The sequence below is a fragment of the Shewanella indica genome (assembly GCF_033842865.1).
Lineage (GTDB): Bacteria > Pseudomonadota > Gammaproteobacteria > Enterobacterales > Shewanellaceae > Shewanella > Shewanella indica.
In genome coordinates, this window is sequence record NZ_JAWXXR010000001.1 from 1,567,501 (window position 1) to 1,625,171 (window position 57,671).

Here is a 57,671-nt window from a genome sequence, read left to right on the forward strand (position 1 = left end):
ATTAGCGGATGACTTGTGGCTGGGGGTGAAAGGCCAATCAAACCGGGAGATATCTGGTTCTCCTCGAAAGCTATTTAGGTAGCGCCTCGGACGAACACCTTTGGGGGTAGAGCACTGTTAAGGCTAGGGGGTCATCCCGACTTACCAACCCTTTGCAAACTCCGAATACCAAAGAGTGCTATCCGGGAGACAGACGGCGGGTGCTAACGTCCGTCGTCAAAAGGGAAACAACCCAGACCGTCAGCTAAGGTCCCAAAGTAATTGCTAAGTGGGAAACGATGTGGGAAGGCTTAGACAGCTAGGATGTTGGCTTAGAAGCAGCCATCATTTAAAGAAAGCGTAATAGCTCACTAGTCGAGTCGGCCTGCGCGGAAGATGTAACGGGGCTAAGCAATTCACCGAAGCTACGGGTATCAGCGCATCACCTGATGCGATTTGCTGGCGTGATTCACTTTGTGAATGACGCCCAAGCACCCAACACGTTGAGTCGAAAGATGAAACAGGGTGTTTAAGTCGTATGAGGGATGCGCTGATGCGGTAGAGGAGCGTTCTGTAAGCCGTTGAAGGCGAAGGGGTAACCCACGCTGGAGGTATCAGAAGTGCGAATGCTGACATGAGTAACGATAAAGGGGGTGAAAAACCCCCTCGCCGAAAGACCAAGGGTTCCTGTCCAACGTTAATCGGGGCAGGGTGAGTCGACCCCTAAGGCGAGGCTGAAAGGCGTAGTCGATGGGAAACGGGTTAATATTCCCGTACTTCTGCTAACTGCGATGGAGAGACGGAGAAGGCTAGGCCAGCGCGGCGTTGGTTGTCCGCGTTTAAGGTAGTAGGTGGTGTGCTTAGGCAAATCCGGGCACACATACACTGAGAGCTGATGACGAGTCCCCAAGGGGATGAAGTGGTTGATGCCATGCTTCCAGGAAAATCTTCTAAGCTTCAGGTTAGTAGAAATCGTACCCCAAACCGACACAGGTGGTCGGGTAGAGAATACCAAGGCGCTTGAGAGAACTCGGCTGAAGGAACTAGGCAAAATGGTACCGTAACTTCGGGAGAAGGTACGCTGCCGGCGGTGAAGACCTCGCGTCGTAAGCTGCTGGCAGTCGCAGATACCAGGTGGCTGCAACTGTTTATCAAAAACACAGCACTGTGCAAAATCGCAAGATGACGTATACGGTGTGACGCCTGCCCGGTGCCGGAAGGTTAATTGATTGGGTTATCTTCGGAGAAGCTCATGATCGAAGCCCCGGTAAACGGCGGCCGTAACTATAACGGTCCTAAGGTAGCGAAATTCCTTGTCGGGTAAGTTCCGACCTGCACGAATGGCGTAATGATGGCCACGCTGTCTCCAGCCGAGACTCAGTGAAGTTGAAATTGCGGTGAAGATGCCGTATACCCGCGGCTAGACGGAAAGACCCCGTGAACCTTTACTATAGCTTGGCACTGAACATTGACCCTACATGTGTAGGATAGGTGGGAGACTTAGAAGCGAGAACGCCAGTTCTTGTGGAGTCAACCTTGAAATACCACCCTTGTAGTGTTGATGTTCTAACCTTGGTCCCTTATCGGGATTAGGGACAGTGCCTGGTGGGTAGTTTGACTGGGGCGGTCTCCTCCCAAAGAGTAACGGAGGAGCACGAAGGTTGGCTAAGTACGGTCGGACATCGTACGGTTAGTGCAATGGCATAAGCCAGCTTAACTGCGAGACAGACACGTCGAGCAGATGCGAAAGCAGGTCATAGTGATCCGGTGGTTCTGAATGGAAGGGCCATCGCTCAACGGATAAAAGGTACTCCGGGGATAACAGGCTGATACCGCCCAAGAGTTCATATCGACGGCGGTGTTTGGCACCTCGATGTCGGCTCATCACATCCTGGGGCTGAAGTCGGTCCCAAGGGTATGGCTGTTCGCCATTTAAAGTGGTACGCGAGCTGGGTTCAGAACGTCGTGAGACAGTTCGGTCCCTATCTGCCGTGGGCGTTGGATGATTGAGGGGAGCTGCTCCTAGTACGAGAGGACCGGAGTGGACGAACCGCTGGTGTTCGGGTTGTCATGCCAATGGCATTGCCCGGTAGCTACGTTCGGAATCGATAACCGCTGAAAGCATCTAAGCGGGAAGCGAGCCCCAAGATGAGTCATCCCTAGGTCCTAGAGACCTCTAAAGAGCCGTTCGAGACCAGGACGTTGATAGGCAGGGTGTGTAAGCGTTGCGAGGCGTTGAGCTAACCTGTACTAATGACTCGAGAGGCTTAACCATACAACCCAGATGGGTTTTACGGACTTGAAGAAGTTAGATACTTGATTGAAGTTTGAACTCAAGCTCTGAAAAGAGCACAGCTTTCTGAATTTAGGAATGAATTTATCAAATACATCCCTGTATTTGACCCTAACGGGCCGCGCTAAAGCGCGTTTAAAATTTGTTCCGTACAATTTTATGTCTGGTGACAATAGCATTGTGGTCCCACCTGATCCCATCCCGAACTCAGAAGTGAAACGCAATCGCGCCGATGGTAGTGTGGGGTCTCCCCATGTGAGAGTAGGTCATCGCCAGACGCCCAATAAAATGAAAAATCCCCAGCACTCTGTGTTGGGGATTTTTCGTTTTAATAGCATTTTGATATGTCCACTCTCACATGGGGAAGATAAAGAGTCCGAACGCAGTGAGGCACAATCCCATGTGGAGTAGGGTGAGGTTGTCGTGTTTATCAAACTCAGTTTGATGCGACAAACGAACGCGCAGAGCTTGCTCGAAGCTGGTCATCGCCAGACGCCACTTTGGTTTTCACTTTTTACTCTTTATTAAAGAAATGAGTGAAGACAAAACAGTAACGATAAATCCCCAGCACTTTGTGTTGGGGATTTTTCGTTTTAATAGCATTTTGATATGTCCACTCTCACATGGGGAAGATAAAGAGTCCGAACGCAGTGAGGCACAATCCCATGTGGAGTAGGGTGAGGTTGTCGCGTTTATCAAACTCAGTTTGATGCGACAGACGAACGCGGAGAGCTTGCTCGAAGCTGGCCATCGCCAGACGCCACTTTGGTTTTCACTTTTTATACCATTCCGCATTAAAGTTCAGTCACTTTCGCCCAGTCTCTGGTGCACATCTTTATCACTCGCTTTGTACTGCTGACGAAGTCGTTCCAAGCCTGACTGCAAGCATCCACAATGTCCTCATATCCTTTGAAACAGCGATTAGCGAGATGACGTTGGCGTAGCCAACTCCACACCTGTTCGATGGGGTTTAGCTCCGGGGAATAGGGCGGCAATTTGAGTATCGACAAGTTGGGGATATCAACTGCAATGTCATTGGTATGCCACCCTGCACCATCCATTACCACCACAGCATGTCGTCCTGGTTTAGTTCGGTTGGCGATCAGTTCCAGGTGCTGGCGCATGATGTCCTTATTAACAAACGGCGTGATGATGGCTTCAGTTTCTCCTGTTGCGGGACAGACTGCGCCGAAGAGGTGCGCGTATTCAAACTGCTGCTGTTTTAGCGCTCTGGGTCTACTGCCTTTCGGTGCCCAGAGTCGTGTTGTTGTATTTTGCTGACTAAATCTGGCTTCGTCCTGAAACCAAATATCAATCTGGTGTGGTCGTATATGGATAGGTGTGTGAAGGTTAGTTTCCAGAGTAAACTTTTTTAAAAGCGTTCTGCACGCCTTGAGTCTGTTTGGGATGCCTGGAGCGGCTGGTTATCCAGCTGAACCCCATGCCTTTGAGTAGCTTGTAGATATGATTGAGGTGGTACTCGACACCAAACTCACTCAATATGTATTGCTGGATATCTGCCCCGGTTAGCCTGCCTCCCTCATTCGATTGTGCTTTGAACTCAATATATCTGGCGAGCCTCCGCTTTTGGTCATTGGACAATGATGGTCTTTTGCCGGGTCGCTGCTTATCTTCAAGCCCTACGAGCCCTTGCTCAAGATAGTTTGAGACCCATGAGTTGACGCTGGATCTTGCCACCTTCAACTGGTTCGCTACTTGAGTACGATTACGGGATTGCAAAAATATGGACACGGCGAGTAATCGCATACGCTTTTGGGGATTTTTTTCTTTTTTAGAGAGGCAAAGCAAGCTTTCGGCAGTTTCAGATTTCATGGGCCAACTATAAGTGTTGAGTTGCCTACCATTAGATCAGACTTCAATGCGGATTGGTCTTAGTTTCCATCGGTAAGTTTTTTAAAAGCCGCTTGAGCTTCATCAGATTGCTTGGGGTGTTTTGAACGGCCTTGGCCGGTTTGCGCAAGCACAGTGACCATTATCAATCGATTTTAGCTGGATGATGAGGGTTTGTTGATTTTGCTCGGTATGGACGGCTTCAAAGCCTTCCCAGAGCGCAATGGTAAAGGTAAGATTCGACATCGAGAATGGTTGGGGTTGGTCATTGTTTTTGTTTGGCGACTAAACAATAACTCCAACCGTTTTCGTTTCCAGTCCACACTAATCTGCGATGAACCTTTTTTATTGCCCCTTGTTGGGCCAGAGAGTGAGCGTTATGTCAGTTAAACAGCATCAGGTGATCATTATCGGCGCTGGCGCCGCAGGGTTAATGTGTGCCCTCACTGCCGGGTATCGGGGCCGGGATGTCCTTTTGCTGGATAACGCCAAACAACTGGGGCGCAAAATTCTGATCAGTGGCGGCGGTCGCTGTAACTTCACCAATCAGAACATTGAACCGGGCGCCTACCTCTGCAGTAACCCACACTTCGTCAAGTCGGCGCTGGCTCGTTTCAGCCAGTGGGACTTTATCGCCATGGTCGAGCGGCACGGCATCGATTATCACGAGAAGACCCTTGGACAGCTGTTTTGCGATGACTCGGCCAAAGATATTGTCGATATGTTGACCACAGAGTGCGATTGGGCAGGAGTCAAAATTCAGCTGCGTACCGAAATTCTGTCTGTGGCAGCCACAGATGGTGGTTACAGCCTGCAAACCAGTGAAGGGGAATACCGTTGTAAATCTCTGGTGATAGCCACTGGTGGCTTGTCCATGCCGAAGCTCGGGGCAACACCGTTTGGATTCCGTATCGCCGAGCAGTTTGCCATCAAGGTGCTGCCGACCACTGCCGGGCTGGTTCCCTTTACCTTACAGCCTGAAGACAAGGCCAGGTTTGAAGGCCTGTCCGGCATCAGCTTGCCGGTTATCGCCAAAGCCGAATGCGGCAGGCAGTTTAGAGAGGCCATGCTATTCACCCACAGAGGTTTGTCCGGGCCGGCTGTGCTGCAGATCTCCTCCTACTGGCAGCCAGGCCAGAGTGTGCTGTTTGATTTACTGCCGGACCTGGATTTTGTCGACTGGTGCAAAACAATCACTGCTGAATCACCAAAATTGTCGCTTAAGAATGGACTATCTCGGCTGTTACCTAAGCGCTTGGTTGAGAGGCTGCAGGAGCTGGGTGAATTACCCAACAAGAACTTTAACCAACTGTCCAAGGCAGATGTGGCGGCGCTGGACAGTTATTTCCACTGCTGGCAGATCCAACCCGGCGGCACCGAGGGTTATCGCACCGCCGAGGTGACTCTGGGCGGTGTGGATACCGATGAGTTATCTTCCAAGACCATGGAGGCCAAGCGTCATCCCGGGCTCTATTTTATCGGTGAAGTGGTGGATGTCAGTGGTTGGCTCGGCGGCTATAACTTCCAGTGGGCCTGGAGTTCCGGCTACGCCGCCGGTGAAGTGGTGTAACTGAGCTCAATCCAATAAAAACGGCTGCATTGGCAGCCGTTTTTGCGAGCATCAGTTTGCTTATTCAGCCTTGGCCTTGCTCAAGTGGCGACGGTAGATCAGCAGATAGAGCGCCGGCAGAACAAAGAGCGACAGCACTGGGGCGGTAACCATACCACCGACCATGGGCGCGGCAATCTTCTGCATCACGTCGTTGCCCGAACCTGCGCCCCACATAATAGGGAGCAGACCGAAGAAGATGGTCGCCACTGTCATCGCCTTGGGGCGGATCCGCATTACTGCACCTTCAATCAGGGCGTCCTTGAGGTCTTCCACTCTGTGGTATTCGCCTCTGTCCTGCTTATGCTTGATGGCATTGTTGAGATACACCAGCATGACCACACCAAACTCGGCGGCGACCCCGGCGAGGGCTATCATGCCCACCGCGACAGCGACCGACATGTTGTAGTCCAGCAGATACAACAACCAGGTACTGCCCACCAAGGCGAACGGCAGCGACAGCATTATGATGCTGGCCTGCATGGATGAGCCGAAGGTCATCATCAGCAGAATGAAGATCACCGCTAGCGCCATGGGGATCACTTGCTGCAGTTTGGCATCGACCCGCTGCATATATTCATACTGACCGGCAAAGCTGTAGCTGTACCTGGCAGGCAGATCCAGTTCCTGCTCCAATACCGGCTTGACGGCTTCGATATACTCACCAATGGACGTGCCGTCAATATCGACAAATACCCAGGAGATCAATCGACCATTCTCGCTCTTGAGCATAGGCGCGCCATCAGTGATTTCGATGTCGGCCAGATTGCGCAGCGGCAGATAGTGGCCACTCTTGGTGATCACCGGCAGCTCTCTGAGCTTTTCGATATTGTCACGCAACTCTCTTGGATAGCGCAGGTTGATGGGATAGCGCTCGGCACCTTGAACCGACTCACCGATATTCATGCCGCCAATGGCGTAACGTACTACGTCCTGAATATCGCTCAGGGTCATGCCATATCTGGAGGTCACCTCGAGTTTCGGTGTGATGTCTATGTAGCGGCCGCCACCCACCCGCTCGGCATAGGCCGACTTGGTATGAGGCTGAGCCGATAGAATCGCTTCTATCTGGGCCCCTATCTCCTGCAGTTGATTGACATCGGCGCCGGTGATCTTAATCCCCACTGGTGTCTTGATACCGGTAGACAGCATGTCGATACGGGTCTTGATCGGCTGTACCCAGGCGTTGGTGAGACCGGGCACTTTTACCGTACTTTGCAGCTGAGCAATGATGCCGTCGAGATCCATGCCTTCGCGCCACTGCTCTTTGGGTTTGAGCATTATGGTGGTTTCCAGCATGGTCAATGGCGCAGGATCCGTGGCGGTTTCGGCGCGGCCTACTTTGCCAAACACCCGCGCCACTTCCGGAACGGTTTTGATCAGCCGGTCGGTTTGCTGCAGCACTTCGGCGGCCTTGCTGGCGCTGATGCCCGGCAAGGCTGTTGGCATGTACAGAAGATCCCCTTCCTCGAGCTCTGGCATAAACTCGCTGCCCATATGACTCACTGGATACCAGGCACTGGCCAGCGCCACCAGAGCCGCCAGCAAGGTCAGCTTGGGGAAGCGCAGCACGGCATTGAGCATAGGTTTGTAGATGGCTATCAATACCCGGCTCAGTGGGTTGCTGCTTTCCGAGGGGATCTTGCCGCGGATAAAGAAGCCCATCAGGATAGGCACCAAGGTGATTGACAACACAGCCGCGGCCGCCATGGCAAAGGTTTTGGTATAGGCCAGAGGGCTGAACAGCCTGCCTTCCTGGGCTTCGAGGGCAAATACCGGCACAAAGCTCAGGGTAATGATCAGCAAGGAGAAGAAGAGTGCCGGGCCCACCTCAATAGAGGCTTCGGCGACAATTTTCCAATGCTCTTTGGTGTCGGGTTGGCGCTGATGGTCTTGTTTGAAATGCTCGAGGTGCTTGTGCATATTCTCGATCATCACAATGGCACCATCCACCACGGCCCCGATGGCGATAGCGATACCGCCAAGACTCATGATATTGGCGTTAACCCCCATCTTGTTCATCACAATAAAGGCGATCAGTATCGACAGTGGCAGGGTAATAACGGCCACCAGGGTCGAGCGGGCGTGCAGCAGAAACAGCAAGCAAACAATGCCGACCACTACCATCTCTTCCAACACCTTGTGCAACAAGTTGTCGACTGAGTTTTCAATCAGTTGCGATCTGTCGTAGGTGGGAACTATCTCCACGCCTTCGGGGAGACCCGCCTTGAGTTCTTCCAGCTTGGTTTTCACCGCCTCGATAGTCGCCAGGGCGTTTTCCCCATAGCGCATGACTATGATGCCACCGACGACTTCGCCCTCACCATCGAGCTCGGCTATGCCACGGCGAGATGCCGGGCCCTTACGTACGGTGGCAACGTCTTTCAGCAGCAGCGGTGTGCCTGAAGGACTGGTGATCCCCAGTGGGATTTCACGAAAGTCCGCCAGTGTTTGACGATAGCCCTTGGCGCGCACCATGTACTCGGCTTCGGCCATCTCCACCACAGAGCCGCCGGCCTCGTTGTTGGCCTTGGTAATCGCCTGCTTGACCGAGGCGATGTCCAGCTTGTAAATCGCCAGCTTGTCCGGCTCCAGCACTATCTGATAGGTCTGTTCCATGCCACCGACAGTGGCGACTTCCGATACCCCGGCAACACTCTGCAATTCCAGCTTCAAATACCAGTCCTGCAAACTCTTGAGTTGCGAAAGGTCCAGATTCCCGCTGCGGTCTACCAGGGCATATTCATAGATCCAACCGACCCCGGAGGCATCGGGCCCCAGTGAGGGTTGCACCCCTTCGGGTAGACGGCTGCTTATCTGGCTCAGGTACTCCAATACCCGGGAGCGGGCCCAATAGATGTCGGTGCCATCTTCAAAGATCACATAGACATAGGAGTCACCGAACATGGAATAGCCGCGCACCGTCTTGGCCCCGGGCACGGCCAGCATGGCGGTAGACAAGGGATAGGTCACCTGTTCCTCTACCAGCTTGGGCGCCTGTCCCGGATAGGCGGTTTTGATGATGACCTGCACATCGGACAGATCCGGCAGGGCGTCGAGCGGCGTGGTACGCAGCGCCTGAATCCCCCAAACCGTCACCATCAGGGTGACAATCAGCACCATCACCCTTTGTTTGATGGAGGCTTCAATGATTTTTTTCAGCATGTTGCCTCCTAGTGCTGGTGGCCTGAGCTCAGGCGCATCAGGCTACCCTTGAGACTGGCTTCTGAATCCAACAGGAATTGCCCGGAAATCACCACGTTTTCGCCTTCATGCAGGCCTTCGAGGATCTCTGCCTTACCCTGACTCAACATGCCGACAGTGACCTTTCTGGCACTGAAACTGGCATCATCCTGTTTGACTATGACCCGGTTTTCCTTGCCTGTTTGGATCAAGGCTTCCTGGGGGATCACCAAAGTATCGCGTTTCGGGCCACCATAGAGGGAAACCTTGGCCAAGGTCTTGGGCCTGAGCTCCATCGCTTGATCATTGTTGAGTACCACTCTGACTCTCAGGCTGCGGGTGATGGGATCCAGTTCGGGATAGATGTAATCAATCTTGCCTTCTATGCCCTTGAGCCCCATGGCGGGGATATTGACCTCGGCGGTCTGGCCCACTTCCAGCCAGCTCTGCTCGTTTTCAAACACATCGGCAATGACCCAGACCTTGGAGAGGTCAACCAGTGACATGACCTCGGTCTGAGGTTGTATATACATGCCGTCACGCACCGCGAGTTGTTTGACTACGCCGCTTTCGCGGGCGTAGAAAGGAACCCGGTATTGGGTCTTGCCTGTCTTGGCCAGCTGTTTGATCTGCTCTTGGTTCATGCCCAGTAGTTCGAGGCGTAGCCCGGCCTTGCGCAATAGCTCTTGGTAGTTGGCACTGTTGCCTGAGCGTTTCAGCGTCTCCTGGGCCAACAGATAGTCGTCCTGGGCATTGACCAGGTCCGGTGAATAGATCTCGTACAGCAACTGACCTTTCTCGACCCTGTCACCGACAGACTCTACTTTAAGTTTTTCAATCCAGCCGTTGACCCTGGCATGGATATGATTGATTTGGCTCTCGTCATAGTCTATCTGGCCGACTGTTTTGACAAACTTCCACAGCGTGTCCCTTTCCACCTTGGCTACCTTGAGGGCCAAGGCTTGTTGCATCTGGCCTGAGACATCAATCTCAACGGTTTCCGAGTGGCCGCCCATCTCGACTTTTTCCAGATTCATGCCGCAGATGGGGCAGGTGCCGGGCACATCGCTGATGATATGCGAATGCATGGGACAAACATATTTGATGTTACTGCCCTGATCCAGAGGAGCTGGTTTGATCTCCAATGCGGGTTTGCTCTGCTGCATGGCGTGCTGGCTATGGTCATTAGCCTGGTTTTCCGCGGCTTTAGTTTCTGTAGCCAGGGTTTCTGCAGCTTCGGCGTGACCGGCATGGGAACCTGGCTCCTCTTCTTCCTCTTCGACCAGGAACATATTGCATTTGGGGCAACGTCCCGGCTCGTGACTGGTCACTTCCGGATGCATGGGGCAAACATAGGTTTTTTGCTGAGCCTGTGTTGGTTCTGCCAGGGCTTCAGTGGCCTCATCTTTGACCAAAAACATGTTGCACTTGGGGCAGCGTCCCGGCTCATGGCTGGTGACTTCCGGATGCATGGGGCAGTAATACTCCTGGGTTGCCGTCCCATGTTGATGATCTTTGTGTTGTTCCTGCCCTTGGGGCTGATTGCCCTGGGCCATTGCCTGCATACTCCATTGCGGGCCGACAGCCAGCACCAGACTAAGCGCACAGGCCAGTCGTTGGCGTTTACGGTTTGAATCGCTCATATGCCTCATCTCCAGCTACAGCTTGTTTAGTGGTGGTGGTGTTTCTGGCCAGCTACAGGCTCAAGATTCATACCACACTTGGGGCAGGAGTCACCTTTCTTGCCTGTCACTTCAGGATGCATGGGACAGTGATAGTCGGCTTGTTGCGGTTTTTCCAGAAACATGCCGCATTTGGGGCAGGAATCGCCTTTGTTACCTGTCACCTCCGGGTGCATGGGGCAGCTATATTCGGCAGTTACCACGGCTTGTTGCTGACCGTGGTGATGATCTCGTTCACTTGCGAAGCTGGCTCTGGCCAGGGTGACAGACAATAGGGCAATAATCAGGACGCTGATAAAGGTTTTCATTGATTCACTCCGTTTGGGATACGCTTTGGCCAGGTGCAACTGTGCACTCTTGGGGCTTATCCCATTAAAAATTTGTATTTATTGGCAGATTTTGGGCACAGGTGTGCCTTGGATATCAAACTATGGGTGGCTTGATTGTCTGGCCGATAGAAACAGAGTGGAAATGAGGCATAGGCGTGGCCACGGCGGCTTCGGGCAGAGACATCACCGGCCAGGAACCGACGGCAATGAGAGTACCCGCTACGGATATCACCAGACAATGGTTACAGTCGCTCTTGCAGAATCCTTTGCCTTCACAACAATGACTCACAGTGTCGGGAAGCACTGTATCAATTTGCGAGTCATCGCAGCAGTGACTGGCATTTGTCTGTTGAGTGTGACAATCCATGGTGGCAGCCATTGAGTGTGCCGTGGAGTCCATTTTTCCGGAATGCGCTTCAGCTGTTGGCACCATCCAGTGTCCATTGGTTAGCATACCCTGCCCGAGCAATGCGAGCATGGTAAACAGAACCAGGATGTGGTGGCGAACCGATAGCATCTTGAGCTTGAACTCCAGAGAGAATGGACCCCAATAGTCTACCATGCTTTCAAAAGCTTGCCTTGATATGACTCACATCTGAAGAAGTGTGATGACATTGCTACACTTTTTCCGGCAATCATTGTTAGCAGCATGGTAGAGCCTCTGTCTCATTCCACTCTGAAAACTCAGCGGCGCAGCTGTGCCAACCAGTCGGCCATCAGGCCTCCGTGGGTCATTACCTCGGCAGGAACAGCCTGACCGGCTTCATCAACAACTTGTAACTGTGGACTGCGAATAAAGGCGTTGGCTTCTGCCTCGGTATCCAGAGTCGGTAGCTGCAGTTGCAGACTTTGTTGTTCGGCAACAGTCAGTGTCAGATAAAGAGGACCGGATTTAACCCAAGCGCCCGAGTCATCGGCATTGACGGCAAAAATGTCCCGGTATTTGAGTTCGACAACATGTTTTCCGGCGGCTAACTGGTGGCGGTCAAAGTTGGATACAGCTTGGCCATCAATAGCTTTGATCACCAGATTATCCGGCAGGTTCAACTCGGCTGCGAAACTGCCCGAAGCCATAAACAGGCTGGCAAAGATTAACAGGGCGGCGCTAAAACGAGATGCAGAAATTTTGTATGCAGACATAGTGGGAACTCCCAAAAAATATTCAGATGTAAAAACATTAACTAAAGCTTTGCGGCCGTAAGGCCAGAGTTACATCTGTGCTGAATTGGGAGGGGGTGTTTGCTGTGAGAGTATAGCGGTTTGCAAGCTCCAGCTAGGCAGGGCGATCTGCTGGCTTCCTGTCACCAACAAAGGATGGCCGGCGGTAAGCAGGCTTACCCCTGGTGTGCAGTGGCTGGCACAGTTGCCCATGGTGCCGCAATCCATACCCAGATCGCAGTCTGGGCAATGCTGCTGGCCTTGGCAGCAATCCATATCCATAACCATGCTGGTGGATGCAGATGAGTTCATGGCTGCCATTGACTGATGCTCAGACACTGAAACAGACGCGGCTGCAGGCATCACGGCCTGTCCCAGCGTCATTATCAGTGTCAGTATCAACAGCAAGCTTCTCATCGTTATCCTTTCGTTCTGGTGAAGCACGCAGTCTGTGCTTACCTCAATAGACAGACATCTTGATTAAATAGTTTCGTCTTGTCCAAAATAAAATTGTTCATTACCTCCTTAACGTCGCTTGGATCACATTTATTGTTTCGAGAATTGGTTGTATGTTAATTATTCGATTGACTATGCTTGATTAAGCGTGTGCCATGCTTTAAGTTTAGGAAAAGTGCATATATGGCATTAACTTAAAATTCAGTCGTCATTAGGCCTTGAGAGTTAGAGCTAAGTCTCATTTTGCACTTTTCGGGTCAGATTAATGAAAGAAAACTGGTTTATAATCAAATTTCAGAACAACGAATAGCTCAATATAGATATAAGAATTTTATTTTGGAGAAGAGTGATGAACTGGCGTGCAATCTTTAAACCCAGCGCAAAGTATTCCATCCTGTCGCTACTGGTCGTCGGCATAGTGATAGGTGTTGTTGGCTACTTCGCTACCCAGCAGACGCTGCATGCAACCAGTACAGATGCGTTCTGTATGACCTGCCACAGCAACCACTCACTGAAAGATGAAGTGTTGGCATCTGCCCACGGTGGTGGTAGTGCCGGTGTTACTGTTCAGTGTCAAGACTGCCACTTGCCTCACGGTCCGGTTGACTATCTGGTGAAGAAGATCATTGTTTCCAAGGATCTCTACGGCTTCCTGACTATCGATGGCTTCAATACTCAGGAGTGGTTGGACGCTAACCGTAAAGAGCAGGCTGATAAAGCACTGAACTACTTCCGTGCCAATGACTCTGCCAACTGTCAGCATTGCCATACCCGCATCTATGAGAACCAGCCTGAAACCATGAAGAAAATGGCTGTTAGAATGCACAGCATGAACTTCAAGAAAGATCCTGAAAGCAGAAAGACCTGCGTGGATTGCCACAAGGGTGTAGCGCATCCTTATCCAAAGGGTTAATCATTTTGAGCTGGAAAAACCGCTGCTTGCAGCGGTTTTTTTATATCTGAAGTGAAGCCGGACTAGCGATCGACAGGCTTGATGGGGGCTGGAGCGATTAAACAAAACACTCGGTGTTTTTTAACTTTGCCAGCGCATCAATAGTCTGTGTTCACCAACGCCAAAATAGTCGGCTTCCAGTCCCAGGTTTTCAAACCCCATGCGGCTGTAGAGATGGCGGGCGGAATTATCCGGCGCTACCGTCAATAACAGTTCATCGACACAGTGGCTGCAATCATCCAGACAAGCACTGAGTAATTGCTTACCTATCCCTTGACCTTGTTTCGTCGGAGATACAGCCAGCGACAACAGCCAGTGCTGTCCAGGCTTTTCGCTGCTCACCCGCAGCAGGTAACCTACCAGCTGACCGTCGACAAAGCTCCCCAGAAAACCACTGGACCAAGCATCCAATGCCTGACGGAAAAAGAAGTCCGGGTAGCAATGCTCACCGAAGGTTGCCAGTTCCAAGGCCAATACCGCATCCAGATCGGCTCTGGATATTGGTCTTATCTGCATTAGATTAATCTCCGGTCAGTATCTTGTCCCATTCGAGGTTCGGGGAACCGACCACGATAAAGTTGGGGTTTTCCAACGACTCACGCTCGTTGTAGGTCAAGGGTTGCAGTTCAGTATCCATTAATTGGCCACCGGCTTCTTCTATGATGATTTGCGCTGCGCCTGTATCCCACTCGCCCGTAGGGCCGACACGTACATAACAATCCGCTCTGCCCTCGGCGACCAGACAGCTCTTGAGCGCAGCGCCACCGAGCGCTACAAGTTCACAATGTTTGGGTTGGTTGAATAGCTTGAGCACGGACTGCGGATCCTGACGGCGACTGACCGCCAGGCGCAGGGCGTTATTCTGTTCTTTCGGTAACAGCTTGCTGTGAATTCGCAGCTCCGTCAGGGAAGTGCGCTTATAAGCTCCGAGTCCCGCGATGGCGTAGTAGCATACTTCGGTCATGGGCGCATAAACTACACCCATAATAGGACGGTTGTGCTCAACCAAGGCGATAATCACCGAGAAATCGCCGCTGCCGGCAATAAATTCTCCGGTGCCATCCAAGGGATCCACCAACCAGTAGCGGCGCCACTGGCTGCGTTCAGAAAGGGGAATATCAGCTGCTTCCTCAGATAATACCGGGATATCCGGTGTCAATGCCTGCAGGCTGCTGCAGATGATATTGTGGGCCGCGATATCGGCCGAGGTGACAGGGGTATTATCTTCCTTGGTTTCCTTGCTGAAACTGCCTTGTTGGTAGATCTGGCGAATTTTCTGCCCTGCTTCCATTGCAATGGCGATAACATGATCTATCAACTCTTCTGGCTTCATAACTACTCCAAACGCTTTCCATCGGATAAGCAAAAGTCAGTGGCCGGGAGTGGCCATTTTTAGGGGGATTCAGTCAGTCTCAGCTGTTTCATCGCCAAAAACAAGGCGCTGACGCTGCGTCCTTCTGAAAAATCATTCATGTCCAGCAGTTCTTGCCAGCGTTCCAGCGGCCAGGGAACCAGCTCTATCGGCTCAGGTTCATCGCCTTCCAGGCGACTCTCATAGAGATCTTCGGCCAGGAAAATTTGCATCTTACTGGCGAAATACCCGGGAGCCAGACTCAACTCCTTCAGCTTGGTCAGTTTACGGGCACCATAGCCTATCTCTTCCTGCAGTTCACGGTTGGCGGCTTCAGCGGCGGTTTCACCCGGGTCGATCAGTCCCTTGGGAAAGCCAAGCTCATAGTTGTGGGTTCCCGCGGCATACTCGCTGCCCAGCAGTAACCACTCACCATTGAGAACCGGCACCACCATAACAGCACCACGGCTGGCACTTTTCATCCGCTCGTAGTGACGTTCCTCTTGATTGGAGAAACGCAGGTGTACCTGTTCTATTTGAAACAGACGACTGCGGGCTACAACTTCGGTGTGCAATATTTCCGGCTTCTTCTGCCGCTCTGTCATAGAGGCCTCTGACGCTGACAAACTGAAAATGTGACTCAGGCTACAATGTTATACCAATTCACACGAAATAACAGAGCTGCAGAGTTTGTCGGGGCGGTGGGGTTTTTCGGATTAGTTGATTTAGATGCAAGCGTTTGCGGGTTTTCGCAAGAGTTTTAAACGGGAAAGCTCAACTTGAATAAACGGCAGCCGGGAGGAGCCCGGCTACCTACTTATTTAAAGACCCGGGATTTTGCCGTTGTAATTGATGGGGAAATATCCTTGGGGATCACGCTTGCCCAGAAATGGCAGCGCTTTTTTCAGATCTTCAGACTGAGCCTGAGTCTCACGAATGCGAGCCTTGACCTCAAGTTGTTCATTGGCCTTGAGCAGCAAGGTGCCGGCCACGCCTATGGCGTTTTTCTCCTCATCGGTCGCCAGTTGCACCTGACCGGCAACACACTGCAGGCCGAGTTCTATGTCTCCCAAGGGATATTGACCAAACTGGTTCTTGATGCCGACCCGATTGAGAAATACTTTGCCGCTGAGCGCCTCACACCAAGGCTGGCCTTGTGCCAGAGTATCCAGCAACACAGAGACATCACCGCTCACTTGAGTGCGAAATGGCAGACGACTGCCAGCCAAGAGAAACTCGGCCGGTGCTTCAAAACGCAGCTTCTCAGCGCTGATAGCGCCGGCAGCCAAGGTGACTTGCCCCTTGGCGTTGACGGCACTGGCGCGACTGCCCAGCTGGAAGTCCAGTTTGGCTTTGCCGGTCAGCAGTGCCCAGGGACTGAGCTCCCAGCTCAGCTGCTCCAACTGACGTTGTTGCAGCTTAATGACATCAATACTGCCGCTCCAGATAGTGCCGCTGACGCCACCGAGTTGCAGATTATTTGGCAGAGGCGCCAGCGAAACCGCCAACCTTGCGGGAAAGAGTGCCAGCATAAATGCCAGGTAAATCAGCACACAGAGTATTATTTTACTAATCAGTTTCAAGACTACACCTTACGACTGAGATAACTGGATTCGTCTGACTTTCACCATGCCAGGGCTATCACCTTCGGCCAGATCCAGGCTGTCCAGAGACAATCCCTGTTTCTGTACCAGATCCCCAAGATAGGAGATCAGGCTATCAAAGGGCACTTCATCCATCCAGATCTGGATCTGTTTCCCCTGTGGTGCCATGCGGGTGATCTCTAAGTCATAGCTGGCGGCACTCTGGGTCACCACAGTGCTGAGACTACCCTTGAGAGCCGGTCTGTTGCCGCTCTGTTTGATCCCGGCAATCTTATTGGCCGTCTGTTTCACAAAACTGAGCATCTGGGTCTGAGCATTGAGGTTATTCTGTGCCTTCTGTTCGGCATTGCTTATCGGTGTCCAGATCCCCCAATAAAGGACCCCGACAGCGACTATTACTGCCATGGCCGCGACCAATTGCTGCTCCCGCTGTGCCAGAGATTCCCACCAGTTACGCAAATTTTCCATTTATTTGCTCCTTAGGGTCAGAGTACTGGTAACCGCATTTTCAGTACTGTTCATTGCCCCTCCCTCGAGATGGAATTGACGCCCGGCCAGCTCTTTGAACTGTTCTATCTGGGCGTAGCTCTTGGCCGTCACCTGCATACGGATTTCATTGCGCCCGGCATCAAATCTTAGGCTGTTGGGTTTGAGATCCGGCACTTGTTTGAATGCACCTTCCAGTCTATCCAGCATGGTAAAAAACTCGCCACCCGAGCCGCTACCCTGCAGGGCTCTGAGTTGAGATTCCAGCTGTGAGCGCAGATTGACTATCCGTGAACTGCCGGGAACCACCTGGCGATAAATGCTTTCGCTCTGGGCCTTCAAGTCATCGGCCTCGGTCTGCATCTGATGTATGTTGAGCCCCTTGTTAACCAAGCCAAGCAGCAGGGCTATGGTGGCGACGATTGCCACCCGTTTCCAAAGCAGTAGGTGCTTGCTGTATTCACGCTTGGGAACATAGGGGCCGGATAGCAGATTGATAGGTGACTTGAGCAGCCCTTTGGCCAACACCAGCATGGGCATTTCCAGCGGCATCTGCCGACACTCCAGATCCGGCCATTGAAATTCGGTATAGCAGGCCAGGCTCGGTGCTGTTTGCTGCTCTTCGAGCAACCCGGGCAGTAAGGGTTGCAGCCAGTCCTTGGGCATGCTCATACCCATGCCCTCGGCTGTACGCAGTAAGAGTTGATCTTCATAGGCCATCAGGGCCCAATCACAGTCTTCCCGCTCCAGTGCCAGACAATCCGGTACCATTTTACGCACTTTGAGCCCGGCCTCGTTCAGCCAGGAGAGCCAGTTTTGCATCTGCTCATGGGCAACCACGGCCACACTCAGGCTCTCGCCGCTGCGGGGGCCAACGACAAAGTGCAGCTCATCAACATTCTGGGCCAGGGTATCTTCAAGCAGGAAAGGCAACGCCTTGAGAGCCTGGCGTTGGCCCTTCTCCGGTAGTTCGACCGAAGTGAGCTGAATGGCACTGGCCGGCACCAACACATCGACCGGCCGATTACCGGCTCGTTGCGTCAGGGTCGCCAGCGACCGCGCATCAACCAGCTCTCCCGAGGCAATAATCTCCTGTTCCTGCTCAGACCATACGACCCAGGCGCAGGGCGAGCCCAGGTTTTTGCCTAAACGGATAAATAAGCGTTCACTCACTATTATTCTCCACAATCCCTGGCCTTGGAGGCTTAGGGGCTTGTCCTGTTATTCTTGTCCGCCATATTGCCGGGTCAACACTTCGAGCTGATTCCCACCCACTATATGCAGCATACTTTCCAATCGGAACAGGGCATCATCTACCCTGGCCTTGGCCTCCAGCTTAAAAAACTTACTGTTGACCACAAAACTGGACTTGAGCTGATCATTCTTACTGGCAATCGAGGTCAAAGAACCCAGCGCCCAGAAATCTTCTATTTTGTCGAAGCCCCCCGCTGGGCGCTGGTTAATAATGCTTTCTGCTTCGCCTACCGAGATCTGGTTTTCCAGCATGCCAGCCAGCAGTGCAGCCTGCTCAACCTTGATGGTGTTGACGTTCAACAACTGTCGGTCATTTCCCGGTATGGCGCAAACATAGGGCTTTAAAATGCGATAAGTCTCTTGGTTAAAGCCAAACACAGCCCTGAGTTCACTGCTGTGACTCATTAGCGTGTTGGCCGCCCGGTAAGGGACAACCCGCGCTTCATACTCGGCATCTTCGGCGCCAAAGGGTGAGGCTATAGAATCCTCATCCAGATAATCTTTCAACGTATGGGTCAGACGTTCGGCACCGAATTCATCCATCCCCAAGGATTCCAGTAATCCTTTGAACTGTCTGGCGGCCAGCGGCATCTTCTGCGGTTGCCCATCTGTCGTCTCTTTGCTGCTGACACTCAAGGCATTGAGGTTAAAACAGCTGCGAAGATCGGAAATGGTGCCGCCGATTTCGCCATTTTCTGCCGGGAGAATGACATCTGCCAGTGCCCAGTACTGTTGCAGATGCACCCGACCTTCAGAGTCATCCAGATCCTGTTTCAATACCTTACGCGCTAACTCTTCGGCCGAAATGGCATACCAGTAAGCTTGGTCATACTGCGCCAGATTTAAGGTTCTGCGCACTGATAACTGATTGCGCCCGGTAATACTGGTCGCCAGCACGGCCACAATCGCTACTATCAACAGCACCACTATCAGAGCAACCCCTCTTTGTTTGCCTTTCATCAGAGTTCCTCTTTACCTTGGCCTGAGTCGTTACCCTCTTGGCCGTCCGACTCCTGCTGACCACCATCTGTATTAGTGCCGCTGTTGTTATCCCCTTTGTTAGTGTCGCCACTATTATCATTCTGTTTGTCGGCTGCCGGGGCTCCAATCGGCAACAGGAATTTGCGGCTGATAACGCCTCTGTCCTCTGTTTCTATCTCTATGGCGATCGCCTTGGGTAACTTGCTGGCATCGGCTTTACGTTGCCACTTGTCCTCGACAAAAAAGGCGTACTTTACCGATAGCACCTTGTCCATCAATACGGTTTTAATCGGCTCGGCGCCGAATTCCGGCTCTGGATAAGGATAGTACCAACGCTCAAGTCGGCCTTCCTGTACTACATAGGCCACAGACTGCAGGCTGCCTCTTGGCAGTAAACCTCCCGGGTTGAGCCACCCGAGACGAAAAAACACCAGCGCCTCGGATTCAGAGTCCAGAATATCAGTCCCGGTTTGAAACACTGTGCTGCCACGGCCGCCTTCCAGTAGCCTGGGAGTACGGGCCACCATCTGGCCCAGATCCCGCTCCAACACCCCAAAGCCCTGCTGCAGGTATTTGAGTTGCTGTGAAAAATCGCGGGTCACCTCATCGTTCTTCAGCACAGTTTGTAATACAGCATTGGCTGCCAGGCCCAACATGGCGAAGATCGCTATGGCGATCAGCATCTCCAGCAGGGTAAAGCCGCTATTCCTGCTTGAGTACATAAGAGTTCACCTGAGCGATGATCCGCTCGAATTTGTCATCATCGCTGACACTGATACGGATCATCCGAAAATTATCATCTGTGGTCTTGACCACCTCTTTGCGCCAATACCAGGTTTGGCCGGCCAGTTCGCTACGACCATCTTTGCGTCCAAGAGCAGGAAAGCCTTTTTCCAACCTGGCATCCACCATCTGGTTATCGGCCACCCACTGTGCCAGGGTGCGCTGTTCCAGAATCGGCATATTGGCAATCTGATCGCCTATGCTCTTGGTAATGGCCACCGCCGCAATGGCAAACACTGCCAGAGCGACTATCACTTCCAGCAGCGTCATCCCCTTTTGCCGGGCAAGTTTATTCGAAATCATCGAACCTCCCCAGCTTGAGGCGACCCAGGCTATCACCACTTACCAACACCTCAACGGTTTCGCCCATGCTGTCGCTGGTAATAAAGCTCAGCTCGAAAGCTGTCATTTCGCCACTTGGCAACAGCATGATCTGCGGCTCGGGAAACTTCTTTTTGTCCGCGTCCGATTCTTCGATAAAGGGCTCGTCGAACCAGGAGTCCTGCTCTTCATCTTCCTGCACCAAAGGCAGGCCTTCGAGCTCTACCGACAGTTTGATGCCTTCCGGCAACTGCTTTTCGGCCAGTAGCCTGTCCTGCTCCAGCGGTTGCCATTTGTTCTCTTTAAACAGCACGAAGTGGTACTTGTCCTTGTCCACCACTATGCCGATAAACTGGCCACTGAGTACGGTTTCATCCAGTACAGTCTCGGTGGCCGCCATAAATCTCTGCGCCTCACGGGTTAACTGTTGCTTGGGACCGCTGTCCCCCATTGTCATGGTCACAGCCGTAGCTGCCAGCCCCATCAGCAGCACTACCAACATCACTTCCAGCAGGGTAAAACCCCGTGAGTGCTTGTTTTGCATCTTATTGGAAATCTTGCAGATTCCAGTTGCCTATATCGTCTTCTGTGCCGGGCTGGCTATCAGGGCCTGAGCTGAAGACGTCTATCTTGCCGTGTTCGCCCGGGCTCATCAGTAGATAAGGATTACCCCAGGGATCCATAGGCAGACGCTTAACGTAGCCTCCGTCGCGGTAGTTACGTGGCTCAGGAGAAATGGTCGGCTTCTGGACCAGAGCTTCCAGTCCCTGTTCGGTTGTGGGGTACACGCTGTTGTCCAGCTTGTACATGTCCAGCTGGTTTTCCAATGCGACTATGTCAGACACCGCCTTTTGTTGGTCTGCCTTGTCCTTGTTACCCATCAGATTGGGTACCACCATGGAGGCCAAGATCCCCAGGATCACTATCACCACCATCACTTCCAACAGGGTAAAACCTTTCTGTCTGTTGTTGCTTTGCATTAACTTACTTCCTCCTAAAAAATCTCACATGGCTGCGGTGAAATAAGACTCAGCCACTAATCATATTGTTGAGCGCCAATATCGGTTGCAAAATTGCCAGAACAATAAACAACACTATCCCGGCCATACTCACCACCAACAGAGGTTCGAACACCCCCAAGGCGATATTGACGTTGGACTCGAACTCCCTGTCCTGGTTATCTGCGGCGCGCTCCAGCATCTGCTCCAGTTCACCACTCTTCTCACCCGAGGCTATCATATACAACATCATCGGCGGGAACAGCTTGGTATTAGTCAGTGCCGCTCCCAGACTGGTTCCCTCACGCACTCTGGCCGTGGCCTCTTCCACTGCCTGACGTACCCGCACATTCAGCAAGACCTCACTGGCAATCCGCATGCCATCAAGCAGCGGCACTGAACTGGCACTGAGGATACTCAAGGTTCGGGCAAAGCGTGACGTATTCAGCCCCTTACTGACTTTGCCCACCACAGGCAAACGTAGCAACAGCTTGTGATACTTGAGTTTGAAGGCGGGTTTGGTGAGCATCTTCTGAAACAGCAGCGCCAGCAATACTATGGCGCCGAGGACGAATAGCCCGTAATGCTGAACAAAGTCAGAGGCGGCAATCAAAAACTGAGTGGTACCGGGTAACTCCTGGCCCATATGTTCAAATTGACCAACCACTTTGGGCACTACGGCCGCCAGCAGCACGGCGATAACGCCGATAGCCACTGTGGTCAGCACTATGGGGTAGATCATCGCCTGGGTCAGCTTAGTCTTGAGCTGTTGGCGCCGCTCCGTGTAGTCCGCCAGGCGATTGAGCACCACTTCCAAATGGCCGGACTTTTCACCCGAGGCCACCATGGCGCGGTAGAGATCATCAAACACATGGGGAAACTCGGCCATGGAGTCGGCCAGCGAGTAGCCTTCCACCACTCGCGAGCGTACCGCCATCACCATGGAGGCGAGACGGTCTTTTTCGCACTGTTGGCCTACGGCCTTGAGGGCTTCTTCCACCGGCAAACCGGCAGCGACCAGAGTTGCTATCTGGCGGGTGATCAGCGCCAGTTCAGCCACAGAGATCTTCTTGCGCCGCGCCAACCAACTGCCACTGCTGGCCTTGGCTTCTTTTTCGGTGACCGGGGCGATATCCAGCGGCATCAGCTTCTGTTCACGCAGCTGACTGCGGGCCAGTCTGGCGGTATCGGCTTCGATAACCCCTTTGACCTGCTTTCCGGCTTGATTGAGCGCCTTATACTCGAATGCCGCCATGAATTACTCCTCGCGGGTCACGCGCAGCACTTCTTCCAGGGTAGTGATCCCCGCCAGCACCTTGACCATGCCATCATGGCGAATGCTGGGGTTGTGCTGACGAATATATTTTTCAATCGCCAGTTCGCCACGGCCACCGTGGATGAGTTCGCGGACGTTGTCGTCCACCAGCAGCAGTTCATGGATCCCGGTACGGCCACGATAGCCGTTATGGCCACAGCTCTTGCAGCCCTTGGCGCGATAGATCACCGCATCTTCATCGCCTATGCCCAGGAGCTCACGTTCGCGGGCATCCGGGGTATGGGCTTCCTTACACTCGTTGCATAGAGTCCGCACCAGGCGCTGGGCCAGCACCCCCAGCAGACTGGAAGACACCAGGAAAGGCTCAACGCCCATGTCCTGCAAGCGGGTAATGGCACCGGAAGCCGTGTTGGTGTGCAAGGTAGAGATCACCAGGTGGCCGGTGAGTGAGGCCTGCACCGCAATCTGCGCCGTTTCCAGGTCACGGATTTCCCCTATCATCACCACATCAGGATCCTGACGCAAAATGGCTCGCAATCCGCGGGCGAAGGTCATATCCACCTTGGTGTTGACCTGGGTTTGGCCTATGCCTTCCAGCTCGTATTCAATCGGGTCTTCAACTGTGAGTATGTTGATGTCGTTGTGATTGATTTCGGTCAGACCGGCATAGAGGGTAGTACTCTTACCCGACCCCGTAGGGCCGGTCACCAGAATAATGCCGTGAGGTTTACGGATCAGTTCATCGAACTGGTGGCGAATGCTGTCTTTCATTCCCAGTTGTGCCAAGTCCAGATTGCCGGCGTTCTTGTCCAGCAGACGCAGTACGACCCGCTCGCCGTGGCTCGATGGCATGGTCGATACCCGCACATCCACGGCGCGGCCACCGATACGCAGTGAGATCCGGCCATCCTGCGGTACCCGCTTTTCGGCGATATCCAAACGGGCCATAACCTTGATCCGCGATACCAGGAGTGATGAAAGCTTACGGTTCGGCTTGAGTACTTCCTTGAGCACACCATCGACCCGGAAACGCACCACCAGCTGCTTCTCGTAGGTTTCGATGTGAATATCCGAAGCTTCCTCTTTGATGGCTTCGGACAATAGCGCGTTGATCAGCTTGATGATGGGCGCATCATCTTCTCCTTCCAGCAGATCTTCGGTCTGCGGCATCTCTTCTGCCAGGGTAAAGAGATCCATCTCATTGCCTATGTCTTCCATCAATTGCTGCGCCTCGGAAGAGTTACTCTGATAGGCCTGAGTCAGGTAGCGCTCAAACTCATGGGCTTCCAGTTTGTGCAGCGGCAGTTCCTGGCCGGCATAGCGACGCACCTCAAACAACACAGACAAAGGCGTTGCCTGGGTGTAATAGAGGGTCAGCCGTTCATCTTGGCCTTTACTGAGCACCAGGTTGTATCTGTGAGCAAAGGCAAACGGCAGCCGCTCACGGCTGCTTGAGTGAAACAGCTCGTCACTTTCAGCCTCGGCGGTCAGCGCCAGTTCACTGGAAACCTGGGCCAGATCGTCTGTTGGCGGCTGGACTTCAGTCATCGGCTTCGTCCTGCTTGTTTTCATCCAGCGTCTTCAGGGTGGAGTCTGTTTTACGCATCTTGGTATCCAGTCCCTTACCCTGCTTGTAACGATCGAGGATCTCATTGACTTCGGGTGGCAGGTATTCTTCCTGGCTCCACTCTTCCAGCATGGGCACATCAGTCCTTGGCATCAGGTTGATACCACGTTCCTGCTGTTCCAGCTGCAGGGCTCGGAAGTAGTTGTATTTACGGCCGGCAATGCCTTCCATGGTGACACCATCACGGATGATGGTCGGCTTGATAAATACCATCAGGTTCTTTTTCTTCTTGCCGCTGCTGGATGACTTGAACAGATGCCCCAGAATCGGGATATCGCCCAGGAAAGGTACTTTCTGGACGCTTTCCTGTACCTCTTCATTAATTAGCCCCCCCAGCACCACGATTTGGCCCGAGTCGGCCATTACGGTAGTCGTCAGGCGGCGGGTGGCAAAGGTCACGTCCACATTGGTCTTGCCGTTGATGCCGGAGACTTCCTGCTCAATGGTGAGCTTGACGGCATTGCCTTCGTTGATCTGCGGCACTACCTTGAGCTTAACCCCGACTTCTTTGCGTTCAACGGTTTGGAATGGGTTGCTGTTGCCATTGCTGGAGTTCTGCGCGCCAGTAAGGATGGGCACTTCGTCACCGACGATGAAGGAGGCTTCCTGGTTGTCCAGGGTGGTAATAGAAGGGGTCGCCAATACGTTGGAGTTGGTATCGCTAGACACCGCCTGTATCAGAGCGCCAAAGTCGCCCATGGTCACACCCCAGGCCATGCCGTTTACCTTACCGAGCGCCTGGGCCAACAGGGTGATATCGCCCTTGGTGTCAGGGTTATCGGTACAGGTCAGGTTGTCACCCGAACCGGTACAGGTCTGGGAGGCTTTCTTGTCCTGCGCATTCCAGATACCCGCACCAATTTCACCTATGGTGGGTCCCAGGTTGTTGAACTGAGTACCACCACCGGCCTCTGTGGCCCATTGGATACCGAAGCCCACATCATCCCCTTCGGCGACCTCGACTATGATGGCCTCCACCAGTACCTGGGCGCGGCGGATATCCAATTGGTTGATCACGCTCTCCAGGGTACGCATCTGATCTGGCTCAGCGCTGATCACCAGGGCATTGGTGTCTTCATGGGCCATGATATTGATTTCATTGCGGCGTTTACCGCCGGCGCTGCCGGGGGCTGGTGCTGCACCATCTTTCGCTTCCAGTTTTTGGGCAAACCCTGTCAGCACTTCCACCAGGTCTTCGGCCTTGGCATAACGCAGATAACGCACCTTGGTATTGCCTGTGCTGGCCTGTTCGGCATCGAGGCGATGAATAAGCTCTACTACCCGCTGACGACTGCGTTCATCACCACTGACCACCACGGCGTTGATCCGCTCATCGGCCACCACCTTGGGCGCCTGTCCCGGTAGCTGTGCCTGGTTGGCGCTGGCGCGATAGAGGGTATCTATGATCCGCACCATCTCACCGGCAGAAGCGTATTCCAAGGGCACTACCTGCACTTCAGTGTCACCCTGCTTGTCTACCCGGCGCACGATTTCCACTAGCTTGTTGACCACATTGGCACGGCCGGTGATCATCAACACATTGGAAGGATCATAGTTGACCACGTTGCCGCCACCGGCATTGTCATTGAGCTGACGCAGCAAAGGCGCCAGTTGCTTGGCTTCTGTGTTGTACAGCGCCACAATGCGGGTCACCATCTCGTCGCCAAGACCCGGGGTATTGTCATCGGCAACCCGAATCGAAGAGGTCTTGGCGTCTTTGTCTTTAATCACCTTGATGACATTGTTTTCCAGCTCGACCACAGCATAGCCGTAGACCTGCAGTACGTTGAGGAAAAATTGGTAATATTGCTCGTCGTTGAGCATGTCATAGCTGCGGACGTTGATTTTGCCGCGAATAGTAGGATCGACAATGATGGTCTTGTTGAGGTTTTTACCAACTATGTTGATAAACTCCTGAATATCTGTGCCTTTAAAGTTTGCCGCATATTGCTCAGACCAAGCGCTTGGCTGGGTCAGCAAGGCCGCGGTAGCTACCAGACCAGCGATAAGCTTGGTTCGAATCCGTTTATTGTTCATTATTGTGCTTTCCTCTAAACCTGCTTTATTGCGGCAAACTGAACATGATTTCAACCAACTGACCTTCGCGCTCTACCATCACAGAGACTTCGGTCAGCTCCGGCAACTGGCCCATCACCTCCAGCGCCTGACTCATATCAGTTAAATCATAACCATTGATGGATTTTGCCAGGTCATTGGGCTGGAACCCGGCATCCTTGAATAATCCGGCATCTTTGCCCGGATTGAGTCTGTACCCTTGCACTTCGCCATCCTTTTGAACCGGTGAAATTGCCAGGTAATCGGTAATCTTGCTGGGATCGGCCAGCAACTCATCGCGGGAAGCCACCAACTCGCGGCCAATGTCGGCATCACGGCGGTCAACCTTGGTCACGTCACCACCGCTGCGGGCCTGTTGCAGCTGAGCATTGGCTTGTGACTGAGTAGTATATTGCAGGCCGTCGAGCATCAGGGTTTCGTAACGACCGGCATTGGTAATAATGATACGGTCGGCATACACCTCTTTCAGCGATGCTGAGGTGCCCTTGATCTTATCGCCCAGACTGTAGGTTTCCTGGCTGCCTTGAGACTCGATAATCGCCAGGCCTTTCTGCTCGGCGCTGGACGCCACCACCCCGGTCAACAGAATCGACAGTGACGTTTTGGGCGCATCTGTGATCATTTCAGTTGAGACTTCTTTAGGCTTGGTGCTGCTGGCGTCTTTTTTGCCGAACAGCGCCAAACCATTGATACCGCTGATATCGACATTCTGTGATTGGGGACCAGACACCGGGGTTGGTGTCCAGTTGGCAGTCGGTTTTCCTGTTGGGATCAGTTTCCAACTAATCTGTGCCGTCAAATACAGAACCAATAGCAACAATAGCCAAAACACGGCGGTGCTGGCGGGTTTTTGCGGTATGCTGCCCGTCTTGGCGATAATCTTATCCAATAAATCCATATTTTCCGGACCCTCTAATCAGGTCTCTGTTCTGATTATAATAGTGAATGAAACCTTCGCCATGCTAACTCACACTCTTGTTTGCAACAAGACCATAACAGGGGGTTGGTTGGCGAAAATTGTACGATTATGCTACCTTTGCGCGCCTGGAAAGGGTGTGAAGCGCTCCACTGTTTAACCCCGTATTGGCGGCTTGGACAAGGGGTTTATCCCCGAGTTGTGAGCTCATCCCCTTTTTCAATTATGACAGGAGTATCCATGGCCAATAGCAATGACAACGCCGAGGCGGTCCGGCTCGATAAATGGCTCTGGGCGGCGCGCTTTTACAAGACCCGCGCCCTGGCCAAAGAGATGATCAACGGCGGTAAAGTACATTACAACGGTCAAAGAGCCAAATCCAGCAAGCTGGCAGAAGTCGGTGCGCGCATTAGGTTACGCCAGGGATATGACGAAAAAGAGATCGTCATAAAAAAAGTTTCCGGTGTCCGTCAGGGAGCGGCTATCGCCCAGAGCCTGTACGAAGAAACGCCGCAGAGCATACAAAAACGGGAAAGCAATGCTGAAGCCAGAAGGCTCAACATATTGCATAATCCGGCGCCCGATACCAAGCCGGATAAGAAACAGCGGCGGCAAATCATTCGCTTCCGCGAGACCTGAATTAACTGTGAGAAACCCAATGAACCAAGATACTCTCCATCGCTATCTGTTTGATAACGCTGATGTAAGGGGTGAACTGGCCCAGCTTGGTGACAGCTATCGCCAGATAATTAGCACCCATGATTACCCGGAGCGCCTTAAGGTCCTGCTGGGTGAGTTGCTGGCGGCGACTTCGCTGCTGACGGCAACACTGAAATTTGAAGGTGATATCAGTGTACAGCTTCAGGGGCAGGGTGGTCCGGTGTCACTGGCGGTGATCAACGGCAATAACCGTCAGGAATTAAGGGGCGTTGCCCGCTGGCAAGGCGAGATTGCCACAGATGCAACACTGGATCAGCTCTTTGGCCAAGGTTATATGGTCATCACCCTGACTCCGACCGAAGGTGAGCGTTATCAAGGGGTAGTGGCCCTGGATAAGCCCAGCATCGCAGAATGTCTTGAGAGCTACTTTGCCCAGTCGGAGCAATTGCCTACAGGTATTTGGTTATTTGCCAATGGTGAACATGCCGCCGGTATGCTGTTGCAGGTATTGCCGAGTGAGCAGAGTGAAAATACCGAGTTTGAACACCTGACTCAGCTGACCGCTACTATTAAAGCTGAAGAATTGTTCAGCCTGCCGGCTACTGAAGTCCTGCACCGTCTTTACCATCAGGAGCAGGTACGGTTGTTCGACCCAGTAAGCGTCAGCTTCAAGTGTACCTGTTCCCGTGAGCGCAGCGCTGCAGCGATCCGCACCCTGGCGAAGGAAGAGATAGACGCTATCATTCAGGAGAAGGGGCTGGTGGAGATGGGCTGTGAATATTGCAACAGTCACTACCGCTTCGATGCCATCGATATCGAAGCCATCTTTGCCAACAGTCAGACACCTAATACTCCCCAATAACGGGGGCAATATTCAGTTGTTTTTAAGAGAGCGAGTGATCGCTCTCTTTTTTTTGTCATTTTTCAGAACGTGCTCACACTTTAGCCGCGGCTTAAGTTACAATCGCGCCAACCCGACAGCAGACCGGGACCATATCAGACCTCATAATAGATGGAGACCTTACTTATGGCGGCAGAAGCAAACCGCATTCAACTCAACCTCAACAGTGCCCAACTGGTCGAGCAGGCGATTCTGCGCGGTGAAGGCAGATTAACAGCCAACGGTGCTCTGGTGGCTCAGACCGGCGAGCGCACCGGCCGTTCCCCCGCCGACCGTTTTATCGTCAAGGAGCCGGGTACCGAGGCTGATATCGAGTGGGGCGTGGTCAACCAGGCGTTTGAACCTCAGAAGTTTGCCGCCCTGTGGGAGCAAGTCGAAGCCTATCTGGCCGACAAACAAGTATTTGTCTCTGAGCTGGAAGTCGGCGCCGATGCCGAACACTACCTGCCTATCAGAGTCACGACCGAATACGCCTGGCACCAATTGTTTGCCCGTAATCTGTTTATCGTACCTGAGCACTATAACCAGAGCCACAAACCCGAGTGGCAGATCATCAACGCCCCAGGCTTTGTCTGCTCACCCGAGCGCGATGGCACTAACTCGGACGGTGCAGTGATCATCAACTTCGCCGAGCGTAAGGTACTGCTGGCCGGTATGCGCTATGCCGGTGAAATGAAAAAATCCATGTTCTCGGTACAAAACTTCCTGCTGCCGGCCAAAGATGTACTGCCTATGCATTGCTCGGCCAACGTCGGCAAAGATGGCGACACAACTCTCTTCTTTGGTCTTTCAGGTACAGGCAAGACTACATTGTCTGCCGATCCCAAGCGTTTTCTGATCGGTGATGATGAACACGGCTGGGCTGAAGGCGGCGTCTTCAATATTGAAGGCGGCTGCTATGCCAAGTGTATCGATCTCAGTCAGAAGAATGAGCCGGTGATCTGGGATGCGATTCGCTTCGGTACTGTGCTGGAAAACGTGGTGCTGGATGCTCAGCGAGTGCCTGACTACAAGGATGCCAGCCTGACCGAGAACACTCGCGCCGCTTACCCACTGGAGCATATTGCCCAGCGTAAGGAAGATAATCGTGGTAACGAGCCTCACGCCGTGGTGTTCCTCACCTGTGATGTTTCCGGCGTCTTGCCTCCGGTAGCCAAACTTAGCAAGGAGCAGGCAGCTTATCACTTCCTCTCGGGGTATACCGCCAAGGTAGGTTCCACCGAAGTGGGCTCAACCGCCGCGATTCAGTCGACTTTCTCCACCTGTTTCGGTGCTCCCTTCTTCCCTCGTCCTGCCGGGGTTTATGCCGAGCTGTTGATGAAGCGTATCCAAGCCTTCGGCAGCCAAGTTTACCTGGTGAACACAGGTTGGACCGGCGGCCCTTATGGCGTCGGCAAACGTTTCGACATTCCTGTCACCCGCGCCATAGTGGATGCCATCGTCAGCGGTGAACTCAAAGAAGTGCCGACCGAACATATCGAGCAGTTGAATCTGGATGTCCCGGTTGCCATTCCCGGCGTCGACAGCGCGCTGCTCAATCCGGTCAACACTTGGGCTGACAAGGAAGAATACGCCAAGTATGCCAAACAGTTGGCTGAATCTTTCCAGAGCAACTTCGCTAAGTATCAGGTCTCCGATGCCATTAAGGCTGCCGGTCCTAAAGCTTGATGACAGCAGTAAATGATAAAAACGGCTCCTGAATGGAGCCGTTTTTATTGGCCAATTCCTGCTCTTGTCATAAAAGGGATTTAGTCTATTCAATGGACTCGCAAAGACTTAGTGCTTTCGGGGGGTTGTGATCACCCCAAAGGCTAAGGAAAATGCACCTTCAAATTTAATTAATCACGGACGATCAAATGGTTAAACCAAAGTATCTCGCAGTACTTCTTAGCGCCACGCTGCTTTCCGCCTGCGGTAATTCCGACTCAGATGACAACCAACCACCTGTGACCAAGGATATCAGTGTTCTGGGACAGGTCAGTTATTTGGGGGCTGTAGCTGGTGCTGATGTTTGCGCCGATCTCAATCGTAACTTGTCTTGTGATGCCGATGAGCCCACAACAACAACCGACAGCGACGGCAAGTATCAGCTCGATTGGCGCAGCGATGAGCCTACTCCCGATTATTATCTGCTGGCCAGCTGGATAGCGCAGACCAGCGACAACCCCCCGGTCAAACAGCAGCACAATAAGCAGAGTGTCACTGCCCGAACCGCTGATGACGGCAGCCTGATGCTCTTTGCCCTGAACCAGCATACGGGCGCCATCAACCTGGTAACCCATTTGGAATTCAGTCGTTTCCAGCAGATGTTGCAGGCGGGCATTAGTGATGCCAAGCGCGATTCCCTGCTTAAGGAACTCAGGCAGTTATATTCTCTGCTGTTCGCCACTGAAGGCAAGACCCCCTACCAGATCCCAGCCGAGGTCACAGCAGCGCCGACCTTTGCCGAGGCCTTCTGGCTACTGCAACATATTCACGCTTTGACAGCAGCTCAGATAGAAAAGCTTCTCGGGGAAGGTAATCATGAGGCAATTCTGGCGGCCGAACAGACCCTGGCTATGACTCTGAATGAGCTGCGACACTTGATTGCTGCCAGTGGTCAGACAGCGGCGACATTCCTGGCAACAGATCCCCAAGAGGTGCGGAGCAAGGTAAACAACGCCATGGTGGTCCTGGGTTATCTGGAGCCTCAGGATGATAAAACCATGAACGACAATGACTGGGTGATAGTGCTCAATGGTTTGATGGAGGATGATGAGCAAGCTCATCTGCTGGATTTGGGGCTGAGTGGCGCACAGGAGTTTTTCTCCCTGCAATATGGTGACCCCTCAAAATTTTTGATCGGTAGTGTCAACCAAGGCAAGGTTTTGGCCCAGGATATTCCTCTGGGAGATGAAGTCGCTTCCGAGTGCTGGAATACCCAAATGGATCGCTGGATAAATGCCGAACGCAAGGATCAAGGCTATCGCCCAAGCGCGCCGGTTATCGAAGGCAATCAACTGCACACCTTCTATGATGGTACTCAGGTGCCAATCACTATGCAGGTGGACAAGTACCAGACCGGCGATGAAGACTGGCAAAGCTTGTTGGCAGGCACCCCGGCTGTCCTGCAGTTAGCCAAGCTCGAATGGCCTGGGCAGGTTTACCGCATCTGGACAGCGCAGCAAGCCGATGTGATGTGTCGCAATGAAGAGTTTGTTTCCTGGGAGATGCCGGTTGCCAACGCCGAAGCTCTCGACTCCAGGGCCTTGATTACCCTCTTTTGGCCTATAGCAACAGAGGATGAAATTACCCTGGATGGCGAACAGCGTTTTACGCTTAACTTTGGCGATGCCCCTGAAAGCTACGAGTGGCAGCTAATCCAGAGCCCGAGTGGTGCGCCTTTGTTGCAGATCACTGAGCTGCTGGACAATCCTGAGTTGGCCGACAAGGTTTTACCCAGTGAATATTTGATCCAAGGTGGCCAACTCATTGAAGTGGATATCTACCGTGCCTTTGATTTCGATGCCGGCAGGCAGCAGTTACGACTCACCTACGAGCAAAGCTTCAGCGAGCCCTTGTATCAACATCTGAAGCAATTGGCACAGGCTAATTGAATACGGTGTGATGGAAGTGAATGTTTGTTGCTATCGCCTTCAATGAAGGAATCGCGATAAAAAAACGGCCCTTACGGGCCGTTTTGAGTTCTGGGGAGATAGATGAGTTGTTTGGCGGCTTAGTTGGCGGCAGCCTGCTGACCGGCGATACGGCCAAAGACAATGATGTCAGTATAGGCGTTGCCACCCAGGCGGTTGGTACCGTGAGTCAAACCTGTCACTTCACCGGCGGCAAACAGACCTGGGATTACCTTGCCTTGTTCATTCAGCACGTGGGTCTTGGTATCTGTTACCAGACCACCCATGGTGTGGTGTACTGATGGCGTGGCTTTCAGGATCCAATATGGGCCCTTGCTCAAGTCCACCAGCCCGGCTCTGTGGTTGAAGGCTTCATCCTTACCGGTTTTCGCATAGTGGTTCACATCCTTGATGGTCTTCTTGAGGTTTTCCAGCGGAATGTTGAATACCTTGGCGGCTTCTTCAATGCTGTCTACTTCATACATCAGACCACGGCTGGTGAAGTCTTTGTATTCACCCTGGTGCATACCAATGGTACCGGCTACATCATCAATGTCCTTGTTCCACAGAACATAGGTGTAACGACCGGGTTGTTCCAGAATCGCATGGGAGATCACGTCGCGACGTTCCAGCTCTTCCACAAAGCGCTCACCGTTTTGGTTGACCAGAATCGCGCCAAAGAAACGGGAGTCGGCGATCAGGGCAATGGCTCCTGTCTCTGGGTTACAGATAGGGTAGGTTTGGATATAGCCCAGGTTACGGGTGTCGGCATGGATCTTCTCACCCATGACAATACCGTCACCTGTACCACCTGAAATACCTGTTGTACCGTAACGCTCATCCAGCTCTGGGTTGTATTGCTTGCGCATAGCCACGTTGGCAGAGAAACCACCGGTAGCGACAACAACACCGCGCTTGGCATGATAAGTGATCTTCTTGCCGTTCTTGGTCGCCTCAACACCGACCACACGGCCATTGTTGTCCATCAGCAGACGGTCGGCGGTAGTGTTGGTGTGAATAGGCAGACCGACTTCTTCGGCTTTCTTGGCAAACTTGCCGATCACTTCGGCGCCCGTGTGGCCTTTGGGGATCAGGGCGCGCTTGACGCTGTGACCACCAAACTGGAACAACTGGTTGGGATAGAACTCAACCTTAACATAGTCACGCAGCCATTCGGCGGCATTGACGGCATTGTCCACCATCACCTTGACCATCTCAGGGTCACCCTTGAAGTCGCCCCCTTTGAGTGTGTCTTGGATAAACAGCTCTTTGGAGTCGGTAATCTCCATGTTTTTCTGTACCCAGCTACCGGCTACGTTCATTTCGGCGCCGGAGATCAGTGAGTTACCACCTATGATGGGCATTTTTTCAATGATAACGGCAGAAGCACCGGCTTCCATGGCCTCCAGACCGGCACTGAAACCGGCGCCGCCTGAACCTATCACGACTACGTCATAGGTGTATTCGGCTGGTGTCAAAGCTTCATTATGCTTGGCCGTGGCACTTGCGGCTACCAGGGTCACCCCGGCAGCTTCAATACTGGCGGCTACGGCTTTCTTGAGAGCATCTGAGGTCACGGTTGCACCGGAAACCCCGTCAACTTCTACAGAGTTGTTATCTATAATGGCTTGCTTTACATCTTTGAATGCGGCGGCGGCCAACACAGGGTTTTCTTTCTGCTTCAGCACGTCGATAGCCACAATACGGCCATCCTGAATGCTGGTTTCAACCTGGATCTCACCATGCTTGCCCTGGGCAGTCCCCTGACTCTTGATGATCTCATGGGTCACCTGACAGCCGGTAATCACCACGGCAGTGGATACGGCCACGCCCAAAACGGATTTGTTCAACTGCATATTCAGTTCCTGTCGATTAAAAAAGGGAGCTTGGCTCCATTGTTAAAACTGGTATCCGAAAGCCAACCCATACTCGATACCGTCGTTGTACTGTGCGCCCCAGCTATCGTACTGAGTCAGGTGCAACTTGCCGTAGAAGGCATCGGTAAAGTGGGTCTGCCACCCTAGAATGATCTGGTGCCCATAGCTGTCGTAACTAAACAGCTTTTGGTGCTCTTCGTCCCTGTCTATCTGCGCTTCGTAGTTGACGGATAAGTTGTGCTTCAATCCGGCAAAACTCAGCGGGTATTTGGCGTTGAGCACCAGGGCGTAACCTGAAATGTCATTGAAGTTCTCATCTGTTGGTGAGAAATGACCAAAGGTATAGTTGAAGCCAACCCCATAGTTCAGTGCCAAATTGCCAAACTTACTGTTGTGCGTAACCCCCAGATAAAGGTTGTCTTCGACCAGAGTCTCACTGGCAGAGATAAAGTTCTGGGCCCAAAAGTTAAAGCCGCTTTCACCCAGTTTGTGCTCTATGATTGCCAATGCCTTTAGAGTGGTTTTACCATCTTCATTCTTCTGGTTTTCTGCGACTTCCCCCGGATTCTCCAGCTTGATATTGGCGAAATAACTGCCCCAATCGGCCAAACCCAAATGATTTAACTTGAGAAAGGGTTGGTTAAAGACGCCAGGGTTATCATCTTCGGTATCACTGGTATAAAATTTATAACCAAGATCCAGGCTGGTTTTGGTCACATCGGCCTGCACATTGGCAGAAAATGCCATAGCCAGTGCCACCCCACTCAACAACCATTTTGAGTTCATAATATTTCCTCAGACAAATAAAATGCCAAGTAATTGAAAACTTTAAACACATGAATTAGACGAGAAAATAATAATTAATTGTTGCCAATAACTGCTGTGATCTTGGTCGATTACAATCCTTAAAAAAATAAACTCTGTGGTTTAAGGAAGTAGGTGATAAGAGAACATAAATTAAGTGAAAATTCCGTCAAATAAATAAAAAAGAGACAGCGAAAGCCATCTCTTTTTAAAATGGTAATAAAATATAAGCCTAACTCACATTTTCCTTTAATCTGTAATTTCTATCTCGGCAATAAACATTTGTGGAGTTCTATATTCCTTGAACTGCCAGCCCAGTTGTTTCGCCAGCCGTTTGACCAACATAAGTCCCAGACCAAAGCCTCCCAGACTATCCTGTAAGGTCGAGTTACTGACCCTGATACGTTTACCTCTCTGCTCCACCTTGACCTCACCTGTGCCATGTTCGAGTGCGTTGCGTAGCAGATTATTGAGCATGATGGACAGAGGCTCTTTCAGCACCTGAAGTTGGGTATCGTCACAGTCCAACTGAATCATGCCCTGCTTGCCCTGAGCATGTTCCTGCTCGGCGGCCAACTGTTGCAGCAATTCAGCCGGCATCAAAGGTTGTTTCTCCAGCTGAGTGCTGCTCTTGTTGGTGAGCCAAAGCAGAGTTTCTATGATGGATTTCATCTGCGCTGTCGCTTGGCTGGCGGCCAGTACTGGCCCGGTCAACTTGCCCTTTTGCAAGGTGAGCAGCTCAAAGGATGACTGGCAGATAGCCACAGGCGTGCGCAGTTCGTGGCTGGCAAAGCGCAGGAAGTTGAGCTCCCTCTGCTGCGCTTTTTGTAATTGCTGCAACGAAGTATTGAGCGCATCCACTATCGATTGCAGCTCGGCATAGCCTTGTTTGGGAAAACTGAAGCCATTCATGCTTTGCCAGTCGTGTTGCTTGATCGCCTGACTGATTTTGTGCACCGGAGTGATTACCTGTTTTTGCATGTGAAACGCCAGGCTGGCCACCACCCCGAAGGTCATCACTATCAGCAATAAAATGGCGGTCATGTTCTTGGGTGCAAAGACAAGATCATGGGTGGCATCATAATGTAGCCATAGATACAGCGGCTGGCCTGAAGCCGTGTAGTGGACACTTAAGGCATCGATATAGGGGCCATCGAGATGCTGGTAGCGGATGCCGGTTTCTGCAGTGGGAGGCTGAAAGTCATTGATGGCTTTTATCTTATCCGGTACCCGCTGCCAGTCGGCAAATACACTGATGTTGTCGGTATCCAGCTCGGTACTGCCTTGGGTAAATACCGCCTCGGCTGCCTGGCCTGCGTTATGCAAGGTGATTTCATGCATGGAAAACATGCCGGTGCACATCATGCAAAGGGGGATGATGCTATTGATGGCCAGAGTGACCGCTAGAAAAATAAGCCCATAAATTTGATAGCTGCGCTTGAGACTGAACTTGGGCATCATCTTCAGTCACTCCTCAGGCAGAGTCCTACCCCGCGAATAGTGTGGATTAACTGGCTGTCGAACGGCTTATCCACTACCCGCCGCAACAGATGCAAATGGCTGCGCAAGCTGTCGCTGTCCGGGGGACAATCGGGCCAGAGCATACGTTCTATCTCTTCCCGCTCCACGGTTTCCGGGCTGCGGCGAGCCAGCAAAGCCAGTATCTGCCAGCCGGTGCGGCTTAGAGATAACTGCTGCCCTTGGCGATAAGCCTCGTGTTTACCAAAGTCCATTTCCAACTCACCCAATTGTAGTTTTGGCGGTGCTGGACGGCGCTGAGCCACTACCTTGATGCGGGCGACCAGCTCCTCCATGGCGAAGGGCTTAATAAGATAATCGTCGGCGCCGGCATCAAAGCCGCTCAATCTGTCATCCAGACCACTGCGGGCGGTGAGCATGATCACCGGCGTGGTCATACACTGGGCCTTCCAGCCCTGGCATGCTCGCACACCGTCCCCGTCAGGCAAGTTGAGATCCAGCACCACCACATCAAAATGCTGCTGTCTCAGCAGTTCATTGGCTTGAGCCAAGGTTTCGGCATAGTCACATTCAATACCCTTTATCGCCAGGTATTGAATGATATTGTTTGCCAACAGACGATTATCTTCGACCAGCAGTATTAACATGTCAGATCAACTCAAATTGATGGGCCAGATGGATTAGATTTGCCCTGTTGCTGGCACCCAGTTTTTTACGCATTGACTCCATATGGTATTCAACCCCACGGACACTAATGTGCAGTCGATCAGAGATCTCATGATTTTGCAGTCCGGTTGCCGCCATTCGCAGCACTTTTCTGGCGTTGGTCTTGAAGATCCGGCTTTGCAGAAACGGATTGAATCTCTGCCTGTCATGTTCAAACAATAGACTCTGAGCCAAGATCAGGGTCTGTTGCAAACGCTCAGGTTGCGGATCCGGATGACCTGAACCCAACAGCATAAAACGGCCAAACCAAGTCGGGTTGGCATAGCTGGGCACGGGGAAGCTCAGAACAGTGTCATAACCATGTTTGGCGAACAGGACTTTTACCGGGTCATCCTCTTGCCAGCGGTAACACCAGGCTTTGTTTGCGCATAAAGACTCGGCGAAATTATTGTCGCTGCGGGCATAGTGTTCCAGATAGTACTGTTGCAGGGTTGCTATCCGACAGGAGGACGCCAGTGACGCGATTGGCCTTCGTAGCCACACGGGGGCGAATAGGCCTTGATTTCCCGGGTGCTCCAAATACTCCCTGGCGTTGCTTGGCAGCCCTTGAAACCAAAATCCCTGGAATCCTTGCGCGGCAATCAAAGGACCGACGGTTTGCAGCACTTGCCTTAAACTGCTCTCTGCTTCTGTGAGTGCAGTCTTGTTCAATACTGTACTCATGCGATTACTCCTCAAGAACAAGAATCAAAGCCAAAATAACCCAGGCTATGAAGTGAACAAAGATAGTTGAAACAGATATATAGGCTAGGCTACAAAAATGTAACTCTATGTAAAGTCGTCGGTTATTTTGACGTTATTTTGACATCGATTGTTCTATGATGCCAAAACAAGCAGCAAGTTGGATATAGCGTACGCTTGACTTTAAAGCGACAGCTATGGCGCTCAAGAGCGCTAAACATCTTCCCGTATCGGTTACACGGTCGAGCAACAGTCCGCAGCAGTCCGCATCAGTTCACCACTACGCTGGCTCATTATGCCAGAGTCCAAGGCATCTGACTCAGTGCCCGAAAACCCATTGAGCAAAGGCTATTCCCGGTTCTTTCAACATAGAGCCCCGGAGGTCAATCCTACCGGGGCTTGGTTTTCTTGGAACTTCATCAGGAATTGCGTTGAGGCCTCGACATCCGGGGTAAACAACCTGTTTGCGCAGCGCCTTTAATAGTTGCTCATTCTGGGGTGACAACTGCCTGTGATTCACTTTCTTCTGCAGATCCAGCGCCTGGGCCACCTGCATCAGCTCAAAGCCATAGATACGTGCCACGCCATTCACTACCTTGCTGAGATTCTTACCGGCCTGGAAGCCGACGCAGAGCACACATGGGACTTGTTCGCACTTTCCCTTATTAATGTGAATGCCAAAAGCACCATTGATAATTAAAACGGCCGTCACATTAAAATACTACTTTACCTATATAAGCTATTTGTCCAGCCGTTAATGATCACTGGTATAGATATAAAATTCTTTTTTAATTTTCTTAGTTAAGAAATTACAACACAGAAAATAACTTAAGAAGCGAGATTAGATATTTATTCAGACTGGACTGCAAATATGTAAATTACTGCCCTTGAATGCCATTTTTTGACATTACTTTGACGAAACAAAATTTAGGGAGGGGCAGTTTGCTTTCATTGCTATAACCACAAAATAAAGGGAGAGTCACTCCGGGTGACTTGCAGGGCTGAGTAAATTGGTTAAAGATAGAGCGCTTCAACAATAACAATATCCTGTACCCCGGAGCCTTTCATGCGCATGCTGTCCCTGCTCTGGCTCGCTGTCGCGACGTTACCCGGCGCCGCACTTGCCGAACCAGCCATCCAAGCCAACACCTATATCAATGATGCCATTTTGCCGCCGCTCAAATCCTGGAGTGGTGCCAGCGAGGCCTTAATGCGTGCAGCCGACGACGGCTGGGCCACGCCTTTTGAACAATCCGGCGGTATTGAAAGCCCAAGCTATCAGCAGACCTTTGCCTGGCTGGATAGGCTGATGACCCAAAGCAACAAGCTCAACAAGGTCAGCCTGGGCAAGAGCCCCCAGGGCCGTGATATCTGGATGATAGTGGCCAGCGCCGAAGGTGCCGCCACCCCGGCACAGCTGAGACGCAACCATAAGCCCAATGTTCTGGTGCAAGCCGGGATCCACTCGGGTGAAATTGACGGCAAAGATGCCGGCATGATGTTATTGCGGGATATCATAGTCGGCGACAAGGCCGAGCTGTTGGAACAGGTCAACCTGCTGTTTGTACCTATTTTCAGTGTCGATGCGCACGAGCGCTCCAGCCAAAGCAACCGGGTTAATCAACGCGGCCCACTGAACATGGGCTGGCGAACCACCAGCCAAAACATCAACCTCAATCGTGACTACGCCAAGGCCGACAGCATAGAGATGCAACACATGCTGACCGCCATCAACGACTGGCAGCCACAGCTGTATATCGATGTGCATGTCACCGACGGTATCGATTACCAATATGATGTGACCTTTGGTTACAACCTGTCTCAGGGGCTGAGCCCCGCCGGCTACAACTGGCTGCAACAGGAGTATCGCCCGGCGATAGAACAGGCGCTGACCCAGGCAGGTCATATCCCGGGACCTCTGGTCTTCGCCTTGGACAATACTGACTTGAGCAAGGGCATGTCACTGTGGAATGCTTCGGCCCGTTATTCCAACGGCTATGGCGATGCCAGACACCTGCCGACCATATTAATTGAAAACCACAGCCTCAAGCCGTTTCGGCAACGGGTGCTGGGCACTTATGTGATGCTGGAGCAAACCCTCAAGACGGTGGGGGCCAAAGCGACCAAGCTGCGTGCGGCGATAGAGAAAGACAAGTACCGCTACCCACGGCTGGTGACCCTGACCTGGAAGTCACAAAAGCAGCAGCAGGGCTGGGATTTCAAAGGCATAGACTACCAATTGGAACAGAGCCCCATTTCGGGCAAACAAGTGGTGCGTTGGACCGGCGAGTCCAAGCTGTATCCCAACCTGCCGGTAATAGGTAATACAGAGGCGGATATCCGGGTCAGCCGCCCGGCCGCTTACTATATTCCGCCCCAGTGGCAAGAGGCGATTGCCAAGCTATCGCTGCACGGCATTCGCATGACTCGCCTGGAACAACCTCAAACACTGAAGTTGCAACAATATCGCCTCAGCGACCCCCAGTTTGCCGCCAGTGACTATGAAGGCCGCCAGAGAGTCAGTGCCAAGGCCAAACTGGAAAAGGTTGAACTCACCTTGCCTGTCGGCACGGTCAAGATAAGCACTGAGCAGCCGCTCGGCGATCTGGCGATGATACTGCTGGAGCCGCAATCGCCCGACTCACTGCTGCAGTGGGGATTATTCAACACCATATTCACCCGCACCGAGTATATTGAGGACTATGCGGTTGAACCTCTGGCACAACAGATGCTGGCCAATTCCAAAGCGCTCCAGGCCGAATTTGACCAGGCGCTCAAAGACCCGGCATTTGCCGCCGATGCCAAGGCCAGGCTGCGTTGGTTTTACGAACGCAGCCCTTACTATGATAAGGCTTACCTGGCTTATCCCGTCTATCGCGCCAGATAGGTGCTGACGATAAGCTATTCCGGAGTTGAGCGATGAAACAGCAGGATCAGTTACAGGGAGGCTGCCTGTGCGGCGCCATACGTTATCGCCTCGAGGGGGAGCCGTTTGATGCCGACCACTGTTACTGCGGTCAATGTCGCAAGAGCACAGGGGCTGTGGTAGGCAGTTGGATGGACTTCAGGCTGGAGCAACTCACTTGGCAGGGGGAAGCCGTGCGGCAATACGCCTCCTCGGCCAAGATCCGCCGCGGCTTTTGCCCAAACTGCGGCACCAGCCTGAGTTATCGCAGTCTCGATCATCCCGAGTTTATCAGCTTGAGTATTGCTTCTTTGGATGACCCAGACAGAGTGGTGCCCAGATATCATATCTACTGTGCCGACAAACCCGCCTGGTTGGAGATTAGCGACGACTGCCCCCGTTATCCCGCTAATCGCAGTCAAGGCGACTAGCCGTCGGCAGAACCTTTATTGCACAATAAAAAAATCCGCTCTGTGGCGGATTTTTTGTCATTGATTGCGCCAAAGCTTACATATCACAAGGCTTCAGCGGTTTACGCAGCTGCGCCCGGACATTATCCATACCGGAATAAAACTCTTTCATCATCAGCAGACCCATCATCTTGCCGTTGTCTGTAATGATCAGCTCATCCGGATTTTTAGGATCATTCTTGATAGCGCCAATTAACTTCATCGAGCTCATCTCTTTGAACAGGGCCGTGTCCAGATTAACGCCAAAGGTATCGCGGAAATACTTGCGCGACAGACGGCCAGAGAACATCCCGAGCAGGAAACGATACTGCATCACATCTTTCTTGCTGTACTGCTTTTGCTGCTCAACACCCATCTTGCCGCTGGCGATCCGCTCCTGATACTTGCGCAGCGAGAAAGTATTCACATGCAGGGTATCGTTAAGGAAACTGAATGAGCCTGAACCCACACCCAAGTATTCGTCGTAGTCGATTACGTATTCGTCAAAGCCTTCATCGTTGGCCTTACCAAAGGCCCAGGCCGACAACTGGTTGTACTGGCCATTAAGGGTATTGAGGATCATTCGGTACTGGTTGGCCATATCGGCCTGAGGCGCCGCCAGTTTCCCTTTGACGCTCTTGCGGGTCTGGTGGGTGATCATCAAGGGATAAGTGGTGATCTGGCGTGGATCCAGTCTGGAAGCCATATCCAAGTCATGTTGGATCACTTCGTCTGTCTGACCGCGGAAACCGAAGATCAGATCGACGTTGATAATCGGAAACAGCTCTTTGGCGGCCATGATCTTGTCGAATGTCTGCTGGCCGGTACCGAACTTTTCCAACCTGTCTGTCATCTTGAGGATGTCATCATTGAAGCTCTGCACCCCGATGGACATGCGGTCAACCAAGCCCTTGAGCTGTTTAAAGCCAGGGCTGTCCAGGTGTTGGGGATCCGATTCACAGGAGACTTCCTTGATGGAAGGGAACAGGGTCTTGGCATACTCGATAGTACGCGCCAGCTCATCTTCAAGCACTGTTGTAGTGCCGCCACCTATGTACATGGACTCGAAGTCGTAGCCCAACTGCTTGACCATATCCATCTCTTTATGCAGCGCCACAAAATAAGCGCGGGCCTTGTCTTCCTTGAACAGGAAACGATGGAAGGTACAGTAAGAGCAAAGCGTGTGGCAGAAAGGGATATGGGCATAGAGCATGTATTTCTTGCCCTCTACCGGTGCCGGCATTACATCCGCAGAAATAGTGTCCAGCCTCAGGTTCTTATCAACATAGTACTGCATCACCCGCTCCATAGCCCCCAGCATCCAGTTGGGTACTGTGATATTGGCTTGGTATGGGGTGACCAGTTGGCGATCGAGAGTTTGGATAATTGACGACATAAGGCTTCCTGTTAGTTTTGCTAATCCTTAGATACCACAATCAGTTAGATTATTTCCAAGGTACTGCCAGCTGTTTGTAGACTACCTCCTGTGGAGTAGTTAAAACGTGAACTGGCTAGAAGATAACAATACCTATCAGTATCGGAAGTGATGTTTTGTTAAGCAGATCATGTTTTAGCATTAACGGATGAAAAATCAACCTTTCGAGGGGTGTCTTTACATCAGGCAGCAAAAAGGGGTCCGCAGACCCCTTATATTCAGTTGAGCTTAAACTGTCTGACCACGCTGGAGAGCTGATCTTTGGCTGCTGCCAGTGCCGCTGTGCTGCCGAGTGTCGCCTTGCCGCTCTGATTTAGCTCCTCAACCATTTCGCGAATGACGCTGAGGTTGCGGGTAATCTCTTCAGAAACCGAACTTTGCTCTTCGGCGGCCGTAGCTATCTGAGTGCTGAGGCCATTGATATCGAACACATGCTCGGTCAGCCCTTGCAGACTTTCGGCCACCAGTGTTGTGGTATCGGCCGTTGCCTGACAGCTTTGGCGGGTACGATTCATGGCATTGACCGCCGAATCGGCGCCTTGACGCAGCTGCTCCAACATATTGTTGATCTCTGAAGTGCTGGCCTGGGTGCGTGCTGCCAATGCCCTGACTTCATCGGCCACTACGGCAAAGCCGCGCCCTTGTTCACCGGCACGGGCCGCTTCAATGGCCGCATTCAGTGCCAACAGGTTGGTTTGCTCGGCAATCTCGCCTATTACGTCCAGTACGCCGGCAATTCTGCGGGTGCTCTCATCCATCTCGGCTATGGTCTGGGAGGCACAGTCGACTTCGCTGACCAGCGCCATCACATTGTTGGAAGCCTGTTCGACCGCCTGACGGGATTCATTTCCTTGAGCTCTGGCCTTATCGGTCAACTGCGCTGCTGAAGCAGCATCGTTGGCAACCCCTTGGGCGGTAGCACTCATCTCTTCAACTGCGGTGACGACCTGGTCGGTTTCCAAGGCGTGGGCCTGCAATGCGGCCGAGTTGGACTCAGACTGCACATTGAGCTCACCGACCTGTTGCGCCATATGTTCAGAAGCTTGGGCAATGTCGCGGATCATGACTTGTAATCTGTCGCTGAGCTGGTCCAGATCGGCTGCGAGGGTGCAGAGTTCATTCTTGCCCTGGATCCCTATCTTGTGGGTCAGATCCCCTACAGCCAGCTTGGCGACAGATTGCTGGATCCGGCTGACAATAGCCACCAGATGGCGGCTCATTAAGAGTGCCATCAGCAGGGAGGTCACTATGGCAAACAGGATAAGTCCGAGCAGAATGGCTTCGGTATTATCTACCTCGGAAACCGTCATTTCGCCTAATTCCTGGTTACGCTTGGCTATCTGCGCCACCAGTTGATTGATCTCGGCACTTACCTCAGGGCCCAGATCTCGCCTTACCGGCGTCAGGACCGGCTCTGTGCCGGTTCGCTCAGCCAATGCTAATTCATCGAAATAGAGGCGGGCGTATTTGTCGATCCCGGGTTTGAGAACGGCGATTCGCGCGCCGGCATCGCTCATAAAGGCAGTGTCGAATTGGCTCAGGCGGGCTATCAGATCATGCACCTTATCCTGATGCATGCGTACTCCTTGAGAGTTGTGCACTAAGGAAGCCAATCGCAGTTGATAGAACTCCTCGCGGATCCCGGCGAAAGTTTCGGTCAGGCTATTGTTGTTCACCAGACGTTCGCTGGCGTCATTGAGTTGGAAAAATGCACGATAAGCAAAGATGCCGATCACTATCAGTAGCACACTGGACAGCAAAGACGGCAGCATGGATAGCATGCTGGTTCGAGTATTATTGATCATGATGGTATCTGATTGAGTGAAGGGAAATTGTGTAAGTTTGTTACGTTTGTAGAAGTATTTTACATGCGGGTGATTAAATAAGCAATTTACCACAAACAGCCTTGCCGCCATCAAGTGGTTATCTTTAAAGTATTTTGTTCTATTTTTGGATGTATGTTTTGCGTTAAAGAGGGATGTTGGTTAATCATATTTTTGTATTGCTGTGTAATTATGTTACTTTTCGCTGTGTGCCGATGGGAAAATAAGCGCTAGATTAAAATAAATTAACCTTAAAAAACAGTTAATTAAGAATTTAAGCCAACAAAGTAGCTTTATATTTCTCTTTAGTTGGAATAAGTGCGGAATATAAAAAAATCACCTTGATATTTTTCATTATTGATAAAAAAGCCGTGTCGATTGACACGGCTTTTCAGTAGACAGAGTGCTGACCTTAGTCTCTGTATTTCAGAGTACCGTTGGCCTTGATCTCGTCATACCACAGGTTGTGGTGTTGAGTGGCCCAGTTTTCATCACAGTAACCGGAAATCATACACTCCATACCACCTTCAGACATAACAGTCGCCATGAAGATATGCACTATGGAGAAGGCACAGATGATGATGGCACTGATTGAGTGCAATACCAGAGCAATCAGGCTCAGGGTACGGCTGGGTTCAAACAGGTTGGGGAACAACAGCAGCATGCCTGAAGCAGAGATGATCAGCCCAAAGAAAGCAAAGGCCCAGAACCACATCTTCTCACCGGCGTTGGCAAAGCCGGCATCAGGGTGTTTGCCCTTGAAAGGCCCGAAGTTGATGTAACCGCCCACTACCATGAACCACTTGACGTCATACATCTTGGGCAACTGGTTCTTGGCCCACAACAGCGTCATCAGCGCCCAACCGAACATGAAGGGAATCGCCATCACGTCGTGCACTTGCTTGGCGCCATTGACCATTGATGCCCAGAAGCCTTCACCCAGATACGGCTGGAAGAAGAAACGCCCTGCCAGCAGCACCAAGCCGGTGAGGATCAGCAGTAAGCAGGGAATCGCCCCCAGCCAGTGAATGCTCACATCAAACTTGGACCAGCGATGCACCATTTTGCCGGAGAAACCATGGTGCAGTTTGGAAATACCATTAACCATGATAAATAGGGCAAAGATGATGATCATACCGAACAATGCCAGCATCAACCCCGGTGCCAGCCAGTCGCTGCGAAGTTCCAATACCCGCAGATCATAGGTGTTGATCGGCTGGTTGTGGAACTGACTGTCGGATGTTGTATAACCCGTTGCTCCATCTTTGAGCTGAGCCCAGATCTGGGCATCGCTCGCTTGTGGTTCCACAGGTGCATCGGCACCATTGGCGAAGCATACGGCGCTGAACATGAGCGCAATAGCCAAGCCTATGTGTTTGAACCATTTGTTCATATTAACCTCTCTCACCGGCCCAGCTAAGCCGGGCCGGATATTCGTGCCGTCTGTTACTTCCAGGCGCCGTTTTCGGCACCGCGATAAGCCACACGCTCACGGTAGATGCCGGAAACCACTTCCGCATCACCGGCCAGCAGGGCCTTGGTTGCACAGAGTTCGGCGCACATAGGCAACTTGCCTTCCGCAATACGGTTGGCACCGTATTTCTGACGCTCAGCGTCCGAATGGTTTTCTTCAGGACCACCGGCACAGAAGGTACACTTGTCCATCTTGCCGCGGGAGCCGAAAGCACCTGATTTCGGGAACTGAGGTGCTCCGAATGGACAGGCATAGAGACAGTAACCACAACCGATACAGGTATCTTTGTTGTGCAGCACTATGCCGTCTTCGGTGCGGTAGAAGCAGTTGGCAGGACATACGGCCATACAAGGCGCGTCGCTGCAATGCATACAAGCCACAGAGATAGAGGCCTCGCCGGGCTGACCATCCTTGATGGTCACCACGCGGCGACGTTGGATACCCCACTCGAGAGCGGAGTCGTTTTCGTTTTTACAAGCGGTGACACAGCCATTACATTCAATGCAGCGCTTGGTATCACACAGAAATTTCATTGTAGCCATAGTGGCAATTCTCCTCGCTTAAGCTGCACTTATGCTTTGACGATCTGACAAAGCGACGCCTTGGTTTCCTGCATCTGAGTCACTGGGTCATAACCATAGGTCAGCGCAGTGTTACAGGATTCGCCCAATACGTAAGGCACTGTGCCTTCCGGATAGTTGGGCTCCAGGCTCTCGCCGTGCATGATCCCGGCAAAGTGGTAAGGCATCCAGGTCACACCAGGTTTAACCCTTGGGGTCACCATGGCCTGAACCAGAATTCGGCCGCCTTCGGCGCCTTCCAGCCATACCTTCTCACCGTCACGGATACCGCGGTCGGCAGCGTCACCAGGGTTGATCTCAACGAACATCTCCTGCTGTAGCTCTGCCAGCCATGGGTTGGCACGTGATTCTTCACCACCACCCTCGTATTCCACCAGACGACCGGAAGTCAGTACCAGTGGGTACTTGCCACTGACATCTTTCTCCTGGATAGACTTGTACAGAGTCGGTAGACGATGTACTTGCATGTCGTCATAAGTTGGATACTTGGCTACCAGATCGCGACGGGCTGTGTACAGCGGCTCGCGGTGTACTGGCACCTGATCAGGGAAGGTCCACACAATACAACGGGCCTTGGCGTTACCGTATGGGATACAACCGTGCTTGACGGCAACCCGGACAATACCGCCGGAAAGGTCGGTCTTCCAGTTCTTGCCTTCGGCTTCGGCTTTCTCTTCGGCAGTCAGCTCGTCCCACCAGCCCAATTGCTTGAGCAGCTTGTCGGAGAATTCAGGATAGCCGTCCTGGATTTCAGCACCTTTGGAGAAGGAGCCTTCGGCCAGCAGGTTCTTGCCTTGATATTCCACACCGTAACGGGCGCGGAAGTTACCGCCGCCGTCTTTGACGTGCTTGCTTGTGTTATAGAGGATCTGGGTACCTGGGTGCTTCATCTCAGGTGTACCCCAACATGGCCAAGGCAGACCATAGGTTTCGCCCTTGCATGGGCCACCTTCGGCTTCCAGAGTCTTGTTGGAGAAAGTGCCCCAGTTCATGGTGTGAGCTTTAATACGCTCAGGGCTCTGGCCGGACATACCGATAGTCCACATACCGCGGTTGATTTCGCGGGTGATGTCTTCGATCAGAGGCAGACCATTCTCTTTCTTGATGCGCTTGGTGTACTGCTCGGCAAAGCCCAGTTTCTGCGCCAGACGATACATGATTTCAATATCTGTCTTGGACTCAAACAACGGCTCGATAACCTGTTCACGCCATTGGATAGAACGGCCTGAGTTGGAGATGGAACCACGGGTCTCAAACTGAGTCGCGGCAGGCAGCAGGTAGACGCCATCCTTACGACGGTGCATAACACCGGCCATAGTTGGGAATGGGTCAACAACAACGACTGTATCCATCTTGTCCAGTGCATCACGCACGTCGCGCTGACGGGTTTCAGTGTTGACTGACTGACCCCAGAAGAAGGCCAGGCGTACGTTGTCTTTCTGTGCCAGCTTTTGCTTGTCTTCCAGCACACCGTCGTGCCAACGGGAGCAAGGAATACCCGGAGTCGTCATAGGTTCGCGGCCCAGGTAAGTCCCCTGGTCGAAGCGGCTCTTCATCCACTCCATATCCAGATCCCATACGTGGGTCCAGTGTTGCCATGCCGCAGTGGTCAGGCCGTAGTAACCAGGCAGGTTATCGAACAGCAGACCCAGGTCGGTAGCGCCCTGTACGTTATCGTGACCACGGAAGATGTTGGTACCACCACCGGAAACACCCATGTTACCCAGAGCCAGCTGCAGGATACAGTAAGCACGGGTGTTGGCATTACCTACGTGGTGCTGGGTACCACCCATACACCAAACCACAGTGCCTGGACGGTTATCGGCCATCATCTTGGCGGCTTGGTACAGGTACTCTTCGCTACAGCCAGTGATGTTGGCCACTTCTTTAGGTGGGAACTTCTTGGCTTCTGCACGGATGGTTTCCATCTCGAACACACGTTCTTTGATGAAGGTCTTGTCTTCCCAGCCGTTTTCGAAGATATGCCACAACATACCGTAGATAAATGGAATGTCGGTACCCGGACGGATAGAGCAATGCAGGTCGGCATGAGCTGCGGTGCGGGAGAAGCGTGGATCAACCACGATCAACTTGGCATTGTTCTTCTCTTTGGCGATCAGAATGTGCTGCATGGAAACAGGGTGTGCTTCAGCAGGGTTGGCACCAATGAAGAAGATGGCGCGGGCATTCTGAATGTCGTTGAAAGAGTTGGTTTGCGCACCATAGCCCCAGGTGTTGGCCACACCGGCTACAGTGGTAGAGTGACAAATACGGGCTGAGTGGTCGACGTTGTTGGTACCCCACATGGCAGCCAGCTTACGATACATGTAGCAGCCTTCGTTGGAGAACTTGGCACTACCCATAAAGTAAACAGAATCAGGGCCTGATTCCTGGCGGATCTTCAGCATCTTGTCACCAACTTCGTTGATGGCCTGATCCCAGCTGATACGCTTCCACTTACCGCCTTCAAGCTTCATTGGGTACTTGAGACGTTTCTCACCATGACCGTGCTCGCGCAGTGCAGCACCTTTGGCACAGTGACCACCGGCGTTGAATGGGTGATCGAAGGCAGGCTCCTGACCAGTCCAAACACCGTTTTGTACTTCGGCATACAGACCGCAACCTACGGCACAGGCACTACAAATGGTGCGTTTTACTTCTATAGGCGCATCATGAGGTACATCTTTGGCTTCGGCGCGACGTATCATGCCGGTACCCAGCATAGAGGCGGCAGCGATACCACCGGCAGTAATACCGGCATTTTTCATAAACTGACGACGGCTGATCCCCAGTTTGGGTTTGTCGGCCTTAGGGGCGACATTGGATGTGCGAGTTAACTTCATCGCTTGAGATCTCCTGGATTAGCTACGCAGGCTGTTGTAATAGCTGCGGATATGCGCTGTTTCGTGATAGCCCTTTGTCGCGGACTTCGCTTCAACAGGCTCACTGGCCTGAGCGGCATTCACCCCTGTTGCAGCAATCGCGGCACCCGCGGCACTGCCTATGGTGATAGCCTTCAGCAGGGATCTGCGGTTCAGATCTGGCTTCTGGTCTTTCATTTTCGCTCCTGATAATTTTCCCCCGCGCTGCGGGTGACTCGACACTTTTTTGTGCACTCCAGCCTATTAACAACTCAAGCTGCGCTTATGTACAAAAAAGGTAAAAAATCCGTTATATATGAATGGAGTCCTTCTTTAAGCATGGGCAATATAAGGCTTTGCAAGAGTATGGGTTTTGATCTGGGACAGTTTGAATGTAAGCCCCATGGGAGCGGCTGTTTAAAGCGTTAACTGCTTCAAACTTTCAATAAAAGGAAAATAGCGAAAGTATCAGGAGAGTGTGGATTCTGAAGTAAATGATGTTAAAAAACGGATCATAAAAAAACACCCCGGCAGGCCGGGGTGTTTGCAGTCTTAAATCAGCTCAGGGGACTCAATTTTCGCGATATTTGAGCGTACCGTTGGCCTTGATTTCGTCGTACCAGACATTGTGGTGCTGCATCGCCCAGTTTTCATCACAATAACCTGACTTCATGCACTCCATACCACCTTCAGATAGTACGGTCGCCATCCAGATATGCACTATGGTGAAGGCGATGATCAGAATTGCACTGATACCATGCACCAACAGCGCCGCCATTGAGGCTTCGCGGGGCAAATCCAGGTTAGGCAACACCATCATGATGCCGGAAATGCTGATAAACAGGCCGAAAATGGCCAGGGTCCAGAACCACATCTTCTCACCGGCGTTGGCAAAACCCGAATCCGGGTGCTTACCCTTGAAGGGGCCGAAGTTGATGTAGCCTCCCACCAGCATGAACCACTTGAGGTCATAGCTCTTGAACAGCTGATCCGGCATCCATTTCACCACCAATACCGCCCAAGAGACGATAAACAGTGGCCCGACCCAATCGTGGATCGTCTTGGAGCCATAGATCAGTGCCGCCCAAATATCGCCACTGACATAGGGTTGCAGTACATGCTTGCCCAACATGATGTTGAGCCCGGTGAAGATCAGGATAAGACAACTGATCGCCACTACCCAGTGGATGATCAGGTCAGCCTTACTCCAGCGGAACACCAACTTACCGGAAAAGCCGTGATGCAGCTTGGATGGGCCATTCACCAGGTAAAAGAGCACGAACGCCCCAAACACGCCGACTACGGCTATCGCCATAACGGGTGTCAGGTACTGATTGCGCAACTCCTTGCCCTGATTGCCGGCCACGTTGATCAGCACGCCGGTTTCAACACCTTTGGCTGTGGTATAGCCGGATTCACCGGATTTTACCGCGCGCCAAAGATCGGCCTCACTGGTTTGCGCCTGTTGCTGGCTCGACTGTTCATCGGCGGCCATGGCTGTGGAAGCAAACCCCAGCCCGGCAACCAATACCAGCAGAGCGAACAGACTGCGCAGTGATTTGATTAACATAGTCACTCCTCGTCAGGGTGGGCCTTAGCCCACCCTCGCTCTGTCTCAGTTGATCTCACCGGTCTTGGGATTGTAGCCCCAAATTACATCAGGGTTACCCCGGGCGGCCATCCGCTCACGATAGATATTGGATACCACTTCCGCGTCACCGGCCAGCAGCGCCTTGGTGGAGCAAAGCTCGGCACACATAGGCAGCTTACCTTCGGCGATACGGTTGGCACCGTACTTCTTGCGCTCGGCTTCAGAGAAGTTTTCCTCTGGGCCACCGGCACAGAATGTACATTTATCCATCTTGCCGCGACTGCCGAAGGCGGTCTTTTTCGGGAACTGAGGCGCCCCGAAAGGACAGGCATAGAAGCAGTAGCCACAACCGATACAGGTATCTTTGTTGTGCAGCACTATGCCATCGTCAGTGCGGTAGAAGCAGTCTGCAGGACAAACCGCCATACAAGGCGCGTCGGTACAATGCATACAGGCAACTGAAATGGACGCTTCACCGGGCTGACCATCATTGATGGTTACCACGCGGCGACGCTGGATACCCCACTCGAGCGCGGAGTCGTTTTCGTTTTTACAGGCTGTGACGCAACCGTTACACTCGATGCAGCGCTTGGTGTCACATAAGAATTTCATGACTGCCATAATGGCTTATCTCCTCATCAAGTACGGTTAGGCTTTGGTGATCTGACACAGGCTGGATTTGGTTTCCTGCATCTGTGTCACCACATCATAGCCGTAAGTCAGAACCGTGTTAGCCGATTCACCTTGAACGTAAGGTACTGTACCTTCCGGATAGTTCTTCACCAGGCTCTCGCCTTCGAAGATACCGGCGAAGTGGTACGGCATGAAACATTCACCGTTGATCACCCTTGGTGTTACCATGGCCTTAACCTTGATCTTGGCGCCTTCAGGGCTGTGTACCCAAACATCGTCGCCATCGCGTAGACCGCGGTCGGCAGCATCTCCTGGGCTGATTTCGATAAACATCTCTTGCTGCAACTCGGCCAACCAAGGGTTGGAACGGGTTTCTTCACCACCGCCTTCATATTCCACCAGACGACCAGAGGTCAGTGCCAGCGGGAAGTCTTTGGAGAAGTCCTTGTCCTGAATTGACTTGTACAGGGTCGGCAGACGCGCCACCATACGGTCTTCGTAGGTGGGGTACTTGGCGACCAGGTCTCGACGAGGCGTGTACAGAGGTTCACGGTGCAACGGAATGTCGTCCGGGAAGTTCCATACGATACAACGGGCCTTGGCGTTACCATAAGGGATACAACCGTGAGCTATGGCCACACGCTGAATGCCACCGGAAATATCGGTTTTCCAGTTTTTGCCTTCGGCGTGTTTCTTCTCTTCTTCGGTCAAGTCATCCCACCAACCCAGCTGCTTGAGCATCTTGTCGGTGAACTCAGGGTAACCGTCCTGAATCTCACTGCCTTTGGAGAAGGAACCTTCGGCAAGTATGTTGTTGCCATTGTGCTCAACACCGTAACGGGCACGGAAGTTACCACCGCCGTTGCGGACTTCACGGTCAGTACGATAGAGGATTTGAGTACCTGGATGCTTCATCTCAGGTGTGCCCCAACATGGCCATGGCAGACCATAAGTTTCACCCTTGGCTGGGCCGCCGGGTGCTTCGAGGGTATCGAAGTCGAAGGTACCCCAGTTTTCCTGGTGCATCTTCAGACGCTCAGGGCTCTGACCTGTGTAACCTATGGTCCACATACCGCGGTTGAACTCGCGGGTGACATCTTCAACCAGCGGCTCTTCACCGTTGACCTTGATGTGCTTACAGAACTCTTTCTCAACGCCCCACTTCTTGGCCAGCTTGTACATGATCACATGGTCAGGCAGCGATTCGAACAGAGGGTCGATGACCTGAGAACGCCACTGCAGTGAACGGTTGGAAGCTGACACAGAACCATAGGTTTCAAACTGAGTCGCGGCAGGCAGCAGGTAAACGCCATCTTTACGCTGGTGCATAACACCGGCCATGGTTGGGAATGGGTCAACGACGACCACAGTGTCCATCTTGTTCAGTGCTTCACGCACCTCGCGGCCACGGGTTTCGGTGTTGACAGACTGACCCCAGAAGAAGGCCAGACGGATATTGTCTTTCTGGGCAATCTTGTTCTTGTCTTCCAGCACACCGTCGTGCCAGCGGGAACAAGGAATACCGGCTGAAGTCTGTGGCTTCTGGCCCAGATACTCACCTTGGTCGAAACGGCTGTTGACCCAGGCAGGATCCAGATCCCACACATTGCACCAGTGCGCCCAGGCGCCGGTAGTCAGACCATAGTAACCAGGCAGGTTATCGAACAGCAGACCAAAGTCAGTAGCACCCTGTACGTTGTCGTGACCACGGAAGATGTTGGTGCCGCCACCGGAAACACCCATGTTACCCAGGGCCAACTGCAGGATACAGTAAGCACGGGTATTGGCGTTCCCCACGTGGTGCTGAGTACCACCCATACACCAAACGATAGTGCCGGGCTTGTGTTCGGCCATCATCTTGGCGACGCGGCGCATCTGAGCTTCACCGACACCGGCAACATGCTCAACCTCGGCAGGGTTGTACTTCTTCACCTCTTCGCGGATACGTTCCATGCCGTAAACACGCTGATCGATAAAGCTCTGATCTTCCCAGCCGTTTTCGAAGATATGCCACAGCAGACCGTAGATGAAAGGAATGTCGGTACCGGGACGGATATGCACGTACTCGTCAGACTTGGCTGCAGTACGGGTGAAACGTGGATCAACCACTATGACTTTGGCACCGCGCTCTTTACCTACCAGAATGTGTTGCATCGCCACTGGGTGAGCTTCACTGGGGTTGGAGCCGATAAACAGCATGCACTTGGCATTGTGCATATCGTTGAAGGAGTTGGTTTGCGCACCATAGCCCCAGGTGTTGGCCACACCGGCTACAGTGGTAGAGTGACAAATACGCGCCGAGTGGTCGACGTTGTTGGTGCCCCACATGGCTGCGAGTTTGCGATACAGGTAAGACTGTTCGTTGGAGAACTTGGCACTACCCATGAAGTATACAGAGTCAGGGCCGGATTCTTCGCGGATCTTCAGCATCTTGTCGCCGACTTCGTTGATAGCCTGCTCCCAGCTGAGACGCTTCCACTTGCCGCCTTCAAGTTTCATTGGATACTTGAGACGTTTCTCACCATGGCCGTGCTCACGCAGTGACGCGCCCTTGGCACAGTGACCACCGCGGTTGAATGGATGGTCCACGGCAGGCTCCTGCCCGGTCCAAACACCGTTTTGAACTTCGGCGTAAATGCCGCAACCCACTGAGCAGTGAGAGCAGATAGTACGCTTCACTTCGGTAGGGGCATCATGAGGAACATCTTTGGCTTCGGCTTTACGCATCATTCCTGCGCCCAGCATAGATGCTGCGGCAATCCCACCGGTAGCCAAACCGGCAGACTTAAGGAACTGACGACGATTCAGACCCAGAGCGGGCTTTGCAGCCACCGCGGCCTGGTCTGTTTTGCGGGTTAATCGCATCACATACTCTCCTTATCGTTATTTGTTACGCAGTGAGGCGTAATAATTGCGCACATGGTCAGTCTCACGGTAGCCCTCACCCTTTGGCACTTCTGGTGCTTCAGGCTTAGCCGCCAAGGCTTGACCACTGACAGTCGCAACCGCGCCTGCCGCACTGCCGATCGCCAATGCCTTGAGCAGTTGACGACGACCCATGTCGGAAGCTTGCTTCTTCATAGTGTCTCCTCGTGTTGAAGGTAGACGGGGGAAACTCCCCCGCATGCTTTAGCCCGTGTTGCCACGGGCAAATTCTTAGGCCAGCTCACTGGCCTTGGGCTGGATCTGTACCGCCGGGGTTTCCACCACAGGCGTGCTCAGCACCAGCTGTTCAAACTCATTGATTTCGGTTTCAAAGAAGGCCCGGCCGAGTTGTGCCACCACGGCGTAAAACGCGGCGGAGGGACAACGGGACAAGGTATCGAAGAAACGTATGATCCAGCTGCCGATATGGCGGCGGTAGAAGGCCAGTTGCTGGTGGGCCGGAGCTTCCAGCAGCAGTATGCCCATTACCTCGCACAGAGCGGCGACATGATCTTCCGGTTCCTTGACATTTTCTTCGCGTTCGAAGCCCAGTTGCATCAGGTCCTGACGCAGCAGAGCCAAGGGCTTGTCCATCAGCGAACCTGTCATAAACCAGCTACCGTAGGGCAGGATTTCCCCTGAGCCTACGCCGAGGAAGATGTTGAAATACTCATCTTCCAGCTGGTTACTGTCGAATTGTACGGCCGCCAACTTGAGCGCCAACCAGGCCTTGGTCATCTCACTGTCGTCATTGGCGTCGACTTCGAGGTCGCCAAGAAAACTCAGCAATTCCGGGCTGGGGTGGCGCCTTAACAGCGCCGCCAGCAGCTGATAGATATCTGCTCTAAGCTGATCGTTTTCTGATACTTCTCTTACTGTTTCGGTCATAGCGGATCTCTTATCTCAGTTGCTTTTCCGGATCCTGGAGTATGTCTTCAAACATATCCTTCACCCGGCAATCACCACACATCTTTAAGCGCTCTATGTTGGCGCTGAAAGCGCTGTGGCTTCCGACCATATCCAGCATCCGGTGCACCATAGACTGGGTCGCGAACGGCGCTCCACAACGAATACATTCGAACGGAGCTTCTTCTTTCAGGATCCGGCGCTGCTGCCGTGCAGCCTTATCCAGATTGACCTGAGGAGTCAGGCTGATCACCTTCTCCGGGCAGGCAGCCTCACATAGGCCACACTGCACACAATCCTGCTCGACAAAATACAGTGCCGGAGTGTCGCCACCGTCGGTCAGCGCCTGGGTAGGGCAGGTCGCGACACAGGACATACACAAGGTGCACTTGTCGGCATTGATATTCACCAGGCCATAGGGGATATTGCCCATGGTCAGTTGAGTATCAACATTGGCTGCTTGCTCATTGAGATGGTCGATAGCAGCGTACAGCTGGGTGCGCTTGTTACCCTCAGAGAGCACAGCAGGTACTATCACGGGCCAGTCCAGACTTACATCCAGTATAGGCCAGAGATTGGCAAGCTCGGCTTCGTCGATAACCCGAATCCTTTGAGGCTGTCCCATCTCATCCAAAATGGCATTGGCCAATCCCAGTTCGCCCTTGAGCATCTGGGTCAGGGTAGGGGCCGTAGCGCTGGTGTTGAGGATCAACACCTGGCGCGCTCCCCAAGCCAGAGAAGCCATCCAGTGATCCATGCTGGCCACAGTGACTTCTTCCAGTGCCACAGGTAGAACCTCGCCCGGCAACTCGTCATTGATCAAGGCGCCGCCCTGTCCCATGTCGTGGAACAGCACTACAGGCGCGGTTTGTGCCTGTTCGCGGAAGCGGGAAATCAACTTATTCAGGTATGAATGCAGCGCCTGAGGGGTTGGCTGGTCGTAGGCAATGGCCCCGGTTGGACAGGCATTGGTACAGCTGCCGGCGCCGTGGCACAGATAGGGGTCTATCTCAATCTGCTTGGCCACGCTCTTGATAGCATCGGCCGGACAGAAGTTGAGGCAGCGGTTACAACCATTATTGCCGTTGCGATTGTGGGCACAGAGATCGGCGTTGACCTTGACATAGCGCGGCTTGTCAAACTGGCCGATCATCTGGGGCAATTCCTGCAAGGCTTCGGCTAATTTCTGCGGATCCTGACCCACATAGAAATAGCCGGGTGGCAGCATTTCCAACTGAATTTGCGGCTCGCGGCTCAGGTCGAGGATAAGGTCAAAATGCGGCTTGCGCAGCGCAACCACACTGAGCTCGGCGGTGCCATTGTCATGTTCGACACTCACCTGGAATTGACCGAGGAAGCCTTTGATACCAATCAGCTTGTTGTAGTAGCTCTCGACATCTTCGGCGGCAGCCATTACGGCTTCGAGATGGGCCTCTTCCTGGCTGGTGATCGGCTCGTTGGCCAAGATCACTCTGCCGGCCATGGCAGACAGTTTATCTGCCGCCAGCCGGGCCAGATCCTCAGGGCCTATCACAAGGACATTCCCTTCTGTGGTGTAACTTACGGTCGGCGGGATCAGGTTTTGCAGAATCTGAGTCTGCTGGCTGACCTCACGACGCACCTGCCGCAGCGCTTGCTGGGCGGGGTTATTGCTCACACTATTGTTCACTTTGCGTTCCTGAACAGTTTATGGCGATGGCCGTATTCTTTATCTTGCTGCTTTTATTATTGATTTACAGCTTGCTATAGCCTGAATACAGCAATTCACATACCAAATTTATGGGCATTAAAGGCTGTTAAACTGACGTCAAACAACCGGCTTATGAGTTTCGGCTTCTGCATCTGTGGCATTTTGGGCCTCTGCAGTCACATCTCCGTCCAAATTGTCCGTTGGTGACTGTGGCGCAGATTGTTCGGCTAACTGCGGGGTTTCGGCCTCTGCCTCGGTTGCTGAAGTCTCTGCTTCGGCCAGGGCTTCTTCAGCCTCTTCCGGTTCCTCTTTTTCCAGCACGTGACGGAACACCTTCTTGGCCAATTCGGCCGAGGCTTCAGCGCTTAGCTTGGGCTGGTTGCTGTAATCGAGGGCGTACTCGAGCAAGCCGTCGATTTCGTTGAAGTGAGGTTGCTTCCACAGGGTGCGCAACGCGGCGGTCTTCACTGCCGGGTCGACATTCTTGGCCA

49 protein-coding genes and 2 rRNA genes (2 of these 51 only partly in view) are annotated in these 57,671 nt (G+C 52.6%); 10 read left to right on the forward strand and 41 right to left on the reverse strand.

Translation table 11 applies throughout. The features are described from left to right. Window positions 1–2,254, forward strand: a 23S ribosomal RNA gene (locus SIL79_RS07295); it begins 742 nt to the left of the window's first position. 180 nt (window positions 2,255–2,434) lie between these two features. Continuing rightward, window positions 2,435–2,550, forward strand: a 5S ribosomal RNA gene (gene rrf / locus SIL79_RS07300). Between the two features lie 516 nt (window positions 2,551–3,066). On the opposite strand, the gene SIL79_RS07305 is transcribed toward rrf, so the two are convergent. Continuing rightward, window positions 3,067–4,105, reverse strand: a protein-coding gene (locus SIL79_RS07305) for an IS630 family transposase (RefSeq protein ID WP_319619097.1) whose coding sequence is annotated in 2 segments (ribosomal slippage) — window positions 3,067–3,645 and window positions 3,647–4,105 — 1,038 coding nt in all. Because the reading frame shifts where the segments join, the coding sequence is not laid out codon by codon here. Window positions 4,106–4,502: 397 nt separating this feature from the next. On the opposite strand from SIL79_RS07305, the gene SIL79_RS07310 reads away from it, so the two are divergent. Next, window positions 4,503–5,693 carry a BaiN/RdsA family NAD(P)/FAD-dependent oxidoreductase gene (locus tag SIL79_RS07310; protein ID WP_039035186.1) on the forward strand — a complete coding sequence of 397 codons (1,191 nt, stop codon included), beginning with the start codon at window positions 4,503–4,505 and terminating at the stop codon, window positions 5,691–5,693. 60 nt (window positions 5,694–5,753) lie between these two features. Here SIL79_RS07310 and SIL79_RS07315 read toward each other — a convergent pair whose 3' ends face one another. The 6 genes from SIL79_RS07315 to SIL79_RS07340 form a co-directional block, all read right to left on the reverse strand. Then, a complete protein-coding gene (locus SIL79_RS07315) occupies window positions 5,754–8,897 on the reverse strand; it encodes an efflux RND transporter permease subunit (protein ID WP_039035185.1) in 3,144 nt (1,047 codons plus the stop codon). Between the two features lie 8 nt (window positions 8,898–8,905). Then, window positions 8,906–10,558: an efflux RND transporter periplasmic adaptor subunit gene (locus SIL79_RS07320; RefSeq protein WP_071477116.1), complete on the reverse strand. Its 1,653-nt coding sequence runs from the start codon at window positions 10,556–10,558 to the stop codon at window positions 8,906–8,908. 26 nt (window positions 10,559–10,584) lie between these two features. Beyond that, on the reverse strand, window positions 10,585–10,905 hold the full coding sequence (locus SIL79_RS07325; RefSeq protein ID WP_039035183.1) for a heavy metal-binding domain-containing protein: 321 nt from the start codon (window positions 10,903–10,905) through the stop codon (window positions 10,585–10,587). A gap of 115 nt (window positions 10,906–11,020) precedes the next feature. Next, window positions 11,021–11,488 (reverse strand): hypothetical protein, encoded by a 468-nt coding sequence (locus SIL79_RS07330; RefSeq protein WP_233962809.1) that lies wholly within the window; start codon window positions 11,486–11,488, stop codon window positions 11,021–11,023. A gap of 122 nt (window positions 11,489–11,610) precedes the next feature. After that, window positions 11,611–12,066 carry a DUF2057 family protein gene (locus SIL79_RS07335; RefSeq protein WP_039035182.1) on the reverse strand — a complete coding sequence of 152 codons (456 nt, stop codon included), beginning with the start codon at window positions 12,064–12,066 and terminating at the stop codon, window positions 11,611–11,613. Window positions 12,067–12,135: 69 nt separating this feature from the next. Beyond that, window positions 12,136–12,501 carry a hypothetical protein gene (locus SIL79_RS07340; protein WP_039035181.1) on the reverse strand — a complete coding sequence of 122 codons (366 nt, stop codon included), beginning with the start codon at window positions 12,499–12,501 and terminating at the stop codon, window positions 12,136–12,138. 388 nt (window positions 12,502–12,889) lie between these two features. Between SIL79_RS07340 and SIL79_RS07345 the strand changes: the two genes are divergently transcribed. Further along, on the forward strand, window positions 12,890–13,453 hold the full coding sequence (locus SIL79_RS07345; protein WP_039035180.1) for a NapC/NirT family cytochrome c: 564 nt from the start codon (window positions 12,890–12,892) through the stop codon (window positions 13,451–13,453). Window positions 13,454–13,573: 120 nt separating this feature from the next. Here the strand turns inward: SIL79_RS07345 and SIL79_RS07350 are convergent, their stop codons facing one another. From SIL79_RS07350 to gspC, 15 genes are all read right to left on the reverse strand, one after another. After that, the gene (locus SIL79_RS07350; protein WP_319619098.1) at window positions 13,574–14,008 is read right to left on the reverse strand and encodes a GNAT family N-acetyltransferase; all 435 of its coding nucleotides are present in this window, start codon (window positions 14,006–14,008) and stop codon (window positions 13,574–13,576) included. A gap of 4 nt (window positions 14,009–14,012) precedes the next feature. Next, a complete protein-coding gene (gene cysQ / locus SIL79_RS07355; RefSeq protein ID WP_039035178.1) occupies window positions 14,013–14,825 on the reverse strand; it encodes a 3'(2'),5'-bisphosphate nucleotidase CysQ in 813 nt (270 codons plus the stop codon). A gap of 59 nt (window positions 14,826–14,884) precedes the next feature. Beyond that, a complete protein-coding gene (nudE, locus tag SIL79_RS07360; protein WP_039035177.1) occupies window positions 14,885–15,448 on the reverse strand; it encodes an ADP compounds hydrolase NudE in 564 nt (187 codons plus the stop codon). Window positions 15,449–15,664: 216 nt separating this feature from the next. After that, window positions 15,665–16,426, reverse strand: a complete 762-nt coding sequence (locus SIL79_RS07365) for a type II secretion system protein N (RefSeq protein ID WP_039035176.1) — start codon at window positions 16,424–16,426, stop codon at window positions 15,665–15,667. Between the two features lie 9 nt (window positions 16,427–16,435). Continuing rightward, the gene (locus tag SIL79_RS07370; protein ID WP_039035175.1) at window positions 16,436–16,915 is read right to left on the reverse strand and encodes a type II secretion system protein M; all 480 of its coding nucleotides are present in this window, start codon (window positions 16,913–16,915) and stop codon (window positions 16,436–16,438) included. After that, window positions 16,916–18,106: a type II secretion system protein GspL gene (gspL, locus tag SIL79_RS07375; RefSeq protein WP_071477114.1), complete on the reverse strand. Its 1,191-nt coding sequence runs from the start codon at window positions 18,104–18,106 to the stop codon at window positions 16,916–16,918. A gap of 48 nt (window positions 18,107–18,154) precedes the next feature. Then, the gene (gspK, locus tag SIL79_RS07380; RefSeq protein ID WP_039035173.1) at window positions 18,155–19,147 is read right to left on the reverse strand and encodes a type II secretion system minor pseudopilin GspK; all 993 of its coding nucleotides are present in this window, start codon (window positions 19,145–19,147) and stop codon (window positions 18,155–18,157) included. Then, window positions 19,147–19,890 (reverse strand): type II secretion system minor pseudopilin GspJ, encoded by a 744-nt coding sequence (gene gspJ / locus SIL79_RS07385; protein WP_039035172.1) that lies wholly within the window; start codon window positions 19,888–19,890, stop codon window positions 19,147–19,149. The genes gspK and gspJ overlap by 1 nt, the downstream gene beginning before the upstream one ends. After that, a complete protein-coding gene (gspI, locus tag SIL79_RS07390; protein WP_039035171.1) occupies window positions 19,871–20,254 on the reverse strand; it encodes a type II secretion system minor pseudopilin GspI in 384 nt (127 codons plus the stop codon). The genes gspJ and gspI overlap by 20 nt, the downstream gene beginning before the upstream one ends. After that, on the reverse strand, window positions 20,241–20,816 hold the full coding sequence (gene gspH / locus SIL79_RS07395) for a type II secretion system minor pseudopilin GspH (RefSeq protein ID WP_101095905.1): 576 nt from the start codon (window positions 20,814–20,816) through the stop codon (window positions 20,241–20,243). Before gspH ends, gspI begins: the two co-directional genes overlap by 14 nt. A gap of 1 nt (window position 20,817) precedes the next feature. Further along, window positions 20,818–21,252 carry a type II secretion system major pseudopilin GspG gene (gene gspG / locus SIL79_RS07400; protein WP_039035169.1) on the reverse strand — a complete coding sequence of 145 codons (435 nt, stop codon included), beginning with the start codon at window positions 21,250–21,252 and terminating at the stop codon, window positions 20,818–20,820. A 49-nt stretch (window positions 21,253–21,301) separates the two neighbouring features. Next, a complete protein-coding gene (gene gspF, locus SIL79_RS07405; protein ID WP_039035168.1) occupies window positions 21,302–22,525 on the reverse strand; it encodes a type II secretion system inner membrane protein GspF in 1,224 nt (407 codons plus the stop codon). Between the two features lie 3 nt (window positions 22,526–22,528). Beyond that, entirely contained in the window at window positions 22,529–24,094 is a 1,566-nt protein-coding gene (gspE, locus tag SIL79_RS07410; protein ID WP_039035167.1) for a type II secretion system ATPase GspE, read from the reverse strand. Next, complete coding sequence (gspD, locus tag SIL79_RS07415) at window positions 24,087–26,210, reverse strand: type II secretion system secretin GspD (protein ID WP_162207108.1); 2,124 nt, start codon at window positions 26,208–26,210, stop codon at window positions 24,087–24,089. Before gspD ends, gspE begins: the two co-directional genes overlap by 8 nt. A 25-nt stretch (window positions 26,211–26,235) precedes the next feature. Next, window positions 26,236–27,147 carry a type II secretion system protein GspC gene (gene gspC, locus SIL79_RS07420; RefSeq protein WP_039035165.1) on the reverse strand — a complete coding sequence of 304 codons (912 nt, stop codon included), beginning with the start codon at window positions 27,145–27,147 and terminating at the stop codon, window positions 26,236–26,238. Between the two features lie 258 nt (window positions 27,148–27,405). Between gspC and hslR the strand changes: the two genes are divergently transcribed. The 4 genes from hslR to SIL79_RS07440 all read left to right on the forward strand — a co-directional run bounded on the left by hslR (window position 27,406) and on the right by SIL79_RS07440 (window position 32,322). After that, window positions 27,406–27,804, forward strand: a complete 399-nt coding sequence (hslR, locus tag SIL79_RS07425) for a ribosome-associated heat shock protein Hsp15 (RefSeq protein WP_039035164.1) — start codon at window positions 27,406–27,408, stop codon at window positions 27,802–27,804. Window positions 27,805–27,823: 19 nt separating this feature from the next. Next, the gene (gene hslO / locus SIL79_RS07430) at window positions 27,824–28,687 is read left to right on the forward strand and encodes an Hsp33 family molecular chaperone HslO (RefSeq protein ID WP_039035163.1); all 864 of its coding nucleotides are present in this window, start codon (window positions 27,824–27,826) and stop codon (window positions 28,685–28,687) included. Between the two features lie 165 nt (window positions 28,688–28,852). Then, complete coding sequence (locus SIL79_RS07435; RefSeq protein WP_039035162.1) at window positions 28,853–30,394, forward strand: phosphoenolpyruvate carboxykinase; 1,542 nt, start codon at window positions 28,853–28,855, stop codon at window positions 30,392–30,394. A 188-nt stretch (window positions 30,395–30,582) separates the two neighbouring features. After that, window positions 30,583–32,322 carry a hypothetical protein gene (locus SIL79_RS07440; protein WP_319619099.1) on the forward strand — a complete coding sequence of 580 codons (1,740 nt, stop codon included), beginning with the start codon at window positions 30,583–30,585 and terminating at the stop codon, window positions 32,320–32,322. A gap of 119 nt (window positions 32,323–32,441) precedes the next feature. On the opposite strand, the gene urdA is transcribed toward SIL79_RS07440, so the two are convergent. The 6 genes from urdA to SIL79_RS07470 form a co-directional block, all read right to left on the reverse strand. Continuing rightward, on the reverse strand, window positions 32,442–34,196 hold the full coding sequence (gene urdA, locus SIL79_RS07445) for a urocanate reductase (RefSeq protein WP_039035160.1): 1,755 nt from the start codon (window positions 34,194–34,196) through the stop codon (window positions 32,442–32,444). A 42-nt stretch (window positions 34,197–34,238) separates the two neighbouring features. Beyond that, window positions 34,239–35,003, reverse strand: coding sequence for an outer membrane protein OmpK (locus tag SIL79_RS07450; RefSeq protein WP_039035159.1), 765 nt, complete (start codon window positions 35,001–35,003; stop codon window positions 34,239–34,241). Between the two features lie 267 nt (window positions 35,004–35,270). Next, the gene (locus tag SIL79_RS07455; RefSeq protein ID WP_071477112.1) at window positions 35,271–36,482 is read right to left on the reverse strand and encodes a sensor histidine kinase; all 1,212 of its coding nucleotides are present in this window, start codon (window positions 36,480–36,482) and stop codon (window positions 35,271–35,273) included. Between the two features lie 2 nt (window positions 36,483–36,484). Continuing rightward, on the reverse strand, window positions 36,485–37,147 hold the full coding sequence (locus SIL79_RS07460; RefSeq protein WP_144362052.1) for a response regulator transcription factor: 663 nt from the start codon (window positions 37,145–37,147) through the stop codon (window positions 36,485–36,487). Between the two features lies 1 nt (window position 37,148). After that, window positions 37,149–37,889, reverse strand: coding sequence for a helix-turn-helix transcriptional regulator (locus SIL79_RS07465; protein ID WP_319619100.1), 741 nt, complete (start codon window positions 37,887–37,889; stop codon window positions 37,149–37,151). Window positions 37,890–38,226: 337 nt separating this feature from the next. Further along, window positions 38,227–38,619, reverse strand: a complete 393-nt coding sequence (locus tag SIL79_RS07470; RefSeq protein WP_071477110.1) for a hypothetical protein — start codon at window positions 38,617–38,619, stop codon at window positions 38,227–38,229. A gap of 354 nt (window positions 38,620–38,973) precedes the next feature. Between SIL79_RS07470 and SIL79_RS07475 the strand changes: the two genes are divergently transcribed. Next, window positions 38,974–40,794, forward strand: a complete 1,821-nt coding sequence (locus SIL79_RS07475) for a M14 family metallopeptidase (protein ID WP_319619101.1) — start codon at window positions 38,974–38,976, stop codon at window positions 40,792–40,794. A gap of 32 nt (window positions 40,795–40,826) precedes the next feature. Further along, the gene (locus SIL79_RS07480) at window positions 40,827–41,243 is read left to right on the forward strand and encodes a GFA family protein (RefSeq protein WP_039035152.1); all 417 of its coding nucleotides are present in this window, start codon (window positions 40,827–40,829) and stop codon (window positions 41,241–41,243) included. 76 nt (window positions 41,244–41,319) lie between these two features. Here the strand turns inward: SIL79_RS07480 and SIL79_RS07485 are convergent, their stop codons facing one another. From SIL79_RS07485 to SIL79_RS07545, 13 genes are all read right to left on the reverse strand, one after another. After that, a complete protein-coding gene (locus SIL79_RS07485) occupies window positions 41,320–42,657 on the reverse strand; it encodes a coproporphyrinogen III oxidase family protein (RefSeq protein ID WP_319619102.1) in 1,338 nt (445 codons plus the stop codon). Window positions 42,658–42,914: 257 nt separating this feature from the next. Next, window positions 42,915–44,501, reverse strand: coding sequence for a methyl-accepting chemotaxis protein (locus SIL79_RS07490; RefSeq protein ID WP_234500985.1), 1,587 nt, complete (start codon window positions 44,499–44,501; stop codon window positions 42,915–42,917). Between the two features lie 430 nt (window positions 44,502–44,931). Beyond that, window positions 44,932–45,912, reverse strand: a complete 981-nt coding sequence (locus tag SIL79_RS07495) for a formate dehydrogenase subunit gamma (protein WP_039035150.1) — start codon at window positions 45,910–45,912, stop codon at window positions 44,932–44,934. A gap of 53 nt (window positions 45,913–45,965) precedes the next feature. Next, entirely contained in the window at window positions 45,966–46,535 is a 570-nt protein-coding gene (fdh3B, locus tag SIL79_RS07500; RefSeq protein ID WP_025010615.1) for a formate dehydrogenase FDH3 subunit beta, read from the reverse strand. Window positions 46,536–46,564: 29 nt separating this feature from the next. After that, on the reverse strand, window positions 46,565–49,417 hold the full coding sequence (locus SIL79_RS07505; RefSeq protein ID WP_071239161.1) for a molybdopterin-dependent oxidoreductase: 2,853 nt from the start codon (window positions 49,415–49,417) through the stop codon (window positions 46,565–46,567). Between the two features lie 18 nt (window positions 49,418–49,435). Beyond that, on the reverse strand, window positions 49,436–49,633 hold the full coding sequence (locus SIL79_RS07510; protein ID WP_039035148.1) for a twin-arginine translocation signal domain-containing protein: 198 nt from the start codon (window positions 49,631–49,633) through the stop codon (window positions 49,436–49,438). 373 nt (window positions 49,634–50,006) lie between these two features. Further along, window positions 50,007–51,005 (reverse strand): formate dehydrogenase subunit gamma, encoded by a 999-nt coding sequence (locus SIL79_RS07515; RefSeq protein WP_039035147.1) that lies wholly within the window; start codon window positions 51,003–51,005, stop codon window positions 50,007–50,009. A gap of 45 nt (window positions 51,006–51,050) precedes the next feature. Continuing rightward, complete coding sequence (fdh3B, locus tag SIL79_RS07520; protein ID WP_039035146.1) at window positions 51,051–51,647, reverse strand: formate dehydrogenase FDH3 subunit beta; 597 nt, start codon at window positions 51,645–51,647, stop codon at window positions 51,051–51,053. 27 nt (window positions 51,648–51,674) lie between these two features. Further along, window positions 51,675–54,524 (reverse strand): molybdopterin-dependent oxidoreductase, encoded by a 2,850-nt coding sequence (locus SIL79_RS07525; RefSeq protein WP_071239163.1) that lies wholly within the window; start codon window positions 54,522–54,524, stop codon window positions 51,675–51,677. An 18-nt stretch (window positions 54,525–54,542) separates the two neighbouring features. Continuing rightward, window positions 54,543–54,740, reverse strand: a complete 198-nt coding sequence (locus SIL79_RS07530; protein WP_025010612.1) for a twin-arginine translocation signal domain-containing protein — start codon at window positions 54,738–54,740, stop codon at window positions 54,543–54,545. 75 nt (window positions 54,741–54,815) lie between these two features. Then, window positions 54,816–55,472 carry a TorD/DmsD family molecular chaperone gene (locus SIL79_RS07535; protein WP_039035144.1) on the reverse strand — a complete coding sequence of 219 codons (657 nt, stop codon included), beginning with the start codon at window positions 55,470–55,472 and terminating at the stop codon, window positions 54,816–54,818. Between the two features lie 10 nt (window positions 55,473–55,482). Continuing rightward, window positions 55,483–57,147, reverse strand: coding sequence for a 4Fe-4S binding protein (locus SIL79_RS07540; protein ID WP_071477118.1), 1,665 nt, complete (start codon window positions 57,145–57,147; stop codon window positions 55,483–55,485). A gap of 150 nt (window positions 57,148–57,297) precedes the next feature. After that, a protein-coding gene (locus SIL79_RS07545) for a DUF3306 domain-containing protein (RefSeq protein WP_319619104.1) crosses the window boundary here: on the reverse strand, window positions 57,298–57,671 show its 3' portion. Its footprint extends 253 nt past the window's final position; 374 of the gene's 627 nt are visible here — the last part of the coding sequence; its start codon lies beyond the right edge, outside the window — the gene reads right to left on this strand; it ends in the stop codon at window positions 57,298–57,300.

What these genes read in the sequence shown, in the direction of transcription:
- fdh3B (WP_025010615.1), bottom strand. Translation starts at nt 46,535, where the DNA reads ATGGCTACAATGAAATTTCTGTGTGATACCAAGCGCTGCATTGAATGT.
- urdA (WP_039035160.1), bottom strand. Translation starts at nt 34,196, where the DNA reads ATGCAGTTGAACAAATCCGTTTTGGGCGTGGCCGTATCCACTGCCGTG.
- hslO (WP_039035163.1), top strand. Translation starts at nt 27,824, where the DNA reads ATGAACCAAGATACTCTCCATCGCTATCTGTTTGATAACGCTGATGTA.
- SIL79_RS07475 (WP_319619101.1), top strand. Translation starts at nt 38,974, where the DNA reads ATGCGCATGCTGTCCCTGCTCTGGCTCGCTGTCGCGACGTTACCCGGC.
- fdh3B (WP_039035146.1), bottom strand. Translation starts at nt 51,647, where the DNA reads ATGGCAGTCATGAAATTCTTATGTGACACCAAGCGCTGCATCGAGTGT.
- SIL79_RS07535 (WP_039035144.1), bottom strand. Translation starts at nt 55,472, where the DNA reads ATGACCGAAACAGTAAGAGAAGTATCAGAAAACGATCAGCTTAGAGCA.
- SIL79_RS07485 (WP_319619102.1), bottom strand. Translation starts at nt 42,657, where the DNA reads ATGTCGTCAATTATCCAAACTCTCGATCGCCAACTGGTCACCCCATAC.
- gspH (WP_101095905.1), bottom strand. Translation starts at nt 20,816, where the DNA reads ATGCAAAACAAGCACTCACGGGGTTTTACCCTGCTGGAAGTGATGTTG.
- gspE (WP_039035167.1), bottom strand. Translation starts at nt 24,094, where the DNA reads ATGACTGAAGTCCAGCCGCCAACAGACGATCTGGCCCAGGTTTCCAGT.
- gspK (WP_039035173.1), bottom strand. Translation starts at nt 19,147, where the DNA reads ATGAAAGGCAAACAAAGAGGGGTTGCTCTGATAGTGGTGCTGTTGATA.
- SIL79_RS07325 (WP_039035183.1), bottom strand. Translation starts at nt 10,905, where the DNA reads ATGAAAACCTTTATCAGCGTCCTGATTATTGCCCTATTGTCTGTCACC.
- SIL79_RS07315 (WP_039035185.1), bottom strand. Translation starts at nt 8,897, where the DNA reads ATGCTGAAAAAAATCATTGAAGCCTCCATCAAACAAAGGGTGATGGTG.
- SIL79_RS07320 (WP_071477116.1), bottom strand. Translation starts at nt 10,558, where the DNA reads ATGAGCGATTCAAACCGTAAACGCCAACGACTGGCCTGTGCGCTTAGT.
- SIL79_RS07465 (WP_319619100.1), bottom strand. Translation starts at nt 37,889, where the DNA reads ATGAGTACAGTATTGAACAAGACTGCACTCACAGAAGCAGAGAGCAGT.
- gspG (WP_039035169.1), bottom strand. Translation starts at nt 21,252, where the DNA reads ATGCAAAGCAACAACAGACAGAAAGGTTTTACCCTGTTGGAAGTGATG.
- SIL79_RS07495 (WP_039035150.1), bottom strand. Translation starts at nt 45,912, where the DNA reads ATGAACAAATGGTTCAAACACATAGGCTTGGCTATTGCGCTCATGTTC.
- SIL79_RS07515 (WP_039035147.1), bottom strand. Translation starts at nt 51,005, where the DNA reads ATGTTAATCAAATCACTGCGCAGTCTGTTCGCTCTGCTGGTATTGGTT.
- SIL79_RS07490 (WP_234500985.1), bottom strand. Translation starts at nt 44,501, where the DNA reads ATGATCAATAATACTCGAACCAGCATGCTATCCATGCTGCCGTCTTTG.
- gspD (WP_162207108.1), bottom strand. Translation starts at nt 26,210, where the DNA reads ATGAACAATAAACGGATTCGAACCAAGCTTATCGCTGGTCTGGTAGCT.
- gspJ (WP_039035172.1), bottom strand. Translation starts at nt 19,890, where the DNA reads ATGTACTCAAGCAGGAATAGCGGCTTTACCCTGCTGGAGATGCTGATC.
- SIL79_RS07310 (WP_039035186.1), top strand. Translation starts at nt 4,503, where the DNA reads ATGTCAGTTAAACAGCATCAGGTGATCATTATCGGCGCTGGCGCCGCA.
- SIL79_RS07510 (WP_039035148.1), bottom strand. Translation starts at nt 49,633, where the DNA reads ATGAAAGACCAGAAGCCAGATCTGAACCGCAGATCCCTGCTGAAGGCT.
- SIL79_RS07345 (WP_039035180.1), top strand. Translation starts at nt 12,890, where the DNA reads ATGAACTGGCGTGCAATCTTTAAACCCAGCGCAAAGTATTCCATCCTG.
- hslR (WP_039035164.1), top strand. Translation starts at nt 27,406, where the DNA reads ATGGCCAATAGCAATGACAACGCCGAGGCGGTCCGGCTCGATAAATGG.
- SIL79_RS07340 (WP_039035181.1), bottom strand. Translation starts at nt 12,501, where the DNA reads ATGAGAAGCTTGCTGTTGATACTGACACTGATAATGACGCTGGGACAG.
- SIL79_RS07435 (WP_039035162.1), top strand. Translation starts at nt 28,853, where the DNA reads ATGGCGGCAGAAGCAAACCGCATTCAACTCAACCTCAACAGTGCCCAA.
- SIL79_RS07350 (WP_319619098.1), bottom strand. Translation starts at nt 14,008, where the DNA reads ATGCAGATAAGACCAATATCCAGAGCCGATCTGGATGCGGTATTGGCC.
- SIL79_RS07530 (WP_025010612.1), bottom strand. Translation starts at nt 54,740, where the DNA reads ATGAAGAAGCAAGCTTCCGACATGGGTCGTCGTCAACTGCTCAAGGCA.
- gspI (WP_039035171.1), bottom strand. Translation starts at nt 20,254, where the DNA reads ATGATTTCGAATAAACTTGCCCGGCAAAAGGGGATGACGCTGCTGGAA.
- SIL79_RS07440 (WP_319619099.1), top strand. Translation starts at nt 30,583, where the DNA reads ATGGTTAAACCAAAGTATCTCGCAGTACTTCTTAGCGCCACGCTGCTT.
- SIL79_RS07505 (WP_071239161.1), bottom strand. Translation starts at nt 49,417, where the DNA reads ATGAAGTTAACTCGCACATCCAATGTCGCCCCTAAGGCCGACAAACCC.
- SIL79_RS07480 (WP_039035152.1), top strand. Translation starts at nt 40,827, where the DNA reads ATGAAACAGCAGGATCAGTTACAGGGAGGCTGCCTGTGCGGCGCCATA.
- SIL79_RS07370 (WP_039035175.1), bottom strand. Translation starts at nt 16,915, where the DNA reads ATGGAAAATTTGCGTAACTGGTGGGAATCTCTGGCACAGCGGGAGCAG.
- SIL79_RS07460 (WP_144362052.1), bottom strand. Translation starts at nt 37,147, where the DNA reads ATGTTAATACTGCTGGTCGAAGATAATCGTCTGTTGGCAAACAATATC.
- cysQ (WP_039035178.1), bottom strand. Translation starts at nt 14,825, where the DNA reads ATGAAGCCAGAAGAGTTGATAGATCATGTTATCGCCATTGCAATGGAA.
- SIL79_RS07450 (WP_039035159.1), bottom strand. Translation starts at nt 35,003, where the DNA reads ATGAACTCAAAATGGTTGTTGAGTGGGGTGGCACTGGCTATGGCATTT.
- gspC (WP_039035165.1), bottom strand. Translation starts at nt 27,147, where the DNA reads ATGGATTTATTGGATAAGATTATCGCCAAGACGGGCAGCATACCGCAA.
- SIL79_RS07525 (WP_071239163.1), bottom strand. Translation starts at nt 54,524, where the DNA reads ATGCGATTAACCCGCAAAACAGACCAGGCCGCGGTGGCTGCAAAGCCC.
- SIL79_RS07335 (WP_039035182.1), bottom strand. Translation starts at nt 12,066, where the DNA reads ATGTCTGCATACAAAATTTCTGCATCTCGTTTTAGCGCCGCCCTGTTA.
- SIL79_RS07455 (WP_071477112.1), bottom strand. Translation starts at nt 36,482, where the DNA reads ATGATGCCCAAGTTCAGTCTCAAGCGCAGCTATCAAATTTATGGGCTT.
- gspF (WP_039035168.1), bottom strand. Translation starts at nt 22,525, where the DNA reads ATGGCGGCATTCGAGTATAAGGCGCTCAATCAAGCCGGAAAGCAGGTC.
- SIL79_RS07330 (WP_233962809.1), bottom strand. Translation starts at nt 11,488, where the DNA reads ATGGTAGACTATTGGGGTCCATTCTCTCTGGAGTTCAAGCTCAAGATG.
- nudE (WP_039035177.1), bottom strand. Translation starts at nt 15,448, where the DNA reads ATGACAGAGCGGCAGAAGAAGCCGGAAATATTGCACACCGAAGTTGTA.